Source organism: Hyphomonas sp. (assembly GCF_022844445.1).
Taxonomy (GTDB): domain Bacteria; phylum Pseudomonadota; class Alphaproteobacteria; order Caulobacterales; family Hyphomonadaceae; genus Hyphomonas.
In genome coordinates this window covers 54,739-110,497 of sequence record NZ_JALHLS010000007.1, presented here as the reverse complement: position 1 = coordinate 110,497, position 55,759 = coordinate 54,739, and the positions used below count along the sequence as shown (strand labels likewise).

Sequence of the window (55,759 nt, the reverse complement as noted above, 5' to 3'; positions counted from 1 at the left end):
GCGAATGTCGAACTCGGGATCAACCTGCCCGCCGACGCTACCCGCACGGGTGCGCCTGGCGATCCGTACATGCTGCCCGTCGAATACTTCGATAACCTCGGCCGCGCTCAGACCCTCACTTTCCAGTTCACTCCCGTTGTTCCCGGCGCTGGCGCCAGCAATGAGTGGCAAGTGCAGATGTTCGATTCAGCCGGAAATCCCGCCACGTCGATCGGCGATCTCGATATCGTGTTCAACGATTCCACCTCTGCTGGCGGCCGGATCGACTCGGTCGCAGCGACCAACGGCGCAACCTATGACGCCGCGACTGGCCGCGTTTCGCTGAACCTGCAGCACGGCCCTGTGGATGTCTTCATCGGGCGTCCGAGCGACAGCGCCGGCATCACGCAGCTTGCCGGCTCCTATGCACCGACATCGGTCAAGAAGGACGGCGCGCCGATCGGTGACCTGCAGTCACTCGAGATCGACGAGAAGGGCTTCCTGCAGGCGATCTATGACACCGGCTTCCGCAGGACGCTCTACCAGATCCCTGTCGGCGATGTTCCGAACATGAACGGCCTGCGCGCGCTTGACTCGCAGTCCTATTCTGTCTCCGCGTCCAGCGGAAATCTCTATCTCTGGGATGCTGCCAGCGGCCCGGTGGGCGGGCTTTCCGGCTACTCGCTGATGGAGTCGACAACAGACATTGCGGCGGAACTGACCGACCTCATCGAAACCCAGCGGGCCTATTCGTCGAACGCGAAGATCGTCCAGACGGTCGATGAGATGCTTCAGGAAACAACCAACCTGAAGCGATAGAAACCAGAAGGGTAAGGCGGACTTCTGAGTGAGTCTTTCCAGCGCCATCTACGCCGCCCGGTCCGGCCTCCAGGTTAGCAGCCTGCGGGCCGAGATCGTGGCGACGAACGTCGCCAACGCGACGACGCCCGGCTATGTGCGCCGCTCGGTCACGCTCAGCGAGACTGTGCTGGGCGGGCGCACTGCAGGCGTGGCATCGGATGGCATTGCACGCGTTGCCGATACCCAGATCAAGGCGCAGCGGCGTGAGCTGACGAGTGATGTCGCTCAGGCCAGTGTGCTGTCGTCGACCTGGAGCGCCATTTCGGCGCGGATTGGGAATACCGCTGCCGGTGATGGTCTGTTCAAGACCTATTCCAACTTCGAATCTGCACTTGCGCGCGCCATCACCTCGCCGGAATCGCCAGCGGTTGCCGCAAGCCTCCTTGAAGCCGCTCGCGGCATCACGACGGAACTGAACAATCTCTCGGACATGGTCACGACCCAGCGCGCCGAGGCCGACCGCGAGATCGCAGACGGCGTGGACATCGTCAACGCAGCGCTCAAGAAGATCGAGTCACTGAACACTCGCCTGTCGGGCATAAACCGCAATACGGGCGAGGCTGCAGCCCTGATTGACGAGCGTCAGCGGGTGCTCGACACGATTGCCGAGTACGTCCCCATACAGACGTTCGACCGTGACAGCGGTACGATCGATGTCCTGACAAGCGAGGGCGTCTTTCTCGTGGCTGGCAAAGCCCGTGAAATCCAGTTCACACCCTCTGCAGCCTTCGGGCCAGATATTTCACTGGCAGATGGGGAGCTCTCGGGCCTGACCGTGGACGGCCTTGACCTGACGCCTGGCGCCGCCTCGTTCGGCGCCGTCTCGGGCGGCCTGTTCGGCGCACTGTTCACATTGCGTGACACTGATCTTCCAAATCTCAGTGCCCAGCTCGACACGATTGCAGCCGATCTCATCGGCCGTCTGTCTGACGATGCGATCGACCCGACGAAAACACCCGGAGACCCGGGCCTTTTCGTCGATAGCGATCCGGCTGCGGGGCCTGGCATTGCGGGGCGCATTTCACTTAACGCTGCAGTAGATCCGTCTCAGGGCGGCCTGCTTTCCCGCCTGCGCGACGGCATCGGCGCAGCAACGGCGGGCCCGCCGGGATATAGCGGAATCCTGCAAGGCATGTTCAATGCCTTTACGTCGATAAACGCTATGAACACGAACGGGTTCATGGGTGCATTCTCTTCGAACGAACTGGTAGCCCAGCTGACATCGATGACCGGTCAGAAACGAATCCAGCACGAAGCCGTCATGTCATCGACCCAGACACAGCACGCGATCATGATGGAAGCGGAGCAGAACACGACCGGGGTCGATATCGATACCCAGCTCCAGGACCTGATGCTGATCGAACAGGCCTACGCCGCCAACGCCCGTGTCATCGAGGTGGCAAGCCAGATGATCAAACTGTTGATGGAGCTCTAGGCCCATGCGCATCCCTCCCCCCAACAGCCTGATTTCGGCACAGTTCACCCAGAACATCGCCGACCTCCGGCAAAGTATCGCGCGGACGGCGGAGGAGGCGACGACCGGCCGGTATTCGGATCTGACGGCGCACCTCTCCGGGCGCATCGGCTCCGCGATGCTCAGCCAGAAAGCCGTCGATGCCATCTCCTTCGAGCGCGAGCAGCTCAGCCAGCGCGAAGTACGGCTTGATATCACTCAGAGCAATCTGGCGCTTCTCCACGAACGCTCCGTGGGCGTCGGTGTTTCGATGCGTATCGCGCTGGGCAGCGGCGATCTCGTGGCCCAGGGGCTGGCTGCCCGGGATGCCAAGGCGGCGCTGGGGAACATTTTTGGCGCGCTGAATGTCCGCTATGGTGAACGTTACCTGTTTGCCGGCGACGCTACCGCAACCCTGCCCCTTCCGAACCCTTCAGACCTCCTGAGTCAGCTACGCACCATAGCAGACGGCGCTGCGACACCGGCAGACTTCGCTTCAGCGATCGACACATATTTCAACGACCCTGCGGGCGGCTGGCAGCAATCAATCTACCGCGGCGCGGACACAGCGTCCGATCCCGACGCTATAACGGCCTCCAACCCAGCGATCATAGAAATCATCTCAGGCCTTGCCGTGCTGGCGCTCGCAGATCCGATCAACAGTCCGCCAGTGCTCCTATCGCTTAACCCGGACGTGGTCGACGCGGCGGCCGATCGTGTCTCTTCCGGAACTGTGACCCTGACCAACGTGCGTTCGGAACTTGGCGTCAAGCAGGAGCAGATCCGGGCCGATCAGAAGCTGCTCGACATCGAAGAGACGATTGTCACAACTGCGTTCAACTCCCTGACCGCGCGGGACCAGTTCGAAGCGGCGTCCGCGCTCAAGATTCTCGAATCCAACCTGGAAGCGTCCTACTTGCTGACGTCACGCCTCGCTTCCCTCTCCCTGCTGAATTTCATGAGGTAATCCGATGAAGTGGTCCGTCTGGCTGGTTGCCGCCCTCGCGCTCTCGCCACTGGTCCTGCCGATGCCGGCAAGCGCCCAGGCCCGCATCCGTGATGTGGTGGATGTCGAAGGCGTCCGCCAGAACGACCTTGTAGGCTACGGCATCGTGGTGGGTCTCAACGGTACGGGCGACTCCGTCCGCAATTCGCCGTTTACGGAAGATTCCCTCACCCACATGCTTGAACGCCTCGGCGTCAACGTGCAGGGCGAGGAGATCAAACCGAAGAACGTCGCCGCCGTGCTGGTGACAGCGTCCCTCCCCCCGTTTGCCCGCACTGGCTCGAGCATCGACGTCTCGGTTTCCTCCATCGGCGATGCCAGCAACCTTGAAGGTGGCACACTGATCCTGACGCCGCTCAAAGGCGCCGACAATGAAGTCTACGCCGTCGCCCAGGGCAGCATCCTCGTGAGCGGCATCGACGTGAAGGCGCAGGCTTCCCGCGAAACACGCGGCACGCCGACCGGCGGCTCCGTTCCCAACGGGGCCCGCATCGAGCGCGAAGTGAATTACAACTTCAATCAGCGCGACAGCCTCGTGCTGGCCCTGCGCAATCCCGACTTCACGACCGCCGCCCGGATAGAGGACACGATCAATGCGTCCATGAAAGTGCCGATCGCCACGGTGCGCGATCCGGGCACGGTCGAGCTCGACCTGCGCGGCATGTCCGAATCCCCGTCGCGCCTGCTGGCCAGCATCGAGAACCTGCCGATCCAGGTCGCTAGCCCGGCCCGCATCGTGATTGACGAAAAGTCGGGCACCATCGTGCTTGGGGAGGATGTGACGATCTCGAAAGTCGCCATCGCCCAGGGCAACATCTCGATCAAGGTAACGGAATACCCGGTCGCCTCCCAGCCCAATCCGTTCTCGGACGGCGAGACGATCGTCCTGCCGCGATCGGACATCCAGATCACCGAGACCGGTAGCCGGAACATCGCCATGCTGGAGCCGAACGTGTCGCTGTCCCAGCTGATCGCCGGCCTCAATGCCCTGGGAGTTTCCCCGCAGGAGATGGCCGACATCATCCGTGCCATGAAGACGGCCGGCGCAATCCACGCCGACCTGATCATCCGCTAGGCAGGTTTAATCAGCCCTTCGGGGCTTCACTCAGGCTTTTCGGCCGGGCGCACGATGGTGATGAGGCCCCGGCGCTTGAGGTCCATGAGCGAAGTCAGGAACTCGCGCTGCAAGGTGTCGGCGGCTTCCTGTGACGCCGCCGGCGCGTCCTTGATCTCGTCGCGCAGCGAATCGGCCATGCGTGAGGAGATGTTGCTGAGAAGGTAGTCCGACACCGACGCGTAGGTTCCCTGCAGGCTGGCGAGCACCTTGATCATCACTGCATTGTCGATCTCCCGGAATACGATGGGCACCGAGTTTCGCGGCAGGATTTCCGGCAAGGATTCGATCGTGAACAAGCCCTTCTGGATGATCGGCAGCTTGGTTTCATGCTGGGTCCGCAGGAAGTTGACGAGACTGTCGCGCTTGCTGTCGGGAATCAGGCTCAGCACTTCCCCGATGGATTCAAGATACTCATCGTTCGAAGCGGCGACTTCTTCCTTGTTGTTTAGGAACTCGATCTCGAGCATCCGCTCGATTGCGTTGTCGATACCGGGGTCAACCTTGTTTGACGTCACCATCTGGCCAAGCGTCGGACTGACCTTTTCATCGGGCAGCATGCAAAGAATGTTCGAGGCCATGCCGGGGTCGAGCTTTCGAAGGACCAGCGCAATGATGTTGGGTGGCAAGCGCCCAAGATACTCGGCGACCTGGCTTGGCTCGCGGGCCTGGAGGCGCTCCCAGGGGTCGCCGCCCTCATCTGCCACTCCGCCGCCGGTATCCTGCGGCGCATTGCCGTAGAGAAGGTTCAGGCGTGACGAGTCAACGATCCCCGACATGACTGCCCGCGCGCGCTCACGGCCGCCGCGCATGGACCCTGCATTCTGGCGAAGCTGGGTGAGGAAATCGATGGCGATCTCAACCAGTTCCTCGCGCGCCAGCATCGAGATGTTCTCGAGCGCGGTAATCACCTTGGCGAGCGCTGCATCATCGAGTTTCTCGACGATCGGCTTGGCGGCGCCCTCCCCCAACAGCGCAATGATCACGGCGGCGCGCTGCGACGGCGTGATCTTCGACGTCTTGCCGCTGCGGGCGGCTGCGCCGGCGCGCCCTGGCACCGGCGTCTCGCGTTTCGTGGGCGTGTTCATCCGGTATAACCTCTGAGAACGGCTTCAGTGATCTTGAGCCAGCCATCTGCCAGGACGAAGAACCCGAGCTTGAACGGAAGCGAGACGACGGTTGGCGGCACCATCATCATGCCGACAGCCATCAGCACCGAGGCGACCACAAGGTCGATCACCATGAAGGGGAGGAAGATCACGAAGCCGATCTGGAAGGCGTGCTTGATCTCGCTGAGCATGAAGGATGTCGCCAGCAGCGAGAAGGATGGCGGCTGGCCTTCGACCACCGGGCGGTTCACTGCCTCGCCCAGCGCCACCAGCGCTTCCGGATCGGTCCTCCGCATCATGAATTCCCGGAACGGATCAGTTGTCGCCGTCCAGGCCTGCGCCTCCGTGATCGTCCCGTCCATGTAGGGGGAGATGCCGTTCTCCCACGCCGTCATGAACACCGGTTCCATCACGAAGAAGGTGAGAAACATAGCGAGCGCCATGATCATCATGTTCGGCGGCGCCTGCTGCACGCCGATGGCCTGGCGCATGAACGAGAAGACGATGACCATGAACGGAAGGCAGGTCACCATCATCGCGATACCGGGCACCAGGCTCAGTACAGAGACGATCAGCAGGAGCTGGATGACCGAGCTGCTCAGCCGCCCGTCGCCTGCCGGATTGATCAGTCCTTCCAGCGCCGGGATCTGTCCGGGTACAGCCTGTTGCGCATGCGCTGCTCCGGCGAGGAACGCCGTCAACGAAACCAGCAACAGGAACCGGAGAAGGATGGGCAGATTAGGCATTTTCGTCCGTTGTCCGCTCGATGATCTCGATGATCTTGACCGCAATCGTGCCATCGCCCGTCTCTACCAGTTCGCCCTTGGCAATGACCTTGTTGTCGATGCACAGGTCCACCGGATCGTCGATCCGCGAGGTCAGGGCGACAATCGACTCAGGCTGCAGCTCAAGGATTTCCGAAACGCTGAGACGCTTCGAGCCAATCGACACCGTGACCGTCACCGGCACACTGTAGATCGACCGTTTGAAGCCGTTGCGGGCCGATGTATCCCGGCGCTCTTCAGCAACCTCGGTCGGCGCTTTCTCGGGATTGGCCATGTCTCTACTCCTTGGTGGCAGTATGGGTTGAAGTCAGGTGCGACAGGCAGGCTTGCAGCAGCCCGTCGAAATCAAAGGAAAGGCCGCCTGCCTGCCAGGACACTTCGACATTCCCCTGCCCTTCGGCAGCAACGGAAGTGACCGTGCAGCGATGCGCCAGCGACGGCGTGCGTTCGACCAGAACGCGCAGCTTGTCGGCAAGGCTCGCCTCGGCGCGGATTTCCACCACCGCTGCAGACGCCGGCACCAGCGCAGCCAGATGCCGGCCGATCTCTTCAGCGAGGAACTCGCGTGACAGTTCGGGAAACAGTTTCGCCGCAACCGACTGGATCGTCTGCAGCGTCTGCGCGTGCGCCTCCCGCTCGATCTTGTCGAGCCGGCTGTTCAGCGTGATCAGCGAAGCCTCGATCTTCTTCAGATCCAGTGGCTGCGGCGATGCCTCCACGACCGGTGCGTCTGCTTTCACAGCTGGCTCCGGCAGGCGCGGCGCCGGCTTCTCCACCAGATCGGGCGGCGCGTGACCATCCAGTTCCTTCAGCCAGCTGCCGGGGGCGCGGGTCCGCCCTGCGTTCGCATCGAACCGCGGCAGGTTTGCAAACACGGCATCACTCATTGACGGCGACCTTCTGGTCTTCGTTCAGCCACTGCTGAAGCAGCGCGGCGGTCTCGTCCTGGCGCTCTTTGGCGTAGTCCTTGAGATAGTTGAACGGATCGGACTCCCCGCCCACGCCCGTGCCTGCTGCTGCGCCTGCGACAGCCGCCGTCGCCGCGCCGGCGCCCTGGCTAGGCGCGAGCGCGTCTGCACCGGCTTTCGGCTTGGGCATCAGCATCGGGCGCACGACACCGAAGGCCAGTACGATCACGACAATGCCAAGCAGCAAGGCTTGAAGGCCTGACCAGAAATAGCGCTCGATCAGCTGTTCCACCATGCCGGGCGCCGCGACGAGGTCATCGGCGGCCGGTTGCTGGAACGGCATGAGCTCTACCGAGATCGTGTCTCCGCGCTCGAGGTTGAGGCCAGCGCCGGAAGTTACAAGCGCGGTCAGGTCGGAAATCATCTTTTCACGGACCGTTGCCGCATCGGCGGCGGCCGGGTCAATTCCGAGGGACTGTTCGTTGAGGAGAACCGCAATCGAAATCCGCTCGACCTGACCGGGCAGTTTCTCGATCTCGGTGCGGGTCTCGTTGATCTCATAGGCAATGCTCTCAGAGGAATTCTTCATCGCGTTGGAGCTGGGAGTGCCGCCGGCGCCCGCGCCCTCTTCCTGCGGCAGATTGCTTGCCACCGTCAGCGCGCCCGAACTGCCGCCGCTACCGGTTTCACTGGCGTCGTTGGTCGTCCGGTTGCGGACGACTTTAGACTGCGGGTCAAACGAAACCGTCGAGATGCGCTGGCGATCCCGGCTGACGTCCATCGACACAGATACGCGCGCATTGCCCATGCCGACACGTGCTTCAAGCAGGCTGGCGATCTTCATCTCCAGCGCCTTGGACTGGTCTTCCGCCGCCATGGTCGGCTCTGCCATGTTGTCCGTCTTCGGGCCTGCAAGAATGCCCTTGGTCGGGTCAATGACGGCCACATCCTGCGGGTTCAGGCCGGAGACCGCGAGTGCCACAAGATACTGGATCGCTTCGGCCTGGCCCTTGGACAAGGTATGGGTGGTGGAGATTGTAACAGACGCTGTCTGGGCGGCCTGCGAGCGCGCAAATCCCGACCGCAGGCTCGCACCGATATGTACGCGTGCGGAGGAAATCCCGGGAATGGCAAGGATGGTGCGGGTCAGCTCGCCTTCCTTGGCGCGCCAGTAGGACGCATTGTACATTTCCGACGTAACGGAGAAGCCGTTGACTTCGTCGAGGAGTTCATAGCCCTGCACGGACTGGCGCGGCAGACCTTCCTTCGCGAGCTCAAAGCGAACCTGATCGCGCTGACCTTCCGGAATGAAGATCGCGCCGCCCTTGATCTCGTACGGCGTGCCACTCTGGTCGAGCTTCTCGATGATCTCGCCGGCATATTGTGGCTCGAGGCCGGAATACAGCAGCGCCATCGGTTCCTTGGTCGCGTTCTGCACCATGAAGCTCATGGCAAACACGATCCCCAGCACGGCAGCCGCGAGGAGCAGCTGACGCGGCAAGGGCAAGGCTCTTAGCGTCTCGATAAACTTCATGAACAAACTGCCCCGATCGGGTCTGATTCTGGTCTAATGATTAAGATTAGCGGCCAAATCGTTAAGGTTATCTTTACCCCGGATTGGTCTAACCGGCCCTGTGGTGCACGGCACAATCGGGGATCCAATGGCCAAGAAGCCAGACAAGAAAGCTGAAGCTAAACCTCAAGCTGAGGCAGCAGATGCGCCGGCGAAGCCTGCCGGCGGCATGATGGGCCTCCTCATGCTTGGCGCCGCCTCGCTCGTGAGTTCCTTCGGCCTTGTTTATTTCCTGACGCCCCCGCCATCCGCGGCCACCGCCGCCTGCGAGCCCGGGGATCTCGGTGCCGACGCCGAAGTCAAGCCGGCCCTGAAGGCGGACCAGGCCTATGTCCAGCTGCAGGAGATGGTCATCACGGTTGGCAGCGCCCCAGCGACGCGCTACCTTAAGATGAACATCTCCGTCATGACTGATTCGGTGAATACCGCAGCGGTCCAGGCCGCCGAACCGGTCCTGCTCGACGCGTTCAACACCTATTTGCGCTCCATCGAGATGAAGGACTTCGAGGACCCGGGCTTCTATCCGCGGATGCGCGAACAACTCGCCCGGCGGTCTGAGCTTGTGCTAGGCAGTGGTGTGTCTAACGGCGTCCTGATCACCGAGTTCCTCCTGAGGTAGTGAAATGAGTGTCCAGCCCACGGATATCGCGATCTTCCTGGTGTCCTTTGCGGCCTGCATCTACTGTTTCGTCCTGAGCAAGCGCCTGAAAGCGCTCCAGAACACCAAGGACGGGCTCGGCGCGACGATCACGGCTCTGTCCTCTTCCATTGCGCAGATGTCCTCGACCACGCAGGACACCCGAGTGCGGGTGGAATCCATGGCCACACGTCTCGCCCATCTGATCTCGGAAGCTGAAGCCACCTGCCGCAAGCTGGAGGAGACGATCGCCTCGGTCGACCTCGCCAAGGCCAGTGCCACGGACGAAGTCCACACTGCCCAGATGGACCTCTACGTGATGATGCGCACCGTGCTCGACCAGTCCAAAGAGCGCGTCGCCGAAATGACCGGCCTGATGCGGCAGATGCGCACGATGTCGGATGAAGCGGCCGGCGCCCTGTCTGCCTCCCCCGCGCCGGCCGGCTCCCTGCTGACGCGCTCGCGCTCTGCCTGACACGCGCTGGCTGCAAAGGTTAGCAAAACCGGCCCGGAAGTTTACGAATAATTAGCCCGAAGCGTGAAATCTTTCGGTAAGCTTTGCGCGCGGGTCATTCCGCTCGCAGGCCGGTCCATCCGAAGGCTGCGAAGAACCCTATGTCATTCGTCAAGAACAACACCTCGCATGTGCTGCTGACGCTCGGCGTCCTCTTCACCATCGGCGGCGCAACGCGCTTCCTGCCGAACGGCCTCGCCTTCGCCGAAGATATCGGCGTGAAATCCGCTGCGCCGACGACCGCAGAAGCGGCCAAGACCGAAGCAGGCACACCGAAGGATCCCGCCAGCGTCCAGGAGGTCTGCTTCACAGACAAGTCCGCTGCAATGTTGGCGGAAGACCAGTGGCTGTTCGAATCCCAGAAGGAAGAGCTGAAGAACGAAAAGCTCGCCCTTCAGACCTGGGAAAAGGAACTCGAGACCCAGACGGCAGAACTCACCGCGCTGCAGGAAACGCTCGAAGCGCGCTGGCAGCAGATCCAGGGCGCGTCCGACCAGGACATCAAGCACCTTGCCGGCATGTACAGCGCCATGAAGCCGGATGCGGCCGCCTCGATCTTCAACCAGATGGACCCGTCCTTTGCCGCCGGTTTCCTGCGCCTTATCCCCAGCGAACAGGCCGGCCTGATCCTCGCCAACATGGATTCCAAAAAGGCCTACGTGATCAGCGTGAAGCTTGCCACGATGAACGCCGACGTGCGCAACGCGCCCGCCCCGCCGACCTGACGCTGCGTCCCGGCCAGCGTTTCCTATCAGGTATGACAGCTCGGCCCGCAGGCTGACGTTTGCTATTGTTGCGGATGACGCCACGTCGCGTCTTTCCGGCCGCAGACGCCCGCGTTAGCCTTGGCCTGTCTCTGGGAGGAGAAGCATGAGCGACCTGAAGACATATCTTGGCTGGAAGGTGGACTACACCTCGCCGCCGGGAGAACCTGCGCTCGTTTCCCCTGATTCCGTAAACTGGCAGGTCTTCAAGAACCCTGTAGCCCTCGCCATCGGCGGCATCTGCGCGGTCCTGCTCGAGTTCGCCGATGCACGTATCCGATCGGGCGTCTGGGACCATTCCGTTTTCAAGACCGATCCCATCGGCCGCTCAAAACGTACCGGCACAGCCGCGATGGTCGGCACCTACGGCCCGGCCAGCGCCGCCCGCCGCGTCATCCTGGGCGTCAACAACATGCACGCCCGCGTCAGCGGCCAGACACCGGCGGGCGAGGACTATCGCGCCCTCGATACCGACTTGCTGGACTGGGTCAGCGCCACGGCCGGCTTCGGCTTCGTGACCGCCTATCACCGGTTTGTCCGCAATCTGACGGATGAGGAGATCAACAGCTACTTTATCGCCTCGGAACCGGTCGTGCGTCTTTACGGCGTCGAGACGCCGCTGCGCTCGCTGGCCGATTTCAATGCGATGATGGAGCGCCTCCTCCCCCGGTTCGAGCCTCATCCGATCAACACCGAGTTTCTCGACATCATGAAGTCCGGCCTTGCGGCGCCGGCAGTGCCAAAGGGTCTGCAGAGCGCGCTCGTGCACGCCGCGGTGGACATCCTGCCGGAACCGGTGCGCGAGCGCCTCGGCCTCGGCCCGGAATACAATCTCTCGCCGGTGGGCAGCCTCACCGTGAAAGCCATGGCCAGACTGGCCGAGCGCACCCCGGACCTGAACGGCCCGGCCGCGCAGGCCTGCGAGCGTCTCGGCCTGCCGCGCAGCTTCCTCTGGAAAAGCGAAGCCGAACGCGCCCGCCTTCTCGAATCCGCCCGCAACCGCGCCTTACCAAAGGAAGTCTCTGCATGAAACTCGCCTTCACCCGGGACGAAGAAGCCTTCCGCGAAGAAGTCCGCGACTTCCTCGACAGGAACCTCAGCGCCGACCTGCGCGCCTACGCAAAACGTATGACCAGCGTCTATTCAACCAAGCCCGTCGCCATGGAATGGCAGCGTATCTTGGTGAAGCAGGGCTGGGCCGCGCCGTCCTGGCCGGCAGAGTATGGCGGCACCAACTGGTCCGTTGCGCAGCGCTATATCTTCGATGTCGAAATGGCCCGCGCCGGCGCCCCGCCGCTGTCGCCCATGGGCATCGGCATGTGCGGCCCTGCCCTCATCGGCCATGGCTCGAAAGCGCAGAAGGACTACTACCTCCCCCGCATCCTTTCGGGTGAAGATTTCTGGTGCCAGGGCTATTCCGAGCCGCATGCAGGCTCCGACCTCGCCGCGCTCACCATGTCAGCCGTCGAGGACGGTGATCACTACATCTGCAACGGCTCCAAGATCTGGACGACCCATGCGCACGAGGCCAACATGATGTTCTGCCTTGTACGGACGGATTCGTCCGGCAAGCAGCAGCAGGGCATCACTTTCATCCTGATCGACATGGGCCTGCCCGGTGTGCGCGTCGATCCCATCCTCATGCTCTCCGGCGAGCATATCCAGAACGCCGTCTTCTTCACCGACGTGCGCGTGCCAAAGGCCAACGTCATCGGCAAGGTCAATGAGGGCTGGACGGTCGCGAAATATCTCCTTGAGTTCGAACGCGGCGGCTCGTCCTACGGGCCCCGCCTGCTCGCCCGCCTGCGCAGCCTGCGCCAAATCGCAGCGGAGGAAGGCCTGCTCGACGCCGATTTCGGCCGCAAGCTCTCGCAGGCAGAGGCTGGAGCCCAGACACTCGAAGCGGCAGAACTGCAGATGATGTCAGAACTCGCCGGCGGCGGCACGCCCGGCCTCAAGGCCTCGATGATGAAGATCCGCGGCACCGAGCTTAGCCAGCACCTGACCGAACTCGCGCTCGAACTCGCCGGCGCCTATGGCGCGCCCTTCCAGCCTCACCATACCTCGCCCGGCGGGCCGGTGCCCGGCTTCGAAGGCCTCAACACGCCGCTCGTCGGCCCGGAAAGCGCCGTCACCGTGTCCGCGAAATACCTCAACGACCGGGCGGGCTCGATCTATGCGGGCTCGAACGAAATCCAGCGCGGCATTCTCGCGAAAGGGCAGCTGGGCCTCTAGAAACCGCCGCCGGTCTTGAAGCCGCCGCCGCGTCGCCCGCCGTGTCCGCTGCGCCCTCCCCCGCTTGGGAAAGACCGTCCGCCTGAGGACGAAGAACGCGAGGGACGTTTCGGCGGCCCCGGAAAGATCGGCCCGCTGCCATAGCCGCCGCTGCCCCGCGTGGTTTCCTTGATCACTTCCTCGAGCACTTCGCCGAGGATGCCCCCGATCACGCCGCCCATGATGTCGGGCAGGCCAATCGTATCCTGCCGGCTGCGACCGCCAAAATCCGGATGGGCCTGCGGCTCGGCCCGGCGTACCGAACGGCTCAGGCCGCGCAGGGTGTCGCGCACATCCATGTCGCCCTTCATCAGGTTTGACATCATCTCGTCAAACGCCGCGCGCGACATGAGGGCATACGGACTGTCGAACCGCGCCTCTTTGAACTGGCGCCGGAGGGCTTCCATCCGGGCCAGGTCCTCGCGCAGCACGCCGGGGCGTACCAGCCGCTTGCCCGCTTCAAGGTCCAGCGATATTTCTTCCGCCCGCAGACGCACCAAGGCATCCACCAGCCGGTCATCTTCAAGCTCGACCGTTTCCGCCGTAAGTATGCGCAGGTCCGGAAAACTCGCCTTGCGCAGCTCTGCCGCCAGCAGCTCGCGCGCCTCCACCGCCGGGCCCGCCTCTTCCTTCAGCGCCGCCTCATGGCGCTGCGCCATTGCGCGGTGCGCCTCTTCGGCCGCAGCGATCTCTCCATCACAAACCGCAATCCCAGCCTTGAGCAGGTCCGCCTCACCCTGCAGCGCCTCGATGCCGGCCTCGCGCATCGCCCGCTCTTCAGCTTCGACCAGCGCTGCTTCCGCCTTGTCTTCCAGCCCCGCCACAAACACCGCATGTTCGGCGATCCGGTCCGGCAACTCTGTCAGGCGCTGGTAGTTCAGGAACGCCTGGTCATACCGGCAGAGCTTCGCGACCCAGCTATCCAGCATACGGATAACCCCACCCGCCTTGTATTCGGGCGAACGGAACCTGCGCTTCCATAGATAGCTGAATAGCGGATCCTGCTCGTACGGCGCGCCCTTCTCCGTACGGTCGTTGCGTGCAAGTTCCAGCTTCTGCCCGGCGCGCTGCGTCACAGCGCGGGCCTCTTCCGCCGCCTCAACCAGCGCCGTGTAGGCTGCGCTGCCCTTCAGGCTCGCTTCCGCTTCGGCAACGCGGCTCTCATAGGTTTCAACCGCCGCATCATGACGGGCGGCCAGCTGGGCGCGCTTGGCTTCCAGCGCGCCGAGTGCCGCCTCGGCTGTCTCAAGCGCCGCCTTCTCTGCTGCGACGAACGCGGCATGACGCTCGGTCAGGGCGCGCGCTGCGGCTTCCAGCCTACCAAACTCGGCGCCGTCACCGCCCGCCTGCATCAGGTCGAGCCGCATTGCTGCGAGCGCGCCATAGGCAGCGGCCTGTTCGCGCTGAATCGCGCCGCGCCGCGCCTCGACGCCGTCCGCGTCCGCGATTGCAGCGGCCATCGACTGGCGCAGCCGGCTGACTTGATTGTCCAGCAACGCCAGCGCGTCGCGCCCGTTCAGGGGATGGCTCATGCGGTCACCATTCGAGAATCGCCCCACCCGGCGTTTCCACCGTATACTGAGGACTCAGGTACCCGGCGGTCTTCTGTCCGATTATGGCATTCTGAACGATCTGGTCGTCGCCCTTGTCGGCGGCGACGCCGTTGAAGACGGCCTCGCTCACACGCTGGCCCCAACGTGTCACCCGCGCCGACTTGCGATCTTCCTCGCTCGTAACCGGCACCTCGACCAGTCGTCCTGCCAGATCCACCGCTTCGACAATCAGGTAGAAATTGCGCGCGCCTGGTACGTCGTCCGGAATCCGGAACACGCCCGTGTATTCTTCGCCCGGACCATAGACGACACGCACCTGATAGATCGCCAGAAGATCTGCCTGCAGTGTCTGCAAGCCGGTCACGGCAAGGCGCGCCGCCGCCGCATCGCCGGCTCCAACCGCCTTGCGTCCATCCGACAGCAACGCCTGCGCCTGGAGCCTTGCTCCATCCTCCAGCGCAGCGGCAGCGATCTCGCCGTGCAGCCGCGTGAGCTCTGCCGGCAATGTCTGTGTCAGCTCGATCTGCACGCGCTGTGCCTCGGCCTTCGCCGGCGCCACCACGCCGATCTGCCAGGCTCCCAACAGGGCCGCCGCTGCAACCAGTGCAAACATCGCAGGCGCCAGCCAGCGATCGCGCGTGATATAGAGTTTCGCGAGGCTCACGCTGAGAGACGGCTTCGGCGGCTCATACAGAAACCGCTTTTCCTCGAGCGCCTTCACGCCTTCCTTCAGGATACGTTCCGGCACATCGATGCCCTGGGCGGCATAAATGTCCTTCAGCCGCCCAAGCAGCGCCGCTTCCCGCGCGCCGGCATCCAGCTCGGTCAGGACCAGCTGCTCCCGGTGCCGCAGCGTGTCGACGACATCCATCGCGAGAAGGACATCGTCGAGCTTGCTTTTGTCACGGACTGCCGGAACGGCGGTATCGCTCACGGTTTCGGCAGCAGCGCGAGGGTCGCGCCCTCCTCGATCAGCTTGGTCAGCCGGCGCTTGCCGTCTTCAACCGCCTCGCGGATCTCCTCGGAGTTCTGGGTCGACAGCTTGCGCATCTCCGCGATGATCGTCTGTGTGCGCTCCTGATAGGATACAACCGAGTCGACCAGCATCTTGACCGAAGCCGCCGAAACGGTCGGCCCGTAGCCGGCTTTCACAGCCGCTTCCTGGACCTTACCGCCAATGTCGGCGAGCACCTCAAGGCTCTGATTCACACCCTTCTTCATCGCTTCAAGCGTCTGCGTGCTCTCATGCAGGCCGTGCATGCCCGTGAAGCTCGCCGTCAGGGCTGTCAGGACCACTTCGTTCGTCGAGAAGAAGCTGACCGACTGCGCATACACGCGGTCCTTGGCGGTCGTCGTCTGTACAAGCCGCGCCATCACGACTTCCGACGTGTTGTAGCCGATGGTGATATTGTCCGAGAGGTCCTTGGCGATCTGGTAGCGCTTCTCCTCGTTCTGAAGGAAGCGCAGCTTCTCGTCGCGGGTCAGCTCGAGCGTGGCGCGCTCGGCCGCGTCGGTGCCGGCATAGGCGCCCAGCGTTGCCACCGCTTCGCCGACAGCCGCGCGGGCCACCTCCAGTTTGGCTGCCGCCGTCTTCAGCACTTCCAGCGCCAGCACTTCGGACTGTTTCATTGCGCCGCGGAAATCGAGATAGGCCTCCAGGATCTTGCGTTCCCGGTCGATCTGGTTGGCAGTCTCTTCCTGCACCTCAAGATAGGTGCCCTTGATTTTGCCGAACCGGGCCGCGATGTCCCCGCGGGTCATCTTCATCCAGGCGTTCGAGGCACGCTCCATCGTGGAAATCTTGCCATCCGCGTACTGGTCGACCAGCGACTTTGCATCGTCGCGGATCGAGTTGAACGCCTTGGTGATCGTCTCATAGCGTTCGCCCACCGTAATGCCGGCCACCTGCTCGCGCACCACGTCGTTGAAAAGGCTCGCCTGGTCGAGCGTGCGCGCAACTGCAGCGACTTTGTCCGGCTCGAGATCGGCAATCTGCTCCAGCAGCGCAACAATCGGCGCGGCTCCGCTTTTTCCGCCCGGCACGAGGCCAAGCTGCTTCAGCCCGCCCATTGCCTTGTCGAGATACTGAAGCGCCGTCGGGCTCTTGGTCACTGCCATAATCAAAATCTCCCTTGCGGCCCGCGAGGTCTGCGGGACGTTGCCCTATACGTAGCGACGGCGCGGCGGCGTACAAGGGATTGTTTATCGAAAAACGACGAAAACCTTCGCGCGCCGGCGAGATCACAAGGGTTGCGCCTGCGCCGCGCCAGGATTGATCCGGCCAGGAAGAATCAGGGAGATCGCCCAGCTCCCCGGGGGCCAGTCGCGCGGGGGAGGTTGAAATGCACCGGCACACCCTCGGCCCTTGGCTGTCACCAATTTCGTTTGAATTTCACCGGCTTTCAAACCGGGCCTTTACGCCGCTGTGGGAAGGTAATCCCGCGTATAAGAGTTAGGTCCCGGGCCCCATGAGGAACAAGTTGCTGGATAGCGGGCAGAAATGGCCGCTGACGCTAGTAAGCGCGTCCCTGGGCATAGGCGTCATCATTGCGCTCATGGCCTTTGCGAACATGGCGGACCGGTCCGCGGTCGAGCGTGAGCAAGCCCTTTTCCAGAACGGCTTCAGCGGCCTCCTCGACGAGCACGCGCGGCGCCCCACAGCTGTTGCTCTCTGGGATGAGGCTGTCAGGAACCTCGATGTCTCGTTCGATCCGGAATGGACCGAATCCAATATCGGCGAATACCTGTCCGGTGTTCTGGACCTTGATCTTGCAGTCGTGCTCGACCGGACTGACGCACCCATTTACGCGAAGCTGCAGGACGACCCCGGCGCTTTGTCCAAAGTCGGCTCCGCGCTCGCCGCCGCTGCTCCGCTCGTCGAGAATGTACGGGCTGCTGAACGCCGCCGCGGGCCGATTGCCGATCACATGAGCGCCATGGACGGCCAGCCGCCGAAAGTGATCTATTCGACATCCATTTCGCAGACGGACCTTGGTCCGCTCGCCCTGACAGCAACACTGGTGCAGCCCGATTTCGGACTGGCGCTGCCGCAGACTTCCAGGTCCGCCGTGCTTGTCTCGGGCGAAATCATTGATCAGGATTTTCTGACGGTCCTGGCAGACCGCTACCTCCTGCGGGAGGCTACGCTCAGCGCGCCCACAGAAGCTCGTCTGCCGGGCCATGCCGCGCTTTTCCTGCGCGACTCTTCCGGACGAGCAGTCGCGCTCGTCCAGTGGCGCCCTCAGCGTCCCGGCGCGGAGATGCTGCGCCTGTCGATGCCGCTCGTCTTCATTGCACTGACAGCCCTCATCATCCTGGCCATGCGCTACCAGGGCAAGGGTCGTCAGGCTACGGAGCGCCTTGTTGCGAGTGAGGCACGTGTAACCCACCTTGCCTACCACGATGCCCTGACCGGCCTTCCCAATCGTCTGCTTCTGGTAGAGCGTCTGCGCAGCGCGCTCGACGCGGTCCGTGCCGATCAGCAGGGCTTCGCCGTACTCAGCATCGATCTGGACCGGTTCAGCGAGATCAATGACAGTTTCGGCCAGCAGGCCAGTGATGACCTCATCCTCAAGGTGTGCCGGCTGTTCGCAGAGGCTTGCGGGCCCAGCGACACGCTGGCCAGACTTGGCAAGGACGAGTTTGGAATCCTGCAGACCAATGCCACTCGCGAGAGCGCTGACGCCTTGGCGATGCGCCTGATCCAACTGGCAAACGAGCCTCTTGAGATTGCGGCGGGCCGCGTGTTCTCAGGGTGCACGGTCGGTGTAACGCTGATTGAGGATGCAAACCTCGATGGGCTCGAGTGCCTGCGCCGTGCCGATCTGGCCCTGAACCGCGCGAAGACGGCCGGGCGAGCGCAATATGCCTGGTTCGTGCCGGACATGGATGCCAACCTGCGCCAGCGCCTGGAAATGCGCGAGGATCTGCGCGCTGCTCTCGCGAACGGCGATCTCTCTGTTGCCTACCAGCCGCAGGTCCACCACGGCGGCGAACTCTACGGTGTCGAAGCACTTGTGCGCTGGAACCATTCTGTTCGCGGCCAGGTGCCGCCCGCGTTGTTTGTTCCGGTCGCGGAAGAAAGCGACCTGATCGATTCTCTGGGCATGTTCGTGCTGAGGCGCGCGTTCGAGGACAGCAAGCAGCTGGGCAACCTTCGGGTCGCCGTGAACATTTCCGCAGCGCAGTTCCGGCTATCTGAGTTCCTGCCGAATCTCGCTGCGCTGGTTTCGGAAACCGGCGTTGATGTCGAACGAATAGAGCTCGAGATCACCGAAGGCCTGCTCCTTGGCGACGATCGCTCCACGCTGCAGACACTTGCAGACTTGCGCGCCCTCGGCTTCCGCATCGCCCTTGACGATTTTGGCACCGGCTATTCCAGCCTGAGCTACCTGCAGCGCTACCCGATCGACAAAATCAAGATCGACCGGTCGTTCATTTCGAACCTCGGCGCCGATCCCAGCGCTGACGCCGTGGTCAATGCCATCGTCCGACTCGCCCGCGCGCTGCGGCTCGATGTCATTGCTGAAGGCGTCGAAACCGAAATCCAGCGGATCCGTCTGGCAGCGGCAGGTTGCGACGACATTCAGGGCTACCTGTTCGGAAAACCGATGTCCGCGCAGGCAATCAGACATTTGCTGAACACCTCGTCCCCATTTACCGAGGCGCTGGGCCAGAAAGCAAAGCATCGGGTGGTCGTCTAGAAAACGGCGGCCGCCGGACTGACCGCCTGCAAAGCGGTCGAAACATGCTGGAAATGGTGGGCGGTACAAGGTTCGAACTTGTGACCCCTACGATGTCAACGTAGTGCTCTACCGCTGAGCTAACCGCCCGCTCGCCCGGCCAGAAAAGGCCGCGCATTGCGAAGGGTGCGTATTGGACAATCCGGCGTTCGGCGTCAAGCGGGCTTTCGCCTCGCCGCTGCCCCCTCAACCGTTCGCATTCTGCTCCAGCCAGGCCTTCACCCGGGCGAACTTTCCGGGATCCGGCCGGCCCGTCAGCGACGCGACGATCGCGGCGAGGCTTACCCCCTCAAGCTGGCGCCGGTAGGCCCGCTCCGCCGCCCAGAAGGCCGCCGCGATCCCGCAGGTCTTGGTGCACTCCTCCGGCTTGGCCCCGCAAGGCCCGCGCTGGCGGATCTCGGTACAGCGGAACGCCGGTTCACTGCCGTCCACCGCGTCTGCAATCTGCATCAGGCTGATTTCCTGCGGCGGCCGCGCCAGGCGGTATCCGCCCGCAGCGCCCCGCGCCGAGGTCACGATCCCCGCCCGCGCCAGCGCCTGCATATGCTTGGCAAGGTAGGCGGGCGGTACATCGTGATAAGCGGCAATCGCCGCAGCTGGCAGGCCCGTTCCGTCTGGCAGGGCCGACAGCAGCACGCAGGCATGCGCCGCCCACTCCACCCCTTCTCCCATGCGCATCGGATCATCCTCCTTTGGATTATCATTGCGGATATTTTTCATCCGGCATATATCGGATAATAAATGTCCGAATAAAGGATCCCGCCACATGGCCTCCTCCATCCTCGTCATCGGCGCGGGTATCGCCGGCCTGATCGCCGCCCACGATCTTGCCGCAGCCGGCGCGTCCGTAACTGTCCTTGAGGCCGCGGCGCGCCCCGGCGGTCGGGCGCAGACCCGGCGGGAGGAGGGCTACGCGATCAACCAGGGCCCGCACGCCCTCTATCTCCGCGGCGCCTTCCGGCAGGCGCTTGACCGGATCGGTGTCGCCTATGCCGGCGAGCCGCGCGAGATCCAGCGCAAGGCGCTGCGCAGCGGCAAGCTGCACACCCTCCCGTCCGGCGCCGCCTCCCTGATGACGACCAGCCTGTTCGATATCGCAGACAAGGCCGGCTTCGTCAGCGTCATGGCAAAGCTGAACGAGGCAGGGACGCCGCCCGGCTCGTTTGCCAACTGGGCCGATGCGCAACGCCTGCGCCCCCGCGTTCGCGGCGCCCTGTCCGCGCTGCTCCGCCTCTCAAGCTATGCGCATGCCGAAGGCGAAGTCCCCGCCGCCGAGGCGATCGCGCAAATCCGCCTCGCGCTCGGCGGCACGCTCTATGTGAATGAGGGTTGGCAGACGCTGGCCGACGGCCTGCTCGAAAAGGCTGAGGCCGCGGGCGCAGCGATCCGCACCTGCGCCGCGGCCAAGGCGCTGACGCGCGCGGCGTCCGGCTGGTCAGTCCACCTCGCCGCAGGTGAGACGCTGCACGCGGCCGGCGTTATCCTCGCCTGCCCGCCGGACGCCGCAGCCGCCCTCATCGGCGCGCCTGGCCGGTTCGCCAACCTCCGGACCTGCCGCGCCAACACACTGGACCTCGCCCTCCGCCGCCGCCCCGAAGGCAGCCACGACTTCGTGCTCGGCATCGACCGCCCGCTCTACGCCTCGGTTCACTCGGCTACCGCGCGGCTCACCCCGCCCGGCGGCGTTCTGGCCCACTTCGCGCGTTACCTTGCGCCGGACGAGGCGCCTGGCCCGGAGGCGACCGAAGAACTGGAAAGCCTCGCCGATCTCACCCTGCCCGGCTGGCGCGATCACGTTGTGCGCCGTCAGCGGCTGATTGCGATGCCGGTCGTCTACGCCCTGCCGACCCTCGCAGTGCCCCGTCCGGATGTCGACGTGCCCGGCATGCCCGGCGTGTGCCTCGCCGGTGACTGGGTGGGCAGGGACGCGATGCTGTCGGATACGGCAGCGGTCAGCGCACAGAACGCCGCGCGCAGCCTGCTGAACTATCTGGGGTAAGTCAGGCCGCCATCACCTTGTCCACTTCCTCCACGATTTCGCGCAGGTGGAAGGGCTTGGAGAGGACTTTCGCGCCCGCCGGCGTCGGCGCACCGGAGGAAAGCGCCACGGCGGCAAAGCCGGTGATGAAGACGATCTTCATGGCGGGGTCGAGTTCGGCGCCGCGCCGGGCCAGCTCGATCCCGTCGAGGCCCGGCATCACGATATCGGTCAGCAGAAGGTCGAAGACTTCACGTTCGAGCGCCTGAAGCGCGCCTTCGCCATCCGCATAGTCCTGAACGTCGTGCCCGGCACGGCGAAGCGCCGCTGCCAGGAAGCCGCGCATTGAATCATCGTCTTCCGCGAGCAGGATCTTGGTCACGCTGTCCTCATACCGAACGAGTCGGGGCTGATTACCGCATAAAGGCGAAGGAAGGTAAATCAGTCGTGAACAACAGCTGCGCCCGCGCCCTAATCTTTACGCGATCCACAGGAAAGTCCTTGACCTGATGGCCGGTTCCCAACCCATTAGGGCGATGCGCGAAACCTCTCCTGCCGTGCGGCTCGACCCGCTGCCAGAGCCTTTGCCGGCGGTGGGACTGACACAGCCGCCGTTTGACCATACGCCCGCCGCCGCGCCGGCTGCGCCGGTCCTGTTTGCCAGCCCCCATTCCGGTTCGCACTACCCCGCCACCATGCAGGCGGCGCTCTGCGTCCCGCTGATCGACGTGCGGCGGACCGAAGACGCCTTCATCGACGAGCTGTTCGCCGGAGCGCCCGGCCTCGGCGCCGGCCTCGTCGCCGCCCGCTACGGCCGCTCGGTCGTGGATCTCAACCGCGATCCGCACGAACTGGACGCCGAGATGTTCCACGACGGCCCGCCCCGCCCCTGCGCCTTGCCGACCGCCCGGGTCGAGGCCGGGCTCGGCTGCCTGCCGCGCGTCGGCGCCCGGGGCGAGGCGATCTATGCCCGCCTCCTGTCCCGCGCCGAGGGAGAGGAGCGGCTCGTCCACGTCCATGACGCCTACCACCTGCACCTGACCCGCGAGCTGGAGGCGCTGCGCCGGGCCCACGGCCACGCCCTGCTGATCGACTGCCACTCGATGCCCTCGCTCCAGCCCGGCCGCCGGATGCTGACAGATATCGTGCTGGGCGACCGGTTCGGCTCCAGCGCCGATGCCCGCCTGATGTCCCGGATCGAGCGCAGTTTCCGGGCCCAGGGCTTCACGGTGGCCCGCAATGCGCCCTATGCCGGCGGTTACACGACGCGCCGATACGGCCGGCCCCGCCGGGGAATCCACGCCCTGCAGGTGGAAATCAACCGCGGCCTCTATATGGACGAGCAGCGGATTACCCGGGCCAGCGGGTTTGTCACCCTCAAGGATGCCCTGCAGCAGGTGATGGCCGAGATCATCGACGCTGCCCGCCTGCTCCCGCGCGGCTGAACCTCACCTAACTCTCTGATCTGAAAGAAAAAAGGCCGCGCCCGGAGGCGCGGCCAAAGTCAAAGGGAGGAAACGCCAGAGGCGTTGCACCGAAGTGCAACTCCAACTTATGTTGCGATGCACAAACCGCCAAATCTTTTTCTGCCGCACCCCTTTGCGCACCCTTCTTTGCCCTGAAAACAGGCATATTCCGCCGTCCGGCACGCCGTTTGCGTAGAAATTGCGCGAATTTCCTGTTTTGGGACTGATACCGGTCCCACGCCAATCGGAGACGGACCCATGGCTGATGAAACTGACCTGCACGTAGGCAAGCGGCTCCGCCGCCGCCGCCGCCTTCTTGGCATGACCCAGCAGGAGCTGGCCTCTCAGGTGGGCGTGCGCTTCCAGCAAATCCAGAAATATGAGTGCGGCGCCAATCGCATCACCGCGTCGCGCTTGTTCGACCTCTCCCGGGCCATGAACGTGACCGTCCAGTACTTCTTCGACGGCATGCCGACGGCCAATCCAATGCCGAACGCTGCCAATGACGCCGAACAGATGGAAGGCGACATCCTCTCCCAGAAGGAGACGCTGGAACTGGTGCGCGCCTATTACCGCCTTGGTGAACGCCCCCGCAAACGTCTCCTCGAGCTCGCGAAAGCCCTCGAAGGCGACAACACGAGCACCGGCGCTGCTTGACGCCCTTCAGCCGGCGGGGCATCGCCTCGCCGGATGACCTCCTCCCGCGATCTGTCTGCTGATCTCGCTTTCGCCGCCTGGCTGGCCGATGCCGCCTGGGCGGCGATCCGCGTTCACTTCCGCAACCTCTCCGAAGTCACCGACAAGGGCTCTGTGGCCGGCCGCGCCGGCATCGACCCGGTCACTGAAGCCGACCGCGCGGCCGAACTGGCGATGCGCGCCCTTGTCGCCGCAGAACGCCCCCGGGACGGCGTCACCGGCGAAGAGTTTCCCGAAACCCCCTCCTCCTCCGGCTATCGCTGGTACTTTGACCCGATCGATGGCACCCGCGCCTTCGTCGCCGGCCTGCCGGTGTGGACCACCCTGATCGCCCTCGTCGATCCGGACGGCGTGCCGGTCATCGGCGTCATCGACCAGCCCGTCCTCGGCGAGCGCTATATCGGCTGGCCCGGCGGCGCCCGGCTCGACACTGCGACCACCAGCCAGCCGATCCGTGTCTCCGGCTGCCACGACCTTCGCCTCGCCACCATCTCGACGACCGATCCCTTCATCTTCTCGCCGCCCGAGCAGGGCGCCTGGAATCACTTGCGGTCCGCCGCCCGGATCACGCGTTACGGCCTCGACGCCTATGGCTATGCCCGCCTCGCGGGCGGCACCATCGACCTCGTCGCCGAGTCGGGGCTCAAGTCCTGGGACGTTGCTGCGCTTATCCCGGTCGTGCGCGGCGCCGGCGGCCTTGCCACCGACTGGCGCGGCAACCCGCCGAAGCTTGGCGGCCAGATCGTCTGCTCGTCCAGTCAGGCGGTGCTCGACCAGGCCTTGCTGGCGCTGCGCCGCGCTGCGGACTGAGCCCGGCCGCAACCTACCCGCGATGCAGGTACTGAAGGCGCCCAGGCGTCAGCTTGCCGGTGCGGCGGTTTCCGGACGACGTCAGCGCCGCGCTTCGCTAGGGCCCGGCGACCTCATAGCCCTCTGCCCGCAGCATCGCGATCACGCTCTTGTCGCCGACGAGGTGGCCTGCGCCGACCGCGATCAGCTGCGTGCCGGGCTCTTCCAGCTTTCCGGCAATGATCGGGGTCCAGCGCGCATTGCGGTTGGTCAGCAGCGCTTCATACGCGGCCTGCGAGCCGAACGAGTCCGGCGAGGCCATCAGCGCGCCAAGGCCCGCCGCGTCGCCATCCGCCCATTCAGACACGAGCAGGTCCAGCAGCTCCACGCCTTCGTCGAGCGACGCCGCCGTCATCATCAGGAACTCGACCTGCGCGCAGTCATCCAGCCGCGCAAACTCGCCGAGCTGCTGGTCAACCGTTTCGAGATAGTCGAACGCCGCGCCATGCCCCGCCGCCTCGGCCTCGATCTTCATCTCGACGCCGGCGGCCGGATCAAACCCTTCGGACGTCATCTGCATCACCGACAGATTCAGCGCCGCATACCAGGGGCGCATCGGCTGCACCGCCTCGAGCGGCAGGCCGACCTGCGTCAGCGCCTCGGTCAGCACGGCGGTCTCAGCGTCGGTCAGCAGGCTCGTCAGCTGCGTGCCGTCCGTGAACATGCCCTGGGTCGAGAAGAACTGCATCAGTTCGCGGCCAGCCTCAGCGCTCGTCGTATCGGCTTCGAACACCACCGTATCAGCCGCCGCAATCGCTGCGCCGATCTCCGGCGTGCGCCATTCAAGATCCGGCCGCAGCAGGTGCACCGTGCCGAGAATGTGCAGGGTCGTATCCTCGTCCTTCAGGGTCCACATCGCCGGCTGGCCGCTGCCCCGGCTGGCCTGCGCCGCTGCGATGGCGCGCGCTTCCGCCTCGGCCATGACGGCCGGGTCCGCCGCGCGCTCGCAGGCCGCCGGCGCCGCTTCGGCCACCACCGCCGGCTCGGTCGCCTGCCCTTCCCGCTGGCAAGCGGCAAACACGAAGGCAGAGGCGGCCAGCGCCGCAGGGATCAGTCGTTTCAGGCGCAGGTTCACGGGCAACTCCGGGTGAGGGACACTTCGCGCCAGCCTAGCGGATCACGACGTCCCGTCCAACGCCTGACGCACTCGTCCCCCCGCAATCCCGGTTGCACCCTCCCCCGCCTTCGCCTAAACACCGGCTTCGGCGAGGCACCCATAGCTCAGCTGGATAGAGTGTTGCCCTCCGAAGGCAAAGGTCAGAGGTTCGAATCCTCTTGGGTGCGCCATAAAATCAAGGACTTAGAAGTCCTTTGTTCGATCCCGATCTACCGTGTCCGCACCGTGTCCGCACCAGTATTTTTCCTGAAGATTCGTCCGGCGCAGGAGGCTTTTTTGCGACTGGCGATCAAAGGGTGAGGCGCGCGAAGTAGTTCGAGCCTGAGGCTTCTGGTGTGTCGACAGAACGCAAAGCAGGATCGGACGCCAACTGGAAAATGGACTCCGCCTTTGGCTTCAGAGCCACTGTCAGCTTCCGTGGAGCGCGCGGTAGTCGCGGAGGATACTTGCGATGAGGAGATGGGCCTCTTCGTTTTCATCGGGACACACCTCGATCAACGCCACTGCAAGTTTTCCGCAGATGCCGCGCGACGAAGTCGCGAACATCCCCGGTAGAGAAGCAAGGACCGCTCGATTCCTGTCGCCAAGGATATCGATACGTTGGTCGAGATTGTCCATCTCATGCTTTTCGGTGAACTGATTGCGCTCGTCGCCGGAAAGCTTTGACCAATTGTGCAATTTGAAGAGCCGGGTTTCGAGCTGCTGCCACCGCCTGATCAGGCGTTCTCGCTTAGAGTTGTCGGCGAGCCAAGCTTCACATGCAGGTGCAACCTGGTCTGCACTCAGATTGACGAACAGCGGCGCTGCGGTCGCTCCGAGCACCAGCCTTCGCGTGGGCCCTTGCTTGCGCACACCTTCGTTCGCCGTTCCATCAGAACGTCGAGACATTTTCCGCACCTTTGAGTATGCTGTGAAAGAGAATCTACCACGCGCGCTAGCCGCGCGCAACTATAAAAGTGCTTTTGTCATCATTTATGATGCTTTTTCTTGGGGGGATGGCATGCCACTACGAAGCGAGTGGGAAGAAAAAGCGGCGAACCTGCTCAAGGCTGAAATCAAACGCAGGGGTTTGACTTACGCACAGGTGGTGGAGAAGTTGGCTGAAGTTGGCGTTTTGGAAAGTGAGCGCAACGTCCGGAACAAAGTGTCACGAGGAAAATTTACAGCGGCGTTTCTGCTGCAGTGTTTGTCCGCAATCGGTTCGCAAGAATTCAGGCTTTGATTTGCTGTCCTTCCGTTGAGAAGGAATGACGTCCTTCAGGTTGTTACAACCAGCTTGGGCTGCTGCTGCGTGGCAGAAGTGATTGGCGGCTTTGGGCCAGGTTGGCTCTCGTCATCTTAATCGTTGACCGGCAGGATCAATCCGATCTTGTTGTTCAGGTGCCTATCTGGCGCCAGTCCGGAGATCGCGGATCACCGACGTTTTCCTTCCATCGCTCACACATCTGGTATGCGTCCAATTACGGCCAATCGATCAATCCAGTGCATAACCTAAGAGCAGCGATTGATCCCAACTACTGATTGCGGCAACGTCATCCTTATGAGCGTCGCAGACGATATCAAAATGAACGCGGCCGCTACTTTCGGCAAACAGTGGACGGTCCGTGACGGATTGGTCGTGCCTGCCGCCACCGATCTCAAGATGACGAACGACGCGGTCCGTTTCGAAACGGCGACAATCCTATACGCGGATCTCGACGGATCGACCGACCTTGTTGGAGGAAAGAAGTGGGAATTCGCCGGAGAAGTCTACAAGACGTTCCTCTATGCGGCGTCGCGTCTAATCCGCAAACATGGGGGGGCAATCATCTCCTACGATGGCGATCGCGTAATGGGCATCTTCATCTCTAAGCAGCAACGAAACGAAGCGGCGTCATGTGCCCTTGAGATCAACTACGCCGTGAAGAACGTTGTGCAGACGGAGTTGAATAAGCGCTGGACCACCGACTTCAATATACGTCATGTCATCGGGATCGACACATCGACCATCCGGGCTGCAAGGACGGGTGTTCGCGGTGACAATGACCTTGTGTGGATCGGTAATGCCGCCAATTTGGCCGCCAAGCTGACCGCGCTAAGCGCCGACAATCCGACATGGATCACAAAGCGCGTGTATGATTACCTGGATGCTCCGCAAAAAAAGGGGGCACAGGGTGAAGATATCTGGCGCAAGTGGAAATGGAGCGAGCACAACGAGGACGAAATCTATTCTTCAACGTATTGGAGATCGTTCACATGAGTGTACTTGTAGATCGTTTCCGCGGCGACGCAGGAAAATTGAACCTCATCGATGCAATGCTCCAGCAGGCAATTGTCTGCGGCAGCCGTGACCTCGCCATAGAACTCGCGGAGTGCGCCGATGTGATTGAGGTTTCAGAAGGCGAGGCGATTGTCGCCCAAGGAGGCGACGACAACGACCTCTTCCTGATTATCGCTGGCACCTTCAAGATCGTGGTGAATGGCCGCGAAGTCGCTATAAGGGGCCGCGGCGATCACGTTGGTGAAATGGCCTTGATAGAACCTGCGCAACGGCGTTCTGCGGATGTAATTGCGGCCGAACCCGCATTAGTTGCCAAGATTGCCTACGCGCACGTCACCGAACTCGCAACGCGGCACTCGGACATATACCGCGTGATCGCCAAGGCGTTGGCTCGCCGCCTGCTCGAACGCAATAAGCTGATAGGCGCGCATCGCGAAAAGATTAAGGTCTTCATAATCTCGTCCGCCGAGGCGCTTGACGTGGCTCGGCTAATTCAGAATGCACTGTCGCATGACGGCTTTGTGGTGACGCTCTGGACTGACGGGGTGTTCAAGGTCGCGAGCTACGCCTTGGAGTCGCTGGAGGGAGCTGTCGACGATTCCGACTTCGCCATCGCGGTCGCACACAGCGATGATATGACGCTATTCCGGGGCAAAGATTGGCCAACACCTCGCGACAACGTGGTGTTTGAACTTGGCCTGTTTATGGGCCGGCTGGGCAGGAAGCGGGCGATTCTGATGGAACCACGTGAGGAGAAGGTAAAGCTTCCGAGCGACCTCGCCGGTGTAACGACCATCCCTTATGTTTACGAAGCTGGAAAGGATGCGGCCGCCCTAATCGGTCCGGCCTGCAACATGCTGCGCGGTCACATAAAGGAGTGGGGCCCCTTCAATGGGTGAGGAGTGGGCCATTTGGGGCCAGGTTGTCTCCGATCGCCGGCGCTGGCGACCGGCAGCGTTACCTCAGTCCGGTCATTGGGCTTCCTGAGCACAGCCCGGATGGACTTCGCCGAGAACGGTCATTGCGAAAGGATTCGCTCTCAGTAACACTCGTCAGATGAAGCTTGATGCCGGCACGATCGCCACTCTCTGTGCGGGGTTAGCGGCATTCGCCGCTGAGGTGATGTATTTGTGGCGCATTCCTCCGCTTCAGGCTGATTTGGGCATCCAAGTCAGCGGCGTTTTATTGGTTCTGTGGGGAGTTCTTCTCGCCACTGTTTTCGCTGCGAAAGGATTGCGTGCGTGGTGGGTTCTTGCCCTTACTTCGCCAGCGCTTATTGGCCCAGTCCTATTTGTTGCGTTCATCGGCGGCTGCGCATTCTTCGGCGCGTGCCCGTAGCCATCTTCGCTTAGGGCCAAGCCATCTCCTCCAATCGCCTTCGGCGTCCGTCAGAGTCACCTCAGTGCTGTCATTCGGGTACGTCTCCTTCGCCAGGCCGGAGATCGCCGAAAGTTGACACGAGAGGGCCGAGGACGATTGACCGTTATTTAGAGATTCAGGCTTCTTCCACCGGCTCTACCTTGACACCAATCGGAGGATTGGTCGGGGGTCACAGCAGCCTCAAGTCAATCTTTCTTCGTCCAGCCTTTTCAGAAACGGATCTGCAAAACCGGCAAAGTAATCGTGATGTGCCGAAACGAACGCTTCGACAAATTTTCGCGAGTCTGCCTTGCGGCCCATCAAATACAAACAGCAGGCCACTCTTTCGGGATAAGCCCCAAGCATGCCGATACGCTCCTTCAATAGTGGAAGCAGAGATTGGTAATCGGCGATCGCTTCGGCGAATTCGAAACCAACCGTCGCATAAAGCCGCGCAAGGCGGCGCGACTCTGATTCAATGTCAGTCGCCCGAGTAAACTTAAACTCGGATTCACTTGGCGAAATCTCACCAACGTGGCGGGCATAAGTGGCGACCGCCCGATCATATTTTGTAGTGTACTTTCCAACCTTGTATGAAGTCCAAAGCTTTTCTATCGGTTTTACATGCAGCCCGACGAATGGACTTATATGAACAAACTCTGGCGAGAGGCTGGAGTTTAAGCCCACCCAGCAGTGAAACTCTTCCCCTAGCGGCCAATCAACTTTGTCCTTCCTGAAGCGAGTGAATCCCTCGCGTTCCAAAGCATCGCAACACTGGATCACGACTTGTCTTTTGAATGTCAAATCGCATAGGTCGGGACGAGCAGCACTCAATAGCGGTCCTCCTCAAAGCTGTTCATTTTCGTGGGCTGATTCGGAGTGAGGCCAGCATCAGCTGCATTCTTACTTCGGGGAATAACTTCTCTGCCTGCCTTAACATCGGCTTGCACATCTCTTTGGTCTTGGCTGAGCTTTGCATTACCAGTTTTGGTTTCTACGATACCTTTATCCTTCGTTGTAAAGTCGACTACGGCTGACCTGCCCCAGGTTCTTCGAGCCAAAGTCTCGTTGCGTAGCAACCGACCGTTTAGGGCCAAGCTGGCTCCGAGGATCGATTTCGGCGTCCGGCAGGGTCACCTCAGTCCTGTCATTCGCGAGCATCATCGCCGCCAGGCTGCAGTTCGCCGAACTCGGTCACTCGTCCGATTTCGGTTTGGTCGCTCGCGTGCCGGCATAGTCGCAGGCCGCGGCGAGGTCCACGTTCCAAGCTCTAGCCGGCTTCACCAATGTTGTCGCAAGTTTAGACGGCCACAGCGAGCGTCTCAACATCGAGCCAGTCAGTTGCCATTTACGCCCGCTCTGCCAATAGGACTGCATGCTATTCCGTCAAACACGCTTGCAGCAAGCTGCCATCTCTTGGCCTTCGTTCCTTGCCGTTTCAGGCGCCGGGCTAGCGATGCTGTTCACTCTACTCAACCCTGAGTCGTCGCGCATGTTGGAGCCGGTGGAGCGGTGTCTCTATTGGATCGCACACGTCGGCTTGCCGCTCGGGCTGTTGCAGCTATCGCAGCTGGGGGTGTCGCAGCTTCGGCTGACGCGTAGTCTCGCCCCCTGGCAGCAGATCGCCGTCGCGGGCGGTATAGGCGCGGGGCTCTTCGCGCCGGTGGCAGTTGGGCTCGATTGGGCGTTCGGATTGGAGGATAACCCGGGCGAAATGCGCCAGTCGCTGAGCGCATTGGTGATCGACGAAGTCTTTGCGCTGGCCCCGCCGATTATGCTGGTATGGCTAGGGCTGAACGCGGCGCGGACGCTGCGTCTCCCCCAATTGTCACTGTTCGAAGAAGGTCCAGCGGTGGCGCGAGATGTGGAGGTCTCGACCGGCAGCGAGCCACCCGTGAAAGGCCCGGAACGCGCTCCGCCTCGGGCGGCGGACAATGACGTGGACCTACCATTTCTGGCGCGGCTGACGCCCGCATTGGGCCGCGAACTCGTCATGCTCAGCGCCGAGCTCCATTACCTCCGCGTGAAGACGACCCGCGGCGAGGCGCTCATTCTCTATTCGTTCGGAAAGGCCGTGGCGGAACTCGCAGCGTCGGACAAAGGCCTTCAGGTGCACCGCTCGCACTGGGTCGCCAGAGCTCAGGTAGCGGGAGTTCGGATGGAGGAAGGTCGTATGTCCTGCGTGCTGCTTTCGGGCGCAACTGTTCCGGTCTCCCGCAGCCGCCAGGCGGAGGTCGCCGCCAAGTTTCCGAAAGCCTGACCATTCCTGCAAGAACCCCGCCATTGGCGAATCTGTTGCCCCACCGGAGCGCCATTCGTGCAGAAACGCCTCCAGTTGGTGCAAAAGGCCTCCGGCGAGCCTATCGAAGGCTGGACATGAAACGTATCCAACATGCCTCAGAACAAGGAGATGAAGGCATGATTAAACACGAACTGGTCATTATGGCGGCTCTGGCGGCTTACGCAGGTGTGGCTCAAGCTGAAGCCCCGGCGACGGAACCCGGCTTTTACGCTCGCGCCTATGGCGGGCTGTCGACGCTCAATGACAGCGACATCAGCACTGGCGGTGCAAATGCGAACGCCAAGTTCAGCAGCGGGTTGATGGTCGGCGGTGCCGTAGGCTACGACTACGCGGGTCCATGGCGCAGTGAGATCGAGTACACGTATCGGTCGAGCGACGTGGACAGCCTGCCGACCAGCATTGCCCGCGAGGGCGACTACGCCTCAACCGCCATCATGGTGAACGGTCTGTACAGCTTCGGAGCGCTCGGCGCGGTTCAACCCTATGTCGGTGCGGGGGTCGGCTTTGTGACGGAGGTTGATTTCGACCTGACTGGAGGCCCGGCAGCGGGGCAATACTCTGACTCGGGCTTGTTGGCTGGCCAGGGGATTCTGGGTGCGGATCTCGCGCTTGGCCAACGCTGGACAGCATTTGGCGAGGTTCGCGCCTTTTTCATCGACGATCCCAACCTCCCTGGAGCGGCAGGTAGTAAGTTGCAGGCCCAGTATCAGACAATTGACTTTTTGCTTGGTGCGTCTTTGCGCTTTTAGCGCGAGCGAAGTGCACTGAAACTTCAAACTCCGCCCCTTCTCCCTTCCTGGGAGAAGGGTTTGGAAGGGGCGGTCGAGAGGATGCCTTGGAGAATAAGTTACAGCCTCAACCGGCGGCCGTTTGGCCGGGGTTCGGAAGCGATGGTTTCCCTCACAGCCCAAAGAAGTAGTTGGCTCCGGCCTCAGCCTCAGGAACGTTCGTGATCGGCAGGAATGGGCCATGTTGGCTCTGATCGTCATGGGCGGCGACCGGCAGCGTTAATCCAATCGTGTCGTTCGGCGGCGCCGCATGGCCGACGACAGCGGCGCTGGCTTGACTCTCATTCTCGACGCCACGCCGCTGGATAACACAATTGTCCTGATCGAGCCGACGGAAGTAGATCGCTGATTTCTTGATCGAGTCCTACACTTCTTCTTCGGGTCCTTCCGTCAGTTGGGCGTGACGGATTCTATAGGACTGCGTTCGACCGATTTGCACGGCGCGTTGGTATTTGACCGTGAGCGAACCGCGCCACGGATCAGATGCATCGCTCTCGAAATCAACCTTCACCTGCGAACCATCACCGAAATCGCGGAACCGCACTTTCTCAAGCATTGTACGCGATAGAAGATAGCATTCTCCACGGTAGCAAGCGGCTCGATACACGCGAATGTCGTTCAGCGAGAATTCGTAGCCTGGTTCCTCATTGTTTTCGCGATGCACCGTGAGGTCTTCGGGTCGTTTATAGCCTTCTCGGAACTCAGCCCAACGCCATTCATGCAGCCACCGCGGCTCCATGCTACTCGAGATAACAAGGATCGGCTCACCGCCTGCACCACGGATATTGTTTGCACCATTTTTGACGACAGACCAAAACTCTTCGGGTGATGTGCCTATCAGGGTTTCGAACGGGGTGGCCTGCAGCACGTCCCGCCAGATGATGCTCGCCACCTGATCGCGCATCGTCGCGCTCCACCAGCTTTCCTCATTCGAGACGGGTTGCGCCATCTGAGGTTTGGAGAATGCACCCTTTTCCTGATTGAGTGAGCGTAGCGTGAACTCCGTCAGTTCCTCTTGCACCGTCTCGACTGCCGAAAAGACATGGATTGGGAATGCGCCTGTTGCTGCGCTGAATGCCAGTTTCCCGGCTGCCGATGCGACCTCAAGGAGACGCTCGGGATCGATCTCGGCATCCCGGATTGCCTGTAGGCGGTGTGAATCTAGGACCTGAATCGATTGCTCCAGCAACGAGCGAACCGCAGCAAGCCGCGTTTCGAATCCGGTACTTTGTGGATCGGCTAGCAGCGCACCAAGGATCGGCTCCCATTCAACGCGATCAATATCAGCTAATGCCGTTAGCAGAGCACGGAGATATTCCTCCCGCCGCCGCTTCGGGACGTCGTCGCCATCAACGAGCATCCGTCGCAAACCATCACCGACGACCAGCTGGTTGGCTGGGTCGGTAGCGGCCATCATTGCAAGAGCATGCTCAGTGTACAGAGCTGAGAAGCCAAGTCCGCCGCTCGACGAATAGATTCGCATGGAAACCCATGGCTCTTGGCGCAACTCGCCAAGTCGCTCGGCGAGATGATCAAAACGGCTGGCATATGATTTGTCGAACCGCCAGCCTGCACCGACAATACGGAGCAACGCGATCAGAATGCTGCTTGTGTCTGGGGGCTCTGCCTCTCTGACGCTTGAGGCCCCTTGGTCATGCCGGCGACCTGATAGAAGCATGCGAGCCGCGAGCGCCGCAGTACCACTGACACCAAACTCACGGCACCAATGTATGCACACCGTCGCAAGCGCGATGATGTAGTCACGCCAGGCATTGTGGAAGATGCCAGCGTAGACATCTCTCGGAGTCGGGCGCGCATCGGTGGTTGTAATCGGCAATGCTTCAATTTCAGGCCATTCGGCGGAGAACAAGTCGAGTGTAAGCGCTTGGGGTCGTAGCGCCCACCACGTGTGGCCTTGATCTGGCCAATCGCGTTCTGCACGCTCTATCCAGCCGATGAGGAGATCGACAGACCATAGAACGGCAATTCTATCACCGTTCCAGGCGCTTCGACCCACCATTTCGGCCGTGAGCTGAAGATGCCGTATTGAATTGACATTATGCCGGCGGAGTTCAGTCCAGGTCGGTGTTTCGCCTTTTGGCCACCGTAGGATCACATCGAGTAGTCGCTCCCGACCCGCTACGAGGCTGCGCCACGCGCCCGCGTGGTTGGTGCCAAGACGAGTAAGCATAAATGACTCCCCCGGTCCTGGCGTCTGCCCTGCTTCATCCCTGTGCGCGGCTACCGCCCACACCATCAAGTGATGGAACAGGTTGGCGGACACATCGAGGAGTGGCGCAAGAGCGGTGGGAGAAACGGTATCACGGCATTGCGCATAGATATCCGCAGGCAGATAGCAACAACGCGCGAAAAGTTCAGGTTCATCGCCGAGGCGCTCGGTGACCCGCCTTTGTAGGTCGCGGTACTGCGACGCCCATTGCTGTCCGACGCTTTTTGTCCACGTGGATTCGAGTTCGGAAAAGTTGAAGTCGTGATCTGTCGCCTGAGCGATCAGGTACAAGAAGGCATGGAATTCTTTGACTGTCCTGAGCTGAGAACCAAACTCTTCAACTTTCCGAAGATCCGCCAACGTGAGGAGTTCAGTGACCATCTCCTTCAAGACAGTAGACGTATCTGCGTTCTCGGTCGGGAAGCGCGACTTTTTCCGAAAGAGGAATCCGAGGCGAATCGCCGTGCGTCCACCCCAGCCAAGTGGTTCTTGCGATCTAGCGAGTACAGTATCATCCGTGTAGCTCTCGCCCGGGGATACAGGAAACGCTAGACTGACGTCGCTCGCATTTGATGGGCGTTCGGCTGCCTTGAGCCAGGCGAAAGCGACAGGCCGGATGACGCCGAAGCGCACATCGTCGAGGACGTGATCGCGTCGCAGGTCTCGGCTCGCCAGCACGGGGTCTGAGTCCCAAAGCGGTGAGCAATAGATGCTGGCCCGCCCATTTTCGTCGCCGGCAGGAAGATGGCCGTAGGTGCCTGCGTTTCCCCAATTGTTTGCGATCAGTTGTGCGTGGAGTTCGTAGCGCCACGCAACGTTGGCAACATAAGACCAGGTAATCGGATCGCGCTGTGCCGGTTGGACAAATGCGACAGTTCGAAAAAGGAAGAATCCTAACACTGCAATATTCAGAGCGAGCCAGATCAGATTGAGGATTGCGCCTGCGGCAACCACTCTCACAGGAATTATGCCCGCGAGTGGGAGCTGCAATGCGATGACTATGCAAAGAAGCAGCGAACTAATGCCGACAAGGCGGGCGCCGCTTTCGTCGAAGTATATGGTGAGACGCGTCGCAAAAGACGCTCGGCCTTGATTGAGCAAACCAACGAAGGCGATGACAAGCGGAAAGACAAGGCCGATGAACGAAGCTTGCACCCCCAACAATGCCATATTGATGGATTGAAAGTCGCGAAAGTAGTCACGGACCTTGTCGGGAGCAGTCGGACCAGGCAATGGGGCGTACCAAGTCCACACACTCACAATCGCGTACAACGCAGCAATAGCCCCGATTGACACGTATGGATGGGTACCAACAGAACCCATCGCACGACGAATGGCAGGATACCGATGCTCCCGAAGCGGGCGATTGGTCCGGAAGTGACGGTCCACTTTTTGCCGAACGATGCTTTTCAAGGTCTTGTCGAAATACCCGCTTGCCGCACGAGCGAGAAGTACGACCTCAGCAATATTTTCTCGGACTTCTTGCCAGCTCATCCCCTACCCCCAAAAACCTCAGTACCCGTCCGATGTCGTCTATGCGCCAGAAACCCAAGGTCCACCCGGCTGCCACGTCATTCCCATCATGGTGGTGGCCGCTTTGGTTGCCATGAGCGGCGCGACGAATTCCGCAATGAACGCGACCAGTTCAGGGAGTGGCTCGGGCGCAACGGCGATCGTGGTGCGGTTCAAGAACGCTCGCCACAGAGACTGCTTTCCTGCGTCGTTTGAGAAAGTCTTGGTCAGCGCAACAGGCGAGCCTTGGGGAAGCGCCGTGCCGCGGCGCTCGAACGTCGCAGCGACGGCGGTCGCGAGCGTTGGACCATCAAACGCAAATGTCTTCGCGATCACCCAGAGATCGAAGAAGTCTTTCATCCGGCTGTTGCGCATATCGAGCGAGACAAGCGCTTCGAGCTTTTCCGCAACAACAGTCTCTGCCGGATAGGCACGGAGAGACGGCGACGGAAAGCCAAGAAGCGACGGATAATCGACGTCAGATGCGCCGGGCGTCACGGCGTCGCCAAATCCGATATCAATCTGGATCGCCAGGCGCGCGCCGGCGAGCGTAGCCGTCAGCGAGACACGAACACCGCGATAATCCTCATCGTCGCGGACACTCTCCGCACGCACGCTGGCGGCGTCATAGACGACGCCGTCATCATCGACGGCGGCGACGCAGATCGCGGTGAAGATCGCCGCCATGCGTTCCGGCGCAGGATCGCCGTGACCGAGCAGATCAAGGTCGCCGGTGCTGCGATAAGGAACGGGCGCCCAAAGTGAAAACAGCATGGCTCCCTTGAGCACGAATTGATCACGGTAGTCGGTCTGGGCGAGCCGATAGAGGAGACGCTCGATCGCGTAGCGGAGAAAGACACGGTCGACCGCATCGCCTTGTTGCCTGGCGAGGGTGGTCAATCGCGTGCGAACCGAAGCAGCAATGTTGACGGTCATGGTTCAGGCTCCCCCTAGCCCAGAGCTTCGAGATAGGGTCGCATGTAGGTCAGTGCACGGCGGCGTTCAGCGATACGCCAGACTTCATTCAGGTCTACTTTCCGCTGCCGCCGGGCATCGCGAAGGGCTTCGATCGCCACGTCGAGCCCGATTTCGTCCCGTCGTTTGAAACAGTCCACAATCGTCCGTGCCGTGTTGGTGATCTTGACCGGCACGCCGTCGATGACGTGGTCGTCGATCCCGAGCGTCAGTCCGTCACCGTCCACGCGGAACACCCTGAGTTTGACGGGCGTACGTGCCGGAACACGCGCCTTGCGGCCGATATAGACCCATACTTCATGGGGCACCTGGGTCGTCAGGCCATGGAAGCGAAGCGCCGATAGGAGCGCGACCACGGCATGCGGTGTCCGTCGCGAGACCTCGGCAATCGAGGCTTCCGCCGCCATTTCACCGCCGACGCGGCGATAGAGTCCACGATCGGGTTGTTCGAGCTCACCGCTCTGGACGAGACGGCGCAGCGTTTCGCGTGCGATTCCGGCGTCGACAAGATCGCGCGCCCGCAGGAGCGGTGTCTTGTCGAGGAGAGCAAGTGCGCGCTCCGCTTGCGTGAGCGCATCCCCTTTTTTGCTCGATGAGCGGAGTGTGTGAGGTGTTTGTGACATAATGTCGGCATAACTAGCACAAACGCCGACGATTCGTCACTAGTAAAAGTGACGCTGGACAGTAAACTCAGATCCTGGCGTCAGAAATCCTGTCAGCTTCCGTGCAGCGCGCGGTAGTCGCGGAGAATGCTGGCGATGAGGAGATGGGCCTCTTCGTTCTCATCAGGACAGACCTCGATCAGCGCCACCGCAAGCTTTCCGCAGATGCCGCGCGACGAAGTCGCGAACATCCCCGGTAGAGACGCAAGGACCGCTCGATTCCTGTCACCAAGGATATCGATACTTTGGTCAAGATTATCCATCTCCTGCTTCTCGGCGAACTGATTGCGCTCCTCGCCCGAAAGCTTTGGCCAATTGTGCAATCTGAAGAGCCGGGTTTCGAGCTGCTGCCACCGCCTGATCAGGCGTTCGCGTTCAGAATAGTCGGCGAGCCAGGCCTCACATGCATGTGCAACCTGATCTGCACCCAGGTTGACGAACAGCGGTGCCGCAGTCGCTCCAAGAACCAGCCTTCGCGTAGGCCCTTGCTTGCGCGCACCTTCGTTCGCCGCTCCATCAGAACGTCGAGACATTTTCCGCACCTTTGAGTATGCTGTGAGAGAGAATGTATCACATGCGCCAAGAGCGTGCAACAAAAAAACGCACATGAGTTATAATAATGCTTACATCAGGCCAGATAAGGGCAGCGCGGGCATTGCTCGATTGGAGTCAGCAGAAGCTCGCAGACGAGAGCGGAGTGTCGCTCGCCACAATCAGGCGCATTGAAAGTGATCGCGGTCCGGATCGCAGCACCGGACCTAACTTGGATGCAATCCAACGAGCACTCGAGGTTGGCGGTGTCGCTTTTATCGCGAAGGATCAAAAGGGTGGCGCCGGCGCAAGAATGAAGAGTTGAGTTGTGCACGGACGGTCGGCATGCCGCCGAACTTCGTCTTCCTGCCGTAGACGGCGGCCGATAACTTCCCGGACTTCCGGCAAAGATCCGCGACGGTCACCGCCGCCTCTTTCTCCTGCAGCATCTCAATTATCTTCTCTTCTGAACCGCGTGAACGCTTCATAAGTTAGGCGGTTCTCCTGAAGACCTGTTCTTGGCTTCAATTGGAGGCGCAATTGCGGTTCACAGTAGCAGGGCCGCCTTCAGCTCGCTTCCGCCAGCAGGAGCGCCATGGCATCGGTGATGGCGTGGTCGTCATAAGGCTTGGCGAAAAACCGGCTCCCCGCAGGCAGGCTGCTCTCCTCGAGGATCGCATTGCCCGATGCTACCAGTAGCCTTACCGGCGGCCAGCGCCCGCGGATATAGTTGGCCAGCTTGATACCATCCATCGTGCCCGGCATCTGGACGTCGGTGAACACCAGATCGATATCGAGCCGCGCCTCAAGGATGCGGATCGCCTCGTCGGCATCGCGCGCGTCCAGCGCCTCATACCCGGCCGACAGCACGAGGTCGATGGCGCCCATCCTGATCAGCATTTCATCCTCGACGATAAGGACGACAGCCTTGCCGTTTCTCATGGAATATTCCGGTCACGGATAAAGTTTCTCAGAAGTCTAAGAAGGAATAGCGTTTCAGAAGTCATACGGTTCCTAGACTGCGTCAGAAAGCATGTTTTTGCTATTTGCATTCTCGCGGTGCCGGATCGTCACCGCCGTGCCGGGACCGGCATTGCTTACTTCGATCTCGCCCAGCAGATTCTTTGACAACGCTTCGACGATGCCTGTTCCAAGGCCTGCCTTCGGCGCATCCTTGCCTTCCGGCATGCCGATGCCGTTGTCGGTCACCGACAGGGTCCAGTCATCCCCTGCCGCGTGATAATCGATCAGGATCACGCCGGAGGGCTGGTCGGGAAAGGCATGTTTCAGGGCGTTGATCACCAGCTCCGTGACGATCAGACCCAAGCTGACAGAGACATCCGGGCCGACCGTACTGTCGTCGACATTGACCGAGATCGAGAGCTTGTCGGGGTCCTCGATCATCGAGGCGCCCAGGCTCTGGGCCAGCTGCGTCAGGTAAGCGCGCAGGTCCACAGGCCCGCTCTTCGTTGTCGAGAGCTGGCGTTGCAGCGCCGCGATCGACATGACGCGGCTATGGGCATTCCTGAGATGCCCGCGCACCTCCTCAGACTGCACCCGGCGCGCGCTCTGCATCAGCACGCTCGCAATGATCTGCAGGCTGTTGGCCACGCGGTGCTGGACTTCCTGCAACAGGATCGCATTCCTGCGGACAAGTTCATCCTTCATCCGCGCCTCGGCGCGCGCCTCCGTCACGTCGTTGACCGCCATCAGCACCCGGACGCGGCTCCTGTCGCCATCGTCCAGTGTCCGCGCATTAACGATGAGATTGCGCACGCCCTGGCCAGGTCTGCGCAGGTCGATCTCATACGCTTCGATCTGCGCACTGCCCGACGCGGTCGCTGCCAGAAGCGAGGCCAGATTCGGCATGTCCCACTCCCCGTTTCCAAGTTCCCGGACGTGCTTGCGGGTTACGTTCCTGGAATCGATGTCGAAAGCCCGGCAGAAGGACGCGCTCGCCGCGATCACTTTCTGGTCCTCTGAAAGAAGGAGCAGCGGTTCGTTCGACGAGACGACAACAGCCAGCGTGCTCGCAGCTTCCATTTGCTCGGTCGGGATCTGTTCCATGGTCAGACCCTCAAGGTCCGAGGGCTCATTGCATGAGCCCGCTACCGGCTGAAATGCCGGTGATCTTGGCGGAATGCCAGATGTTCCTCTCAGGCTATCATGCTACCCGCGGAACCCGGCATGTTAAATGGGACGAGACCGTTGGCTGCGCCCAAGTGCCTCAAAGCGGCGCGCCCAGATCCCTCGCCGGGGCGCCTGACTGGACTCGCCGCCGTTTACCTCCAGAATGGGCCATCACAAAAACAGGAAGGAAACGACATCCATGGATCTCCAGCTCAAGGGCAAGAACGCCCTCATCCTCGGCGGCACGCGCGGTATCGGCCGCGCCATCGCCGACACGCTCGCAAAAGAGGGCGCGAATGTCGGCGTCTGCGCGCGCAATGCAGATCAGGTCGCGGCGGCCGTGGCAGAGCTCAAAGCCCTCGGCGTAAAAGCCACGGGCGCTTCGGTGGACGTTACAGACGGCCCTGCCCTGCAAGCCTGGATCAAGTCCGCTGCCGGCGAGCTGGGGGGGCTGGACCTTCTGATCTCCAATGCCGGCGCCATGGCGCAGGGCAATGATGTCGCCGCCTGGGAGCAGAACTTCAAGCTCGACGTGCTCGCTGCCGTCAATGCCTTCGAGGCCGCCCAGCCCCTTCTCGCCAAGGGCGCCGAAGCCTCGGGCGATGCGGCTTTCGTCATCATCTCCTCGGTTTCCGCCGCGCAGGCCGACCGCGCTGACAGTTACGGCCCGATCAAGGCCGCGCTCATTCACATGGCCAAGGGCCTCGCCCGCCAGTACGCCAAGGCGCGCATCCGCGTGAACGTGGTCTCCCCCGGCATGGTCTTCTTCGAAGGCGGCGTCTGGGACACGGTGAAAAAGAACGCGCCGGACTTCTTCGCCGCGGCCAACGCCCGCAACCCCACCGGCCGCTGCGCGACGGCCCAGGAGATTGCGGACGCCGCCGTCTTCCTCGCCTCGCCCCGCTCCAGCTACACGACCGGCTCCAACCTGGTCGTTGACGGCGCCGTCTCGAGCCGCGTCAACTTCTAGGGGTTCGGCAGGCCCGAGAAACAGAGTTCCCATCCGGCGGCGCCACACTAAGGTGGCGCCAGCCACGGGCGGCGGGGAACAAAGCGCATGTCATTCATCACGCGGCGGCGGTCGATCGACACGATCACAACCTTCGAGCACGGCACCCGCCTGAAGCCCACGCTCAGCTGGCCGCACCTGATCGCCCTCGGCGTCGGCGCCATCGTCGGCACCGGCATCTATACGCTGATCGGCGTCGGCGCGGCCAAGGCCGGCCCGGCCGTGATGCTGTCCTTTCTGATCGCAGGCGGGGTCTGCGTCTTCGCGGCCCTCGCCTATGCTGAACTCGCGACGATGATCCCCGCCTCCGGGAGCGCCTATACCTACAGCTACGCCGCCCTCGGCGAAGGCCTCGCCTGGATCATCGGATGGAGCCTGATCCTCGAGTATTCGCTCGTCGTCTCGGCGGTGGCCGTCGGCTGGTCCGGCTACTTCAACGGCTTTCTGGACAGCATCGGCTGGGGCCTGCCCGACTACCTCACGAGCGGCCCTTTCGGCACTGACACGCCTGGCCTCGTCAACCTGCCCGCCGTCGGCATTGTCGGCGTCGTTGCCGGCCTCCTCATGTTCGGCATGCGCGAGAGCGCCACCATCAATGCCGTGCTCGTGGTCGTAAAGGTCGCCGCACTCGCCGCTTTCGTCGCCATCGCCGCGCCGCACTTCGATCCGGCCAACCTGTCGCCCTTCATGCCTTACGGCTTCGGCAAGAACGAGATCAACGTGAACGGCGAGGCTGTCTCGGTCGGCGTGATGGCCGCCGCGGCCATCATCTTCTTCGCCTTCTACGGCTTCGACGCCGTCTCCACCGCCGCCGAGGAGACGAAGAACCCGGGACGCGACCTGACCATCGGTATCGTTGGCTCGATGCTGGTCTGCGTCCTGATCTACCTCGCCGTCGCCGCTGCCGCGATCGGTGCCATGCCGTTCCTGGAATTTGCGGCCTCGGGCGAACCCCTCGCCCATATCGCCCGCACCCTCGGCAGCGACCTTGCCGCCACCGTCATCGCCGGCGCCGCCATCGTCGCCCTGCCGACGGTGCTGCTCGCCTTCATGTACGGCCAGAGCCGCATCTTCTTCGTCATGGCACGGGACGGCATGCTGCCCCGCCGCCTTGCCCGGGTCAGCGAGAAGCGCGGCACACCGGTGCTGATGACCGCCGTCACTGCCCTCCTGATGGCGGTGATTGCCGGCCTCTTCAGCCTCGGGGAACTCGCTGCCCTGGCGAATGCGGGCACGCTGGCGGCGTTCATTGCCGTGGGCGCCAGTCTCATCGTCCTTCGCGTGCAGCAGCCGCAGCGCGCCCGCCTGTTCAAGGCGCCGCTCTGGCCGCTGGTCGGCGCAGGCTGCATTGCGGGCTGCCTCTACCTCTTCGTCAGCCTGCCCGTATCCACCCAGGTGAACTTCTTCATCTGGAACGGCGCCGGACTGGTGCTCTACTTGCTCTTTGCCCGCCGCAACACGCGCCTGGCCAGGGGCGAGGAAGTCCCGGCCTGATCCATCCCGAACCCGTAAACAGTCCGGATTCGCCTGTTTCAGCGGGAAAATCACAGTGACGGCAAAATAAACAGGCCCGAACCGACGGACTTCCGCCCCGAAAGCGTTTATGCTCCTAAAAAGGGGCTGAACAGGCCCAGGCCGTGCATTGGCTTGATCGGTAAGGTTCTGCGTCTATCTGTCGAGGCAAATGACAACGTTTTCTCCCACCCGGCCGGCTCGCCTTGCGGGCATCGCGCTTGCCGCCCTCATGGCTGCAGCATGCGCCGGCGTGCCGGAAGCGCCCGTCACTGCAGCGGCCAGGGTCGATTCCGGCGCAGCCTTCCCGTCCCTGTCCGGCGGCGGCGCCCCAAGCGCGGATTGGTGGACCGGGTTTGACGATCCCGAGCTGCAGCGCCTCGTCGAGGCCGCCCTGACAGCCTCGCCCGTGCTGCGCGGCGCCGACTATTCCGTTGCCGAAGCCGAAGCCCTGCTGCGCCTTGCCCTCCTCGGCCGCAGTCCCACCCTCTCCTCTTCCGCCAGCGCCAGCGCCAGCCGCCCGGTTGGCGGCGCCGACAATTTCGAAGCCGGCGCAGATTTCGGCCTTGCCTCCGGCTGGGAATTCGACGCGTTCGGGCGCATCGGCGCGGCCATCGAAGCGGCCCGGTATGACGAGACCGCCGCCCGCGAACTGCGCCGCGATTTGGCCGTCTCCATCGCGTCGGAAACCGCCCTCGCCTATATCGACCTGCGCAGCGCCGAGGCGCGCCTCGCTGTCGCCGAGGCCAACGCCGCGGCGCAGCAGGAGAGCCTCGATCTCGTGCGTACGCTGTTCGACAACGGCCGCGCCAACGAACTCGACCTCAACCGCTCCGAGACGCAGTACCGCACCACCCTCTCCTCCCTGCCGACCTTCCGGGCGACCATTGCGGCCTCGCGCAATCGTCTCGCTGCCCTGACCGGCTCCGCCGCCACCCAACCGGCCCTGACCGCCAGTCTCGACGGCACCCGCATCGCCCGCGTGCCGCGCCTCACGGCGCCGCTGACCGCCGGCGCGCCGGAAGAGATGCTGCGCCGCCGCCCCGACGTGCGCCTCGCCGAAGCCCGCATCGGCGCTGCGCTGGCGCTTGGCGACGTGGCCCGCGCCAACCTTTTCCCGCGCATCACGCTCAATGCCAGCCTGCTCGGGATCATTTCCGACACCGGCGTCGCCTTCAACGAAGACTCCATCGGCCTCTCCTTTGGCCCGTCGATCAGCTGGGCCGGCCCGGACCTGCGCCGCGTCTACGCCCAGATCGATGTCAGCGATGCCCGCACGCTCGGCACTGTCGCTGACTATGAGGCGACCGTCCTCGACGCGCTCTCCGAAACCGAGACGACACTGTCGAACTACCTCACCGAGCGCGAGCGCCGCGCCGACCTGGAAGCCGCCCTCACCGCCGCACGCCGCTCCTTCGAACTCGCCCGGATGCGCTTCCAGGAAGGCCTCGACTCGTCCCTCGATGTGCTCGACGCACAACGCACCCTGCTGTCAGCCGAAGACCAGCTTGCCGTCAACGAAGCCGAAATCGCCCGCCGCGCCGTCCGCGCCTATCGCAGCCTCGGCGGCATCTGGACGGACGAAGAACTCGCCGCCTTCAGGGCGCAGCAGGAAGAAAATCCATGACGAAGAGCACACTCGCAGGCTCCATCATGCGCGGCTTGGGCGTTGTCTCCGTTCTGGGCCTCCTCGGCGCAGCGGGCTACTTCTACGGGATCCCCGCGCTGACACAGCATGACACGGTCGTTGCGGCCCGCGGCCCCGGCGCGGGCGGCGGCGGACCGCCCCCGGCCAGCGTATTCGCCGAACCCGTCCGTACCGAGATGTTCGCCAACCGCGTCGAAGCCATCGGTACGCTGGAAGCCAACGAACGTGCCGACCTGACGCTCTCCGCATCCGACCGCGTCACCGCCGTCTATTTCGAGGATGGCGAGCGCGTAAAAGCGGGCAAGACGCTTGTCTCGCTGGCCCAGCGCGAGCAGACCGCGCTCGTTGAAGGCGCCGAAGCCGAACTCGCCCAGGCCAATCAGGAACTCGCCCGGCTGGAGCCGTTGACGGCGCAGGGCGCCGTCTCACAGGCCGAACTCGATGTCGCCCGCCGCAATGCCAACGCCGCGGCGGCCCAGCTGCGCGCGGTCCAGTCGCGCCAGCGCGACCGCGTCCTGGTTGCCCCGTTCGACGGCGTGCTCGGCTTCCGCAAGGTCTCCGTCGGCTCTCTCATACGCCCGGGCGATGTCGTGGCCACCCTGATCGACGACAGCGTCATGCGTCTCGATTTTGCGGTACCGTCGATCTTCCTAACAAGCCTCCAGCCCGGCCTTGAAATCGAAGCCCGCTCGGCCGACATCCCGGGTCGCACCTTCAAGGGCATCGTCGACAGTATCAACAACACCATTGACCCCGTCACCCGGTCGGTCCGTGTGCGCGCGATGATCCCCAACGATGACGGGCTCCTGAAAGCCGGCATGTTCGCGGCCGTCACATTGCTGGCCGAGCCGCGCGAAGCGCTCTCCGTGCCGGAAGGCGCGCTGACGCCGCTGGGCCCGGACACCTATGTCTGGGTCGTCGCTGACGGCGACCAGGGACCGGTGGCCAACCGCGTGAAGATCGATGTTGGCCTGCGCCAGAACGGCCGCGTCGAAGTGCTGAGCGGCCTCGGGCCAGATCAGCGGGTCGTCACCGAAGGCGCCCTGCGCCTGCGCGAAGGCGCCCCGATCAAGCTACAGGACGAAGCTGTCCTCAAGCCATCACTGGCAGGGTCACCAGGCGGAGGCGGAGAGCCGTCTGCGGCAAACCGGGAGTAGGCCGCCATGCTGTTGTCGGATACCTCGATCAAGCGGCCGGTCTTCGCATCGGTCCTTGCGCTGATCATCATCGTGTTCGGGCTCGTGTCTTTCACACGCCTTGCCCTGCGCGAGTATCCGGACATCGATCCCCCGGTGGTCTCGATCTCGACCAATTATCCGGGCGCCTCAGCCTCGGTTATCGAGACGCGCATCACCCAGATCATCGAAGACCGCATCGCCGGTGTCGAAGGCGTGCGCTTCATCAACTCGCGTTCTTCCGACGGCCGCTCCAACATCTCGATCGAATTCCGTGTCGACCGGGATATTGAATCGGCCGCCAACGACGTGCGCGACCGCGTGTCCGGCATCGTAGACCTGCTGCCCGACGAAGCCGACCCGCCGGAAGTCGAGAAGGCCGACGCCGATGATGACGTGATTCTCTGGATGAACCTCGCCAGCGAAAAGCTCGCGACACCGGAACTCACCGATTATGCCAACCGCTACCTCGTTGACCGCTTCTCCTCACTGGACGGCGTTGCCCGCGTCCAGGTGGGCGGCGCGCGCGACTATGCCATGCGGGTCTGGATCGACCGGCGCGCCCTTGCCGCGCGCGGCCTCGTCGCCGCCGACATCGAGCGCGCGCTGCGCTCCGAAAACATCGAGGCGCCTGCCGGCAACCTCGAAGCCGGCGACCTTTATTATACGATGCGCATCGACCGCGCCTTCCGCACGGTGGACGACTTTGCCGGCCTCGTGATCGCCCAGGGCGAAGGCTATCTCGTCCGTCTCGGCGACGTTGCCCGTGTCGAGCGCGGCACCGTGGATGATCGCACGACCTTCCGCGGCAATGGCCAGCCAATGGTCGGCCTCGGCATCGTCAAGCAGTCCACCGCCAATACCGTGGATGTTGCGCAGGCCGCCAAGGATCTCGCTGACGAACTCAACACCACCTTGCCGGACGGCATGCAGATCTACCGCGCCTTCGACAGCTCGGTCTTCATCGAAGCCTCAATCCGGGAAGTCTGGCTGACGCTCGGCATCGCTGTGGCCCTCGTTACCGTCATCATCTTCCTTTTCCTCGGCAGTTTCCGCTCCACGCTGATCCCGGCTGTCACCGTGCCGGTCTCGGTGATCGGCACGTTCATCATCCTGCTCGTGCTCGGCCTGTCGCTGAACCTCCTCACGCTGCTTGCGCTCGTGCTCGCCATCGGGCTGATCGTGGACGACGCCATCGTGGTGCTCGAAAACATCCACCGGCGCATGGAAGAGCTCGGTGAAACGCCGCTCGTCGCCGCCTATAACGGCACGCGCCAGGTCGGCTTTGCCGTTGTCGCCACCACGCTCGTGCTCATGGCCGTGTTCATCCCGATCACGTTCATGCAGGGCAATACCGGGCGCCTGTTCACCGAGTTTGCGGTCGCCATTGCGGGTTCTGTCGCCATCTCCGGATTCGTCGCGCTGACCCTGTCGCCGATGCTGGCCTCCAAGATCCTGAAACCCCACGGCGAATCGCGCAAGGGTCCCTTGGCCGTCATCCCCAACCTGATCGACAGTGTATTTGACCGGATCAAGTGGCTCTACAGCAAGATCTTCGATCTCGTGGTCAAATCGCCGATCTTCCTGATCGCCGGCCTCCTCGCCGCCTTTGGATCGATCTGGTTCCTGTTCCAGACGCTCGGACAGGAATACACGCCGCGCGAGGACCGTGGCAGCTTCTTCGTGACCGTGCGAGGCCCGGAAGGCGCCTCCTTCGAGTACATGTCGAAATACCTCGACGAGATAGAGCGGCGCCTCCTTCCGTATACGGAATCCGGCGAGATCAGCCGACTGCTCGTCCGCGCCCCGGGCTTTGGCTCCAATGCCTACAACCAGGGCAACGTCGTCGCCGTGCTGGCCGAATGGGGCGACCGGCGCCCTGCCGATGAGGTGATCAACGAGATCAACGGCAAGCTCTCCGACCTGCCCGGCATCCGCGCCTTCGCGATCATGCGCCAGGGCCTTGCCGGCGGCGGCGGCAAGCCGGTCCAGTTCGTCATCGGCGGCCCCTCCTACGAACAGGTCGTGGAATGGCGCGACACCTTCGTCGCGGCTCTCGAAGCGAACAATCCCGGCATCACAGACGTCGACTGGGACTATAAGGAAACCCAGCCGCAGTACCGGATACAGATCAATTACCAGCGTGCCTCCGACCTCGGCGTGACCGTCTCCGAAATCGGATCGACCCTGCAGACCATGCTCGGCTCGCGCCGGGTGACGACCTATATCGACAATGGCGAAGAGTATGACGTCATCCTCGAGGGCCTGCGTTCGGAACAGTCGACACCCAACGACGTCCAGAACATCTATGTGCGCTCAGCCCGCTCCGGCGAACTCGTCCCCCTCGCCAGCGTCGTCACCATCGTGCCGTTCGCCGACAGCCCGACGCTGAACCGGTACAACCGCGTACGCGCCATCACCATTGATGCCAACCTCGCGCCCGGCGTGAACCTCGGCGCCGCTCTTGATGGGATGGAGCGGGTCGCCCGGGACGTGCTGCCGGAGGAAGCCCAGATCGACTTCAAGGGCCAGTCGCTCGAGTTCCGCTCCGCCGGCTCGTCCATCCTCTTCGTCTTCGGCCTCGGCCTTCTGATCGTCTTCCTCGTACTCGCTGCGCAGTTCGAAAGCTGGGTCCACCCGCTGATCATCATGCTGTGCGTGCCGGCGACGCTCGCCGGCGGCATGATGGGCCTGTGGCTGACCGGCCAGACGTTGAATATCTATACCCAGATCGGTCTTATCATGCTCGTGGGACTGGCGGCCAAGAACGGGATTCTCGTGGTCGAGTTCGCCAACCAGCTGCGCGACCAGGGCAAGGAATTCGACGTCGCGCTCAAGGAAGCCGCCCTCGCCCGATTCCGTCCGATCCTGATGACCGGGATGACAACGGCCGCCGGCGCCCTGCCTCTGATCTTCACCCACGGGGCCGGTGCCGAAACGCGCACTGCCATCGGCATCGTCATCTTCTTCGGCGCGATTGCCGCCGTGACGGTGGCCCTCCTGGTTGTCCCGGCCGCCTACAACCTCCTCGCCCGCGGCACCGGGTCGCCCGGAGACGTTACCCGAAAGCTTGAAGCCGAGACCGAAGCGCTGGCGCAGCCGGCAGAGTAAACCGCCACCGCTTAGCGTGATGGCTAATTTATCCGGCACGGCGCTTGAAAGCGTCTGCGGCGCTCCGCATACATAGGCGCTGACAAACAGGGCTGCGGAAAACAGCCGGACCCGCTCATGAACCTCTTCTTCCGATTCCTCAGGGTCTTTCTTCCTGCCTTCTTCTCGAAGGTGAAGACCGGCCTCCTCGACCTGCATATCGTGCGCTCCGCCGTCTGGCTTGGTGACCAGGACCCGATGGGCCACATGACCAATTCGCGCTATTCCTCGTTCACCGATCTCGGCACGATGAATTTCATGGGCCGCACCGGCGCCCTGAAGACCTATCGCAAGCGCGGCTGGATCCCGATCGTCCAGTACGAATCGTTCAATTACATCCGTATGCTGCGCTATCCGCAGAAGTTCGAACTGCACACGCGCCTTGCCGGGTGGGAGGACTGTTTCATCTGCTTCGAGCATAAGTTCATCTCGAAAGGTCAGGTCTGCGCGACCAGTCGGATGGTCGCGCGCCTCTACGGCCGCAAGAAAGCAAAGGTGACCGCGGACATGGCGATGGAAGCCCTCGGCGTGAAATATGAAAGCCCCCCGCTCGACGAGCACTACAAGCGCATCATCGCCGAGCTGCAGGCCCGCGGATGACAGCCTCGTCCAGGTCTGGGCCCCTGCCCCTCATCATCGACTGCGACCCCGGCATCGACGATGCCGTCATGCTGATGATCGCCCTCATGTCTCCGAAGCTTGAGGTGGGCGCCATCACCGCTGTCGCCGGAAACGTGCCCCTGCGCCTCACCAGCCGCAACGCCCGCATGATCTGTGAACGGATGGGCCGCCCGGACGTGCCCGTCTACGCAGGCTGTCCCCGCCCGATCCTGCGCAAGCCCGTCACGGCGGAAGACTTCCACGGTGAGAGCGGCATCGAAGGTATCGAGATATTCCAGCCGAAAGCCCCGCTCGCGTCCGGCCACGCTGTCAGCGAACTGATCGCGCGCCTCTGTGCCGCCAAGCCCGCCAGCCAGACGGTCATTCTCTCCGGCCCAATGACCAATCTCGCCGCCGCCCTTGTCATGGCGCCGGAGATCGCCGCAAAGATCGGCCACCTTGTCGTCATGGCCGGCGGCGACCAGATCGGCGGCAACATCACGCCTTTTGCGGAGTTCAACGTCTTCGCCGACCCTCACGCCGCCGCCATCGTGTTCGACGCAGGTATTCGCACCACGGTGCTCAGTCTCGATGTCACCCACACTGTGCGCGCCGAAGCAGGCCGCCTCGCGGCCCTCGCCTCCATTCCAGGCACTGAGGCGAAGATGATGGTCGACCTGCTCGCCGCCGGCAACAAGCTGGAAGCGCGCTGGAAGAACGGCCAGATGGCGCCGATGCATGATCCGTCTACGGTCGTTTACCTGCTCGCACCTGAAATCTTCGAGGTGAAGCCCTGCCGCGTCAGCGTCGTCACGCGCCCCGGCGCCCAGTTCGGCCGCACCAGGGTGAAAGATGCGAGGCGCGGCCCCCATTCCTGGGTCACTGCCGCCGACGCCGATGCCTTCTTCGGCGTCATCGAAGACCTTCTGAAAGCCCGCGCATGATCACCGTTATCGGCTCCGTCAATCTCGACCTCGTCGCCTCCGGCGCCCCGCTGCCGCATCCCGGCGAGACCGTCACCGGCGCGCGCCTCGCGCGTTATCCGGGCGGCAAGGGCGCCAACCAGGCGCTCGCCGCCGCGCGTCTAGGGCACAAGGTACGCCTCGTCGCCGCCGTCGGCAATGACGACATGGCCGAGGAAGCGCTGAAGCTGCTGCGCAGTGGCGGCGTCGATCTTTCCGCCACGCAGTATCTCAACGGCGAGACCACCGGCGTCGCGCTGATCGCTGTCTCGCCGGAAGGCGAAAACCTGATCGTCGTCTGTCCGGGAGCGAATAATGCGCTTGGACCGGATGATGTCGCCGGCGCACCGATCGAACACATGCTCGGCGTGCTTGAAGTCCCCGTCCCTGCCCTCCTCGCCGCCGCGCAGCGCGCCACTGGCCTGGTCGCGCTGAACCTGGCCCCGGCCCTGCCGGTGCCGGACGCGCTGCTCGCCGAGGCAGACCTCCTCGTCGTCAACGAGACCGAGGCAGCCTTCTATGGCGACGCGCTGCACGCCCCCGGCCGCCTGGTTGCCATCTCCCTCGGCAGCGAGGGCGCCGAACTGTGGAAAGACGGCAGACGGATCGCTTCGGCCCGGCCCCCGCACGTGCGCGTCGTCGACACCGTCGGCGCCGGCGACACCTTCTTCGCCGCCCTCGCCGCCGCGCTCATCGAGGGCCTGGAAGAAGCCGCCGCCCTTACCTTCGCGGTGACAGCCGGCGCCCTTACGTGCACCCGGCCCGGCGCCCAGCCCAGTCTCCCCCAACGCGCGGAAGTCGACGCGCTACTCAAGACATAAGCTGGCAAACAGCCGTTCATCGCCGCGAAAGCGGAGATGAGCTGGCAATGCAGAACTTGAAGAACCAGGAACCGGCCAGCCCCAGAGCTGCATCCGGCCGCCTCATGTGCGCGACAGGAAAACCTATCCCGCCTTGCCCATCCGGCGGCGCTGGACGCTCGAGGGGATGTTCAGGCTCTCGCGGTACTTTGCGACCGTGCGGCGGGCAATGTCGATGCCAAAGCCGGTAAGGATTTCGACGATCTGATCATCCGACAAGACGTCTTCCGGCGCCTCGTCCTCGATCAGTTGCTTGATCCGGTGACGGACGGCTTCGGCGGAATGCGCTTCGCCGCCGCCAGTCGCGGGGATCGAGGCGGAGAAGAAGTATTTGAGTTCGAACAGACCGCGCGGCGTCGCCATGTACTTGTTGGACGTCACGCGGCTGACGGTCGATTCGTGCATCTCGATCGCGTCGGCAACCTGTTTCAGGTTCAGCGGGCGAAGGTGCGCCACACCATGGGCGAAGAAGCCGTCCTGCTGGCGGACGATCTCGCTCGCCACTTTCAGGATCGTGCGCGCACGCTGGTCGAGCGACTTGATCAGCCAGGTCGCCGAGGCCGCGCATTCGGAGATGAATTCCTTTTCCTTGTCGCGCATCGGCAGCGCCGTGACTTCAGCATAATAGGCCTTGTCCATCAGCACGCGCGGCAGTGTTTCGGAGTTGAGTTCCACGGCATACATGCCGTTCGGCAACTCGCGGACATAAACGTCCGGCGCCACGGCTACGGTCGTATCGCTCGAAAAGCCTGCGCCGGGCTTCGGCGACAGCTGGCGCAGTTCCAGCAGCATGTCCTGGATGTCGGCCTTGTCGACGCCGCACACATCCATCAGCTGCTTCAGGTCATGCTTGGCGACGAGGTGGAGGTTGTCGAGCATCGCCTGCATCGCCGGATCAAGCCGGCCGCGATCCTTCAACTGCAGCGCAAGGCATTCCGGCACCGAGCGCGCCATCACGCCGGTGGGATCAAACCCCTGGCAGACGCCGAGCACAGCTTCGACATTCGCGATATCGGCGCCGAGCGATTTCGCCACGTCATCCAGCGATGTGCGCAGGTAGCCGGTCTCGTCCGTCTCGTCGATCAGGCGCGCGGCGATCAGCCGGTCAGCGTCCGACAGGCCGGCAAAATTCAGCTGCGTGTGCAGGTGTTCGGCCAGCGTGATGTCGCTGGAGAGGTTGGCGGTATAATCAAAATCCTCCGAGGCCTGACCATTTCCGGCCGTCGACCAGTCGGTCTTGGCGGACGGGCCTGAGGCATTCGCCGGCATCGCGGCATCGGAGCCGGTGCCCGGTTCGTAGAGATCCTCGCCCGGTGCATCGAGCTGCTCGCGCGCCTCGCCCTGGCCCGTGCGTTCGTCCAGCGAAAGCTCCTCGCGGCGGACCGGTTCGCCGGCTTCCGGCGCGCTGTTGTCGTCCTCGACCTTCACGAGCAGCGGATTGCGCTCAAGCTCGGCCTCGACGAATTCGGCAAGTTCCTGGTTCGACAGCTGCAACAATTTGATCGCCTGCTGGAGTTGCGGCGTCATCACCAGGGACTGGCCCTGGCGCATGTCGAGTGAATGTTTCATGGCCATAGGCCGCGCCCCCTGAGATCAAGCGGCGAACTGCTCACCCAGATAGACCCTGCGCACATCCTCGTTTCGCAGCACGTCTTCCGGCGTGCCGTTGAAGAGGACTGCCCCATCATACATCACATAGGCCCGGTCCACGATCTGCAGCGTCTCGCGGACCTGGTGGTCCGTGATGAGAACGCCGAGGCCGCGCTGCTTGAGGAAGCGGACGAGGTCGGAGATGTCTGAAATGGCGAGCGGGTCGATGCCGGTGAACGGTTCGTCCAGTAGCATGAAGCTCGGACGAGATGCGAGCGCACGCGCAATCTCCACACGCCGCCGCTCGCCGCCCGAAAGGGACGTCGCCGGCTGCTTGCGCAGGTGTTCCACGTGCAGTTCACTGAGCAGGCTGTCGACCTGTGCCTGGCAGGCGGCGCTGTCTTTCTCGACAAGCTCCGCAACGGCCATGACGTTTTCTTCAACACTCATGCCCCGGAAGATCGAGGCTTCCTGGGGCAGGTATCCGACACCCAGACGGGCGCGCTGATACATCGGCAGGCGGGTCACATCCTCGCCGTCGATGGAGATGGCGCCGGAATCGGCACCGATCAGTCCCATGATCATGTAGAAGCAGGTGGTCTTGCCGGCCCCGTTGGGTCCGAGCAGGCCGACAACTTCACCGCGGTCGAGGGAAAGGGACACATCGCGCACGACCTGGCGCTTGCCAAAAGACTTGGCAAGATTGCTGACTACCAGGCCTTCGGCCGCTTTGGTCATCCCGTTTTCCATCCATCCACGGCCGTTTTCCGGCCTCCCACAGCCTTAACTGGTCATGCTTAAGATCGGTTTCACCAATCCCGTCAAATTCACTGGGTCTGGCCCGGCGGGTTCGACGGCTCGATCACCATCCTTGTGCGGCCGGAGCCGCCTTCGAGCGTCGTGCGGCGGTTTTTCACCTCCATCCGGAGGGTTTCCCCCTCGGCGACGTCGCGCTCGCGCATCAGGGCAACGTTACCGGTCATCGTAATCGTGTCGGTGGCGAGTTCGTAGACGCCGCGGTCACCTTTGGCCTTCAGCTCCGGCGTCACGTAGTAAACGTTACCTTCGGCGACGATGTTCTCAACCTGTCCGAACCCGCCGGCAACGGTGTTGGTCTGGCTGGCGCCGGTATTCTCAAGAAAGCGGATCGTCACCGTATTGGCGCGCAGGCGGGCAGTGCCCTGCTGGATGTCGACATCCCCGATCAGCACGACCTTGCGCTCGTTCTGGATGCTCTCAGTGCGGGCCGAGTTGATATAGATCGGGCCGCCTTCGGACGAGATCTGCGCCAGGGCCGGCATCCCTGCCGCCAGGGCCAGTCCCACAACAGCGCCAGCAGCTTTACGGAGTGACATCTTGCTCACTTTCAGACGTTGCCGGCGTCTCGGCCGGCTGGGGATAGATTACGGTCTTCACATTGCCCTTGAAGACGATGCGGTTGCCGCCGTCGAGAATTTCATACGAGTCTGCCTGGATGTCGCCAAGAGGCCCTTTGCCTTCCAGAGGTGACAATCCCTCCACCCGGTTCTCGCCAAGGATCAGGCGCGCGCCCCGGCTGATGAAGGAATAGCCGCCGCTATCGGTGATGTTGACCGCTTCGTAGAGCTCGAGCACGCCCTTGTCGCGGTCGTAATAGCCGGTGGGGGCTTTCAGTTCGGCGCCCTTGCTGTCGCGCATGATCGGATTGACGAGGTCGACAACCCCCTCTTCCGTCCGGCGGCGCTGGGCAGCGTCGGCGGTGATCGTGAACACGTCGCCGGAGGAATCCCGGCCGGTGAAGCGCGGGTTGATCATGGTGACGGATTCGTCATCGCGCACGGCGGGCGGGCGGGCATCCTGGCTCAGCGCGCTGCGGAAAATGTAGCCCACGAAAAGGCCGATCGCGACAGCGGCCAGACCCACGAGGGCATAGCGCAGATAGCGCACCCGGTCGGTGCGGCGGCGGGCCTGGGCCAGCGTCAGCTGGCGCCGCGGCGCCCAGAGCGTGGCGGGGTCATGATGGAGGCTGGAATCCATGTGTCGGGGTCGGCCTGATCCTGCACGCGTTACGAGGCTATGATCCATAGCCGCGATATCGCCGAAGTGAAAGCGCGCCTGGCAGGCCGGCGCACCCGCCTCAGACCCGGAATCAGGAATGCGCGAAGATGTCTTCTTCGGACCAGCCGGCAAGGTCGAGTTCGGCGCGCACCGGAAGGAAGCCGAAACAGGCCTCTGCAAGGCCCATCCGGCCTTCGCGCTTCAGCATGACCTCAAGGCCCGCCTTGATCTGGTGCAAATAGAGGACATCGGAGGCCGCGTAATGGATCTGAGCCTCGGTCAGCGTGGCGGCGCCCCAGTCGGAGCTTTGCTGGGCCTTCGACATGTCGATTCCGGCAACTTCGCGGGCGACGTCCTTGAGGCCGTGACGGTCGGTATAGGTGCGGGCGAGGCGCGAGGCGATCTTGGTGCACCAGATGGGCGACACGGTGATCCCCATCCATTTGCGCATCATCGCGATATCAAACCGCGCAAAGTGGAAAAGCTTCACGACGCGCGGATCGGTCATCAGCGCTTTCAGGTTCGGGCAATCGAAATCGCGGGTCAGCTGCACGAGATGGGCAGTGCCATCCCCGGCCGAGAGCTGCACGAGGGTGAGGTAGTCCCGGTTCGGATTGAGGCCCATCGCCTCGGTATCGACGGCGACGACCGGCCCGAAATCGAGGCCTTTGGGGAGATCCCCCTTGTGAAGCGTGATCTGGCTCATCTGCGGCCCTTAGCACGGTGCCCGTTAAGGGCAAGTGTGTACGGATCGTTCAGCTTGCGGCTTTCTTGACCGCCACCAGGGCGGTATCGAGCGCCGAGAGGAAGCGGGAGCGGTCGGTCTTGGAAAAGGGCGCAGGGCCGGTGGCCCCTATCCCGGCGACGCCCACGCGAAGGTCTGCCATGATGGCGCGGGTGGCGAGCGCGCCGCCGATCGAGTCCGGCGTGAAGGGCTTGCCGGTGGGGCCGAGCACTTTGGCGCCGGCTTTGAGCGCGCGGTCGGCGAGCGGGATGTCGGCCGTGATGACGACTGAAAGGGCATCGGCCTCTTCGGCGATCCAGTCATCGGCGGCATCGAAACCGTCGCTGACAATCTTGCGGCTTATC

At 62.9% G+C, this 55,759-nt stretch carries 54 protein-coding genes, 2 tRNA genes and 1 pseudogene (2 of these 57 running past the window's edge); 30 read left to right on the top strand and 27 right to left on the bottom strand.

All coding sequences use genetic code 11. From position 1 onward, the window contains the following. The 4 genes in view from Q0C17_RS09915 to Q0C17_RS09900 are tightly spaced (at most 28 nt apart) and all read left to right on the top strand, a layout consistent with a single transcriptional unit that may run on beyond the window. On the top strand, positions 1-798 hold the 3' portion of the coding sequence (locus Q0C17_RS09915) for a flagellar hook protein FlgE (RefSeq protein ID WP_291205200.1). It extends 507 nt beyond the left edge of the window; 798 of the gene's 1,305 nt are visible here — the last part of the coding sequence; its start codon lies off the left edge, out of view; the stop codon is at positions 796-798. A 28-nt stretch (positions 799-826) separates the two neighbouring features. Next, complete coding sequence (gene flgK, locus Q0C17_RS09910; RefSeq protein WP_291205198.1) at positions 827-2,275, top strand: flagellar hook-associated protein FlgK; 1,449 nt, start codon at positions 827-829, stop codon at positions 2,273-2,275. A gap of 4 nt (positions 2,276-2,279) precedes the next feature. Further along, positions 2,280-3,260 (top strand): flagellin, encoded by a 981-nt coding sequence (locus Q0C17_RS09905; RefSeq protein ID WP_291205195.1) that lies wholly within the window; start codon positions 2,280-2,282, stop codon positions 3,258-3,260. Between the two features lie 4 nt (positions 3,261-3,264). Next, positions 3,265-4,374 carry a flagellar basal body P-ring protein FlgI gene (locus Q0C17_RS09900; RefSeq protein WP_291205192.1) on the top strand — a complete coding sequence of 370 codons (1,110 nt, stop codon included), beginning with the start codon at positions 3,265-3,267 and terminating at the stop codon, positions 4,372-4,374. 26 nt (positions 4,375-4,400) lie between these two features. Here the strand turns inward: Q0C17_RS09900 and Q0C17_RS09895 are convergent, their stop codons facing one another. From Q0C17_RS09895 to fliF, 5 genes are read right to left on the bottom strand one after another with little or no spacing between them, the layout of a single operon-like run. Continuing rightward, positions 4,401-5,501, bottom strand: coding sequence for a FliG C-terminal domain-containing protein (locus Q0C17_RS09895; RefSeq protein WP_291205189.1), 1,101 nt, complete (start codon positions 5,499-5,501; stop codon positions 4,401-4,403). Further along, a complete protein-coding gene (locus Q0C17_RS09890) occupies positions 5,498-6,268 on the bottom strand; it encodes a flagellar type III secretion system pore protein FliP (RefSeq protein ID WP_291205186.1) in 771 nt (256 codons plus the stop codon). Before Q0C17_RS09890 ends, Q0C17_RS09895 begins: the two co-directional genes overlap by 4 nt. Then, entirely contained in the window at positions 6,261-6,581 is a 321-nt protein-coding gene (locus Q0C17_RS09885; protein ID WP_291205183.1) for a FliM/FliN family flagellar motor switch protein, read from the bottom strand. The genes Q0C17_RS09890 and Q0C17_RS09885 overlap by 8 nt, the downstream gene beginning before the upstream one ends. 4 nt (positions 6,582-6,585) lie before the next feature. Further along, on the bottom strand, positions 6,586-7,194 hold the full coding sequence (locus Q0C17_RS09880; RefSeq protein WP_291205180.1) for a hypothetical protein: 609 nt from the start codon (positions 7,192-7,194) through the stop codon (positions 6,586-6,588). Further along, positions 7,187-8,749, bottom strand: a complete 1,563-nt coding sequence (fliF, locus tag Q0C17_RS09875) for a flagellar basal-body MS-ring/collar protein FliF (protein ID WP_291205178.1) — start codon at positions 8,747-8,749, stop codon at positions 7,187-7,189. Before fliF ends, Q0C17_RS09880 begins: the two co-directional genes overlap by 8 nt. A 127-nt stretch (positions 8,750-8,876) precedes the next feature. Here fliF and Q0C17_RS09870 point away from each other — a divergent pair, with 127 nt between their 5' ends. From Q0C17_RS09870 to Q0C17_RS09850, 5 genes are all read left to right on the top strand, one after another. Further along, positions 8,877-9,407, top strand: a complete 531-nt coding sequence (locus tag Q0C17_RS09870) for a flagellar basal body-associated FliL family protein (protein WP_291205175.1) — start codon at positions 8,877-8,879, stop codon at positions 9,405-9,407. 4 nt (positions 9,408-9,411) lie between these two features. Next, positions 9,412-9,900, top strand: a complete 489-nt coding sequence (locus tag Q0C17_RS09865) for a hypothetical protein (protein WP_291205173.1) — start codon at positions 9,412-9,414, stop codon at positions 9,898-9,900. 140 nt (positions 9,901-10,040) lie between these two features. Continuing rightward, positions 10,041-10,664: a hypothetical protein gene (locus Q0C17_RS09860; protein ID WP_291205170.1), complete on the top strand. Its 624-nt coding sequence runs from the start codon at positions 10,041-10,043 to the stop codon at positions 10,662-10,664. A 145-nt stretch (positions 10,665-10,809) separates the two neighbouring features. Then, positions 10,810-11,733 (top strand): oxygenase MpaB family protein, encoded by a 924-nt coding sequence (locus tag Q0C17_RS09855; protein WP_291205168.1) that lies wholly within the window; start codon positions 10,810-10,812, stop codon positions 11,731-11,733. Further along, a complete protein-coding gene (locus Q0C17_RS09850) occupies positions 11,730-12,938 on the top strand; it encodes an acyl-CoA dehydrogenase family protein (RefSeq protein WP_291205165.1) in 1,209 nt (402 codons plus the stop codon). Before Q0C17_RS09855 ends, Q0C17_RS09850 begins: the two co-directional genes overlap by 4 nt. Here Q0C17_RS09850 and Q0C17_RS09845 read toward each other — a convergent pair. From Q0C17_RS09845 to Q0C17_RS09835, 3 genes are read right to left on the bottom strand one after another with little or no spacing between them, the layout of a single operon-like run. Beyond that, entirely contained in the window at positions 12,935-14,509 is a 1,575-nt protein-coding gene (locus Q0C17_RS09845; RefSeq protein WP_291205162.1) for a hypothetical protein, read from the bottom strand. The genes Q0C17_RS09850 and Q0C17_RS09845 overlap by 4 nt on opposite strands. Before the next feature lie 4 nt (positions 14,510-14,513). Next, positions 14,514-15,464 (bottom strand): DUF6384 family protein, encoded by a 951-nt coding sequence (locus Q0C17_RS09840; protein ID WP_291205161.1) that lies wholly within the window; start codon positions 15,462-15,464, stop codon positions 14,514-14,516. After that, on the bottom strand, positions 15,461-16,648 hold the full coding sequence (locus Q0C17_RS09835; protein ID WP_291205159.1) for a cell surface protein: 1,188 nt from the start codon (positions 16,646-16,648) through the stop codon (positions 15,461-15,463). Before Q0C17_RS09835 ends, Q0C17_RS09840 begins: the two co-directional genes overlap by 4 nt. 350 nt (positions 16,649-16,998) lie before the next feature. Between Q0C17_RS09835 and Q0C17_RS09830 the strand changes: the two genes are divergently transcribed. Then, a complete protein-coding gene (locus tag Q0C17_RS09830) occupies positions 16,999-19,233 on the top strand; it encodes an EAL domain-containing protein (RefSeq protein ID WP_291205155.1) in 2,235 nt (744 codons plus the stop codon). A gap of 54 nt (positions 19,234-19,287) precedes the next feature. Here the strand turns inward: Q0C17_RS09830 and Q0C17_RS09825 are convergent. Together Q0C17_RS09825 and Q0C17_RS09820 are read right to left on the bottom strand one after the other, a co-directional pair. After that, positions 19,288-19,362, bottom strand: a tRNA-Val gene (locus Q0C17_RS09825). Between the two features lie 96 nt (positions 19,363-19,458). Next, positions 19,459-19,950: an Rrf2 family transcriptional regulator gene (locus tag Q0C17_RS09820; protein WP_291205153.1), complete on the bottom strand. Its 492-nt coding sequence runs from the start codon at positions 19,948-19,950 to the stop codon at positions 19,459-19,461. Between the two features lie 88 nt (positions 19,951-20,038). Between Q0C17_RS09820 and Q0C17_RS09815 the strand changes: the two genes are divergently transcribed. Continuing rightward, on the top strand, positions 20,039-21,271 hold the full coding sequence (locus tag Q0C17_RS09815) for an FAD-dependent oxidoreductase (RefSeq protein WP_291205150.1): 1,233 nt from the start codon (positions 20,039-20,041) through the stop codon (positions 21,269-21,271). Between the two features lies 1 nt (position 21,272). On the opposite strand, the gene cpdR is transcribed toward Q0C17_RS09815, so the two are convergent. Then, positions 21,273-21,632: a cell cycle two-component system response regulator CpdR gene (cpdR, locus tag Q0C17_RS09810; RefSeq protein WP_291039089.1), complete on the bottom strand. Its 360-nt coding sequence runs from the start codon at positions 21,630-21,632 to the stop codon at positions 21,273-21,275. 127 nt (positions 21,633-21,759) lie between these two features. On the opposite strand from cpdR, the gene Q0C17_RS09805 reads away from it, so the two are divergent. The 3 genes from Q0C17_RS09805 to Q0C17_RS09795 all read left to right on the top strand — a co-directional run bounded on the left by Q0C17_RS09805 (position 21,760) and on the right by Q0C17_RS09795 (position 24,222). Beyond that, complete coding sequence (locus tag Q0C17_RS09805) at positions 21,760-22,695, top strand: N-formylglutamate amidohydrolase (protein ID WP_291205147.1); 936 nt, start codon at positions 21,760-21,762, stop codon at positions 22,693-22,695. 279 nt (positions 22,696-22,974) lie between these two features. Beyond that, a complete protein-coding gene (locus Q0C17_RS09800) occupies positions 22,975-23,373 on the top strand; it encodes a helix-turn-helix domain-containing protein (RefSeq protein ID WP_291205144.1) in 399 nt (132 codons plus the stop codon). A gap of 33 nt (positions 23,374-23,406) precedes the next feature. Continuing rightward, positions 23,407-24,222: an inositol monophosphatase family protein gene (locus Q0C17_RS09795; protein ID WP_291205140.1), complete on the top strand. Its 816-nt coding sequence runs from the start codon at positions 23,407-23,409 to the stop codon at positions 24,220-24,222. A gap of 97 nt (positions 24,223-24,319) precedes the next feature. On the opposite strand, the gene Q0C17_RS09790 is transcribed toward Q0C17_RS09795, so the two are convergent. Next, complete coding sequence (locus Q0C17_RS09790) at positions 24,320-25,336, bottom strand: TraB/GumN family protein (RefSeq protein ID WP_291205138.1); 1,017 nt, start codon at positions 25,334-25,336, stop codon at positions 24,320-24,322. A gap of 135 nt (positions 25,337-25,471) precedes the next feature. Here Q0C17_RS09790 and Q0C17_RS09785 point away from each other — a divergent pair. Further along, positions 25,472-25,548, top strand: a tRNA-Arg gene (locus tag Q0C17_RS09785). 238 nt (positions 25,549-25,786) lie between these two features. On the opposite strand, the gene Q0C17_RS09780 is transcribed toward Q0C17_RS09785, so the two are convergent. Continuing rightward, positions 25,787-26,266: a hypothetical protein gene (locus Q0C17_RS09780; protein WP_291205135.1), complete on the bottom strand. Its 480-nt coding sequence runs from the start codon at positions 26,264-26,266 to the stop codon at positions 25,787-25,789. A 22-nt stretch (positions 26,267-26,288) separates the two neighbouring features. On the opposite strand from Q0C17_RS09780, the gene Q0C17_RS09775 reads away from it, so the two are divergent. From Q0C17_RS09775 to Q0C17_RS09760, 4 genes are all read left to right on the top strand, one after another. Further along, positions 26,289-26,600, top strand: coding sequence for a DUF6471 domain-containing protein (locus tag Q0C17_RS09775; RefSeq protein WP_291205132.1), 312 nt, complete (start codon positions 26,289-26,291; stop codon positions 26,598-26,600). 282 nt (positions 26,601-26,882) lie between these two features. Beyond that, a complete protein-coding gene (locus tag Q0C17_RS09770) occupies positions 26,883-27,617 on the top strand; it encodes an adenylate/guanylate cyclase domain-containing protein (protein ID WP_291205129.1) in 735 nt (244 codons plus the stop codon). Beyond that, positions 27,614-28,537 (top strand): TIR domain-containing protein, encoded by a 924-nt coding sequence (locus Q0C17_RS09765; protein WP_291205126.1) that lies wholly within the window; start codon positions 27,614-27,616, stop codon positions 28,535-28,537. Before Q0C17_RS09770 ends, Q0C17_RS09765 begins: the two co-directional genes overlap by 4 nt. Positions 28,538-28,694: 157 nt before the next feature. Continuing rightward, a complete protein-coding gene (locus Q0C17_RS09760) occupies positions 28,695-28,976 on the top strand; it encodes a hypothetical protein (protein WP_291205123.1) in 282 nt (93 codons plus the stop codon). Positions 28,977-29,198: 222 nt separating this feature from the next. On the opposite strand, the gene Q0C17_RS09755 is transcribed toward Q0C17_RS09760, so the two are convergent. Then, positions 29,199-29,831 carry a hypothetical protein gene (locus Q0C17_RS09755; protein WP_291205118.1) on the bottom strand — a complete coding sequence of 211 codons (633 nt, stop codon included), beginning with the start codon at positions 29,829-29,831 and terminating at the stop codon, positions 29,199-29,201. Between the two features lie 658 nt (positions 29,832-30,489). Between Q0C17_RS09755 and Q0C17_RS09750 the strand changes: the two genes are divergently transcribed. Beyond that, entirely contained in the window at positions 30,490-31,257 is a 768-nt protein-coding gene (locus tag Q0C17_RS09750; RefSeq protein WP_291205115.1) for a LytTR family DNA-binding domain-containing protein, read from the top strand. 116 nt (positions 31,258-31,373) lie between these two features. Further along, positions 31,374-32,048, top strand: coding sequence for an outer membrane beta-barrel protein (locus Q0C17_RS09745; RefSeq protein WP_291205112.1), 675 nt, complete (start codon positions 31,374-31,376; stop codon positions 32,046-32,048). 403 nt (positions 32,049-32,451) lie between these two features. Here the strand turns inward: Q0C17_RS09745 and Q0C17_RS09740 are convergent, their stop codons facing one another. From Q0C17_RS09740 to Q0C17_RS09725, 4 genes are all read right to left on the bottom strand, one after another. Further along, complete coding sequence (locus tag Q0C17_RS09740; RefSeq protein ID WP_291205108.1) at positions 32,452-35,811, bottom strand: hypothetical protein; 3,360 nt, start codon at positions 35,809-35,811, stop codon at positions 32,452-32,454. A 39-nt stretch (positions 35,812-35,850) separates the two neighbouring features. Continuing rightward, positions 35,851-36,765 carry a nucleotidyl transferase AbiEii/AbiGii toxin family protein gene (locus Q0C17_RS09735; protein WP_291205104.1) on the bottom strand — a complete coding sequence of 305 codons (915 nt, stop codon included), beginning with the start codon at positions 36,763-36,765 and terminating at the stop codon, positions 35,851-35,853. 14 nt (positions 36,766-36,779) lie between these two features. Next, positions 36,780-37,427 carry an AbiEi antitoxin N-terminal domain-containing protein gene (locus Q0C17_RS09730; RefSeq protein WP_291205100.1) on the bottom strand — a complete coding sequence of 216 codons (648 nt, stop codon included), beginning with the start codon at positions 37,425-37,427 and terminating at the stop codon, positions 36,780-36,782. A 92-nt stretch (positions 37,428-37,519) separates the two neighbouring features. Then, positions 37,520-38,008 carry a hypothetical protein gene (locus tag Q0C17_RS09725; RefSeq protein WP_291205097.1) on the bottom strand — a complete coding sequence of 163 codons (489 nt, stop codon included), beginning with the start codon at positions 38,006-38,008 and terminating at the stop codon, positions 37,520-37,522. Positions 38,009-38,085: 77 nt separating this feature from the next. Here Q0C17_RS09725 and Q0C17_RS18175 point away from each other — a divergent pair, with 77 nt between their 5' ends. Next, a complete protein-coding gene (locus tag Q0C17_RS18175; RefSeq protein ID WP_366914799.1) occupies positions 38,086-38,322 on the top strand; it encodes a helix-turn-helix transcriptional regulator in 237 nt (78 codons plus the stop codon). Between the two features lie 19 nt (positions 38,323-38,341). Here the strand turns inward: Q0C17_RS18175 and Q0C17_RS09720 are convergent. From Q0C17_RS09720 to Q0C17_RS09710, 3 genes and pseudogenes are all read right to left on the bottom strand, one after another. Next, a pseudogene (locus Q0C17_RS09720) lies at positions 38,342-38,485 on the bottom strand (IS3 family transposase); the annotation flags it as partial. A 79-nt stretch (positions 38,486-38,564) separates the two neighbouring features. Continuing rightward, entirely contained in the window at positions 38,565-38,939 is a 375-nt protein-coding gene (locus tag Q0C17_RS09715; protein WP_291205094.1) for a response regulator, read from the bottom strand. 72 nt (positions 38,940-39,011) lie between these two features. Then, positions 39,012-40,064 carry a sensor histidine kinase gene (locus Q0C17_RS09710; protein ID WP_291205091.1) on the bottom strand — a complete coding sequence of 351 codons (1,053 nt, stop codon included), beginning with the start codon at positions 40,062-40,064 and terminating at the stop codon, positions 39,012-39,014. Positions 40,065-40,326: 262 nt separating this feature from the next. Between Q0C17_RS09710 and Q0C17_RS09705 the strand changes: the two genes are divergently transcribed. The 8 genes from Q0C17_RS09705 (at position 40,327) to Q0C17_RS09670 (ending at position 51,004) form a co-directional block, all read left to right on the top strand. After that, positions 40,327-41,097 (top strand): SDR family oxidoreductase, encoded by a 771-nt coding sequence (locus tag Q0C17_RS09705; protein WP_291205088.1) that lies wholly within the window; start codon positions 40,327-40,329, stop codon positions 41,095-41,097. Positions 41,098-41,184: 87 nt separating this feature from the next. Next, entirely contained in the window at positions 41,185-42,630 is a 1,446-nt protein-coding gene (locus Q0C17_RS09700) for an amino acid permease (RefSeq protein WP_291205086.1), read from the top strand. 190 nt (positions 42,631-42,820) lie between these two features. Beyond that, entirely contained in the window at positions 42,821-44,275 is a 1,455-nt protein-coding gene (locus Q0C17_RS09695) for a TolC family protein (protein WP_291205083.1), read from the top strand. After that, entirely contained in the window at positions 44,272-45,453 is a 1,182-nt protein-coding gene (locus Q0C17_RS09690) for an efflux RND transporter periplasmic adaptor subunit (protein WP_291205080.1), read from the top strand. Before Q0C17_RS09695 ends, Q0C17_RS09690 begins: the two co-directional genes overlap by 4 nt. A gap of 6 nt (positions 45,454-45,459) precedes the next feature. Further along, a complete protein-coding gene (locus tag Q0C17_RS09685; RefSeq protein WP_291205077.1) occupies positions 45,460-48,582 on the top strand; it encodes an efflux RND transporter permease subunit in 3,123 nt (1,040 codons plus the stop codon). Between the two features lie 117 nt (positions 48,583-48,699). Continuing rightward, positions 48,700-49,221: an acyl-CoA thioesterase gene (locus Q0C17_RS09680; RefSeq protein ID WP_291205074.1), complete on the top strand. Its 522-nt coding sequence runs from the start codon at positions 48,700-48,702 to the stop codon at positions 49,219-49,221. Continuing rightward, positions 49,218-50,165 carry a nucleoside hydrolase gene (locus Q0C17_RS09675; protein WP_291205071.1) on the top strand — a complete coding sequence of 316 codons (948 nt, stop codon included), beginning with the start codon at positions 49,218-49,220 and terminating at the stop codon, positions 50,163-50,165. Before Q0C17_RS09680 ends, Q0C17_RS09675 begins: the two co-directional genes overlap by 4 nt. Then, a complete protein-coding gene (locus Q0C17_RS09670) occupies positions 50,162-51,004 on the top strand; it encodes a ribokinase (protein WP_291205068.1) in 843 nt (280 codons plus the stop codon). Before Q0C17_RS09675 ends, Q0C17_RS09670 begins: the two co-directional genes overlap by 4 nt. Positions 51,005-51,127: 123 nt before the next feature. Here the strand turns inward: Q0C17_RS09670 and rpoN are convergent, their stop codons facing one another. The 6 genes from rpoN to Q0C17_RS09640 all read right to left on the bottom strand — a co-directional run. Beyond that, positions 51,128-52,618, bottom strand: coding sequence for an RNA polymerase factor sigma-54 (gene rpoN, locus Q0C17_RS09665; RefSeq protein ID WP_366914798.1), 1,491 nt, complete (start codon positions 52,616-52,618; stop codon positions 51,128-51,130). An 18-nt stretch (positions 52,619-52,636) separates the two neighbouring features. Beyond that, complete coding sequence (gene lptB / locus Q0C17_RS09660) at positions 52,637-53,371, bottom strand: LPS export ABC transporter ATP-binding protein (protein ID WP_291205062.1); 735 nt, start codon at positions 53,369-53,371, stop codon at positions 52,637-52,639. 89 nt (positions 53,372-53,460) lie between these two features. Further along, on the bottom strand, positions 53,461-53,988 hold the full coding sequence (locus tag Q0C17_RS09655; protein WP_291205059.1) for an LptA/OstA family protein: 528 nt from the start codon (positions 53,986-53,988) through the stop codon (positions 53,461-53,463). After that, positions 53,975-54,649 (bottom strand): LPS export ABC transporter periplasmic protein LptC, encoded by a 675-nt coding sequence (lptC, locus tag Q0C17_RS09650; protein WP_291205056.1) that lies wholly within the window; start codon positions 54,647-54,649, stop codon positions 53,975-53,977. The genes Q0C17_RS09655 and lptC overlap by 14 nt, the downstream gene beginning before the upstream one ends. Before the next feature lie 112 nt (positions 54,650-54,761). Then, positions 54,762-55,376 carry a ribonuclease D gene (locus Q0C17_RS09645; RefSeq protein ID WP_291205053.1) on the bottom strand — a complete coding sequence of 205 codons (615 nt, stop codon included), beginning with the start codon at positions 55,374-55,376 and terminating at the stop codon, positions 54,762-54,764. A 49-nt stretch (positions 55,377-55,425) separates the two neighbouring features. Further along, on the bottom strand, positions 55,426-55,759 hold the 3' portion of the coding sequence (locus Q0C17_RS09640) for a YaiI/YqxD family protein (RefSeq protein WP_291205050.1). Its footprint extends 131 nt past the window's final position; 334 of the gene's 465 nt are visible here — the last part of the coding sequence; the start codon falls outside the window, past its right edge — the gene reads right to left on this strand; it ends in the stop codon at positions 55,426-55,428.

What these genes read in the sequence shown, in the direction of transcription:
- Q0C17_RS09905 (WP_291205195.1), top strand. Translation starts at nt 2,280, where the DNA reads ATGCGCATCCCTCCCCCCAACAGCCTGATTTCGGCACAGTTCACCCAG.
- Q0C17_RS09900 (WP_291205192.1), top strand. Translation starts at nt 3,265, where the DNA reads ATGAAGTGGTCCGTCTGGCTGGTTGCCGCCCTCGCGCTCTCGCCACTG.
- Q0C17_RS09895 (WP_291205189.1), bottom strand. Translation starts at nt 5,501, where the DNA reads ATGAACACGCCCACGAAACGCGAGACGCCGGTGCCAGGGCGCGCCGGC.
- Q0C17_RS09890 (WP_291205186.1), bottom strand. Translation starts at nt 6,268, where the DNA reads ATGCCTAATCTGCCCATCCTTCTCCGGTTCCTGTTGCTGGTTTCGTTG.
- Q0C17_RS09885 (WP_291205183.1), bottom strand. Translation starts at nt 6,581, where the DNA reads ATGGCCAATCCCGAGAAAGCGCCGACCGAGGTTGCTGAAGAGCGCCGG.
- Q0C17_RS09880 (WP_291205180.1), bottom strand. Translation starts at nt 7,194, where the DNA reads ATGAGTGATGCCGTGTTTGCAAACCTGCCGCGGTTCGATGCGAACGCA.
- fliF (WP_291205178.1), bottom strand. Translation starts at nt 8,749, where the DNA reads ATGAAGTTTATCGAGACGCTAAGAGCCTTGCCCTTGCCGCGTCAGCTG.
- Q0C17_RS09870 (WP_291205175.1), top strand. Translation starts at nt 8,877, where the DNA reads ATGGCCAAGAAGCCAGACAAGAAAGCTGAAGCTAAACCTCAAGCTGAG.
- Q0C17_RS09865 (WP_291205173.1), top strand. Translation starts at nt 9,412, where the DNA reads ATGAGTGTCCAGCCCACGGATATCGCGATCTTCCTGGTGTCCTTTGCG.
- Q0C17_RS09860 (WP_291205170.1), top strand. Translation starts at nt 10,041, where the DNA reads ATGTCATTCGTCAAGAACAACACCTCGCATGTGCTGCTGACGCTCGGC.
- Q0C17_RS09855 (WP_291205168.1), top strand. Translation starts at nt 10,810, where the DNA reads ATGAGCGACCTGAAGACATATCTTGGCTGGAAGGTGGACTACACCTCG.
- Q0C17_RS09850 (WP_291205165.1), top strand. Translation starts at nt 11,730, where the DNA reads ATGAAACTCGCCTTCACCCGGGACGAAGAAGCCTTCCGCGAAGAAGTC.
- Q0C17_RS09845 (WP_291205162.1), bottom strand. Translation starts at nt 14,509, where the DNA reads ATGAGCCATCCCCTGAACGGGCGCGACGCGCTGGCGTTGCTGGACAAT.
- Q0C17_RS09835 (WP_291205159.1), bottom strand. Translation starts at nt 16,648, where the DNA reads ATGGCAGTGACCAAGAGCCCGACGGCGCTTCAGTATCTCGACAAGGCA.
- Q0C17_RS09830 (WP_291205155.1), top strand. Translation starts at nt 16,999, where the DNA reads ATGAGGAACAAGTTGCTGGATAGCGGGCAGAAATGGCCGCTGACGCTA.
- Q0C17_RS09820 (WP_291205153.1), bottom strand. Translation starts at nt 19,950, where the DNA reads ATGCGCATGGGAGAAGGGGTGGAGTGGGCGGCGCATGCCTGCGTGCTG.
- Q0C17_RS09815 (WP_291205150.1), top strand. Translation starts at nt 20,039, where the DNA reads ATGGCCTCCTCCATCCTCGTCATCGGCGCGGGTATCGCCGGCCTGATC.
- Q0C17_RS09805 (WP_291205147.1), top strand. Translation starts at nt 21,760, where the DNA reads ATGGCCGGTTCCCAACCCATTAGGGCGATGCGCGAAACCTCTCCTGCC.
- Q0C17_RS09800 (WP_291205144.1), top strand. Translation starts at nt 22,975, where the DNA reads ATGGCTGATGAAACTGACCTGCACGTAGGCAAGCGGCTCCGCCGCCGC.
- Q0C17_RS09795 (WP_291205140.1), top strand. Translation starts at nt 23,407, where the DNA reads ATGACCTCCTCCCGCGATCTGTCTGCTGATCTCGCTTTCGCCGCCTGG.
- Q0C17_RS09780 (WP_291205135.1), bottom strand. Translation starts at nt 26,266, where the DNA reads ATGTCTCGACGTTCTGATGGAACGGCGAACGAAGGTGTGCGCAAGCAA.
- Q0C17_RS09765 (WP_291205126.1), top strand. Translation starts at nt 27,614, where the DNA reads ATGAGTGTACTTGTAGATCGTTTCCGCGGCGACGCAGGAAAATTGAAC.
- Q0C17_RS09760 (WP_291205123.1), top strand. Translation starts at nt 28,695, where the DNA reads ATGAAGCTTGATGCCGGCACGATCGCCACTCTCTGTGCGGGGTTAGCG.
- Q0C17_RS09750 (WP_291205115.1), top strand. Translation starts at nt 30,490, where the DNA reads ATGTTGGAGCCGGTGGAGCGGTGTCTCTATTGGATCGCACACGTCGGC.
- Q0C17_RS09745 (WP_291205112.1), top strand. Translation starts at nt 31,374, where the DNA reads ATGAAACGTATCCAACATGCCTCAGAACAAGGAGATGAAGGCATGATT.
- Q0C17_RS09740 (WP_291205108.1), bottom strand. Translation starts at nt 35,811, where the DNA reads ATGAGCTGGCAAGAAGTCCGAGAAAATATTGCTGAGGTCGTACTTCTC.
- Q0C17_RS09735 (WP_291205104.1), bottom strand. Translation starts at nt 36,765, where the DNA reads ATGACCGTCAACATTGCTGCTTCGGTTCGCACGCGATTGACCACCCTC.
- Q0C17_RS09730 (WP_291205100.1), bottom strand. Translation starts at nt 37,427, where the DNA reads ATGTCACAAACACCTCACACACTCCGCTCATCGAGCAAAAAAGGGGAT.
- Q0C17_RS18175 (WP_366914799.1), top strand. Translation starts at nt 38,086, where the DNA reads ATGCTTACATCAGGCCAGATAAGGGCAGCGCGGGCATTGCTCGATTGG.
- Q0C17_RS09715 (WP_291205094.1), bottom strand. Translation starts at nt 38,939, where the DNA reads ATGAGAAACGGCAAGGCTGTCGTCCTTATCGTCGAGGATGAAATGCTG.
- Q0C17_RS09710 (WP_291205091.1), bottom strand. Translation starts at nt 40,064, where the DNA reads ATGGAACAGATCCCGACCGAGCAAATGGAAGCTGCGAGCACGCTGGCT.
- Q0C17_RS09705 (WP_291205088.1), top strand. Translation starts at nt 40,327, where the DNA reads ATGGATCTCCAGCTCAAGGGCAAGAACGCCCTCATCCTCGGCGGCACG.
- Q0C17_RS09700 (WP_291205086.1), top strand. Translation starts at nt 41,185, where the DNA reads ATGTCATTCATCACGCGGCGGCGGTCGATCGACACGATCACAACCTTC.
- Q0C17_RS09695 (WP_291205083.1), top strand. Translation starts at nt 42,821, where the DNA reads ATGACAACGTTTTCTCCCACCCGGCCGGCTCGCCTTGCGGGCATCGCG.
- Q0C17_RS09690 (WP_291205080.1), top strand. Translation starts at nt 44,272, where the DNA reads ATGACGAAGAGCACACTCGCAGGCTCCATCATGCGCGGCTTGGGCGTT.
- Q0C17_RS09685 (WP_291205077.1), top strand. Translation starts at nt 45,460, where the DNA reads ATGCTGTTGTCGGATACCTCGATCAAGCGGCCGGTCTTCGCATCGGTC.
- Q0C17_RS09680 (WP_291205074.1), top strand. Translation starts at nt 48,700, where the DNA reads ATGAACCTCTTCTTCCGATTCCTCAGGGTCTTTCTTCCTGCCTTCTTC.
- Q0C17_RS09675 (WP_291205071.1), top strand. Translation starts at nt 49,218, where the DNA reads ATGACAGCCTCGTCCAGGTCTGGGCCCCTGCCCCTCATCATCGACTGC.
- Q0C17_RS09670 (WP_291205068.1), top strand. Translation starts at nt 50,162, where the DNA reads ATGATCACCGTTATCGGCTCCGTCAATCTCGACCTCGTCGCCTCCGGC.
- rpoN (WP_366914798.1), bottom strand. Translation starts at nt 52,618, where the DNA reads ATGGCCATGAAACATTCACTCGACATGCGCCAGGGCCAGTCCCTGGTG.
- lptB (WP_291205062.1), bottom strand. Translation starts at nt 53,371, where the DNA reads ATGACCAAAGCGGCCGAAGGCCTGGTAGTCAGCAATCTTGCCAAGTCT.
- Q0C17_RS09655 (WP_291205059.1), bottom strand. Translation starts at nt 53,988, where the DNA reads ATGTCACTCCGTAAAGCTGCTGGCGCTGTTGTGGGACTGGCCCTGGCG.
- lptC (WP_291205056.1), bottom strand. Translation starts at nt 54,649, where the DNA reads ATGGATTCCAGCCTCCATCATGACCCCGCCACGCTCTGGGCGCCGCGG.
- Q0C17_RS09645 (WP_291205053.1), bottom strand. Translation starts at nt 55,376, where the DNA reads ATGAGCCAGATCACGCTTCACAAGGGGGATCTCCCCAAAGGCCTCGAT.